The sequence below is a fragment of the Pseudomonas sp. NCCP-436 genome, assembly GCF_019656335.1.
GTDB lineage: Bacteria > Pseudomonadota > Gammaproteobacteria > Pseudomonadales > Pseudomonadaceae > Aquipseudomonas.
Genome location: NZ_BPLZ01000018.1, coordinates 1 through 56616 on the forward strand (window position 1 = coordinate 1; position 56616 = coordinate 56616).

Below are 56616 nucleotides of genomic sequence, written 5' to 3' on the forward strand. Positions count from 1 at the left end.
TGCGCTCCGGCTCCTGCGCGGTGAAGTCGCGCTCCAGCAGGTTTTTCACGCCTGCTGGACGGCTACTGGCGACTCTTCCAAAGCCACGTCTCTTACGGCGAGGCCAGCCTTGAATGCGCTCGGCCGCCATCAGGCGAGCAACGCGGTTCAGGCTGACGGTTTCGCCCTCGTCGAGAAGATCCTCGTGCATCCGGGGCGCTCCGATCACGCCACGGCTGTCCTCGTGAATCTCCCGAATGCGCCTCACCAGGCGCGCATTTTCTTGAGCCCGCAGGCTTGGTTCGCGATCCTGCCAGGCGTAATAGCCACTAGCAGAAACCTTCAGGCAGTTAGCATGGTCGGGTTGGGTTTCCTCTCAAAAATACCATGCTCAAAAAGCCGCGAATTTCCTATAAAAAATCCATACAGAACAATGCGTTATATAAACTCAATACCATGAACACACCATCAGAGGCGGCATGGTATCGAGTGCCGAACATGGCATCAGGTTCAAATCGTACCATCTACCATGCCATAGAAATGAGGTGCTTGGCGATGCGAAAATTTGCCAGACAGTACCAAGCCAAGAATGAAAAAAGCCCGCAATTACGCGGGCTTAGAGGTATTTTAATGCTCTTTGGTGCCGGTCTATGCCGGACGCGGGATCATTCCCACTCAATAGTTGCCGGCGGCTTGCTCGACACGTCGTAGGTGACGCGGGAGATGCCTTCGATCTCGTTGATGATGCGACCGCTGACGGTTTCCAGCAGCTCGTAGGGCAGGTGCGCCCAGCGGGCGGTCATGAAGTCTACGGTTTCCACCGCGCGCAGGGCGACGACCCAGGCGTAGCGGCGACCGTCACCGACCACTCCGACAGATTTCACCGGCTGGAACACTACGAATGCCTGGCTGGTCTTGTGGTACCAGTCGGCCTTGCGCAGTTCTTCGATGAAGATGTGGTCGGCACGGCGCAGCAGATCCGCGTATTCCTTCTTCACCTCGCCGAGGATGCGTACACCGAGGCCCGGGCCCGGGAATGGATGGCGGTAGACCATGTCATAGGGCAGTCCCAGTTCCAGACCGATCTTGCGCACTTCGTCCTTGAACAGCTCGCGCAGCGGCTCGATCAGTTTCAGGTTCATCTGCTCCGGCAGACCGCCGACGTTGTGGTGGCTCTTGATCACGTGGGCCTTGCCGCTCTTGGCGCCGGCCGACTCGATCACGTCCGGGTAGATGGTGCCCTGAGCGAGGAACTGGATGTTGTCCAGTTTGTTGGCTTCGGCATCGAAAACGTCGATAAAGGTACGGCCGATGATCTTGCGCTTCTTCTCCGGGTCAGTCTCGCCGGCCAGATTGTCGAGGAACTGTTGCTCGGCGTTGACGCGAATTACTTTGACGCCCATGTTCTCGGCGAACATGGCCATGACCTGGTCGCCTTCGTTCAGGCGCAGCAGGCCGTTGTCGACGAATACGCAGGTCAGTTGCTCACCGATGGCCTTGTGCAGCAGCGCTGCCACCACCGAGGAGTCCACGCCGCCGGACAGCCCCAGCAACACGTTGGCGTCGCCAACCTGGGCTCGGATCGCGGCTACCGCGTCCTCGACGATGTTGGCCGGAGTCCACAGGGCTTCACAACCGGCGATTTCCAGCACGAAGCGCGACAGGATACGGCCGCCCTGCTTGGTGTGGGTCACTTCCGGGTGGAACTGCACGCCGTAGTAGCGGCGGCAGTCATCACTCATGGCGGCGATCGGACAGCTCGGGGTGCTGGCCAGGATACTGAAACCTTCCGGCAGGCGGGTCACCTTGTCGCCGTGGCTCATCCACACGTCCAGGCCCAGCAGACCATCGGCGTCCACGTGATCCTCAATGCCATCGAGCAGTTGGCTTTTGCCGACCACGTCGACCCGGGCATAGCCAAATTCACGCAGATCCGAGCCTTCCACCTTACCGCCGAGTTGCTCGGCCATGGTTTGCATGCCGTAGCAGATACCCAGCACCGGCACACCGAGGTCGAACACTGCCTGCGGCGCACGTGGACTGCCCGATTCATGTACCGACTCCGGACCGCCGGCGAGAATGATGCCGCGCGGGGCGAAGGCGCGGATGTCCTCGTCGCTCATGTCCCAGGGGTGCAGTTCGCAGTAAACGCCGATCTCGCGCACGCGCCGGGCAATCAGTTGGGTGTACTGGGAACCGAAGTCCAGAATCAGGATTCGGTGAGCGTGAATGTCGTGGGCCATGGCCGTCTCTCGTAGGTATTCACAAATGACACGGGGCTGATCGAACAGCCCCGTAATTCACAACATGGCGTCGAATCAACCGACCCTGTAGTTCGGCGCTTCCTTGGTAATCTGCACGTCATGGACGTGCGACTCTGCCATGCCAGCGCCGGTGATGCGGACGAACTGTGGCTTGGTGCGCATTTGCTCGATGGTGGCACAACCGGTGTAACCCATGGAGGCGCGCAGGCCACCCATCAACTGGTGGACGATGGCGCTCATCGCGCCCTTGTATGGCACACGGCCTTCGATGCCCTCAGGTACCAGTTTTTCGGCACCAGCCGAGGAATCCTGGAAGTAGCGGTCGGAGGAGCCCTGCGCCTGGGCCATGGCGCCCAGCGAGCCCATACCGCGGTAGGCCTTGTAGGAACGGCCCTGGAACAGCTCGACTTCGCCCGGGGCCTCTTCGGTACCGGCCAGCATGGAGCCGATCATCACGGCCGAGGCTCCGGCAACGATGGCCTTGGACAGATCACCGGAGAAGCGGATGCCGCCATCAGCGATCAGCGGTACATCGGTGCCTGCCAGAGCCGCAGCGACATTGGCCACAGCACTGATCTGCGGTACGCCGACACCAGCGACGATGCGGGTGGTGCAGATCGAGCCGGGGCCGATACCGACCTTGACGCCGTCGGCGCCGGCTTCTGCCAGAGCCAGAGCGGCCTCACCGGTAGCGATGTTGCCACCGATCACCTGCACCTCGGGGAAGTTCTGCTTGACCCAGCGCACGCGCTCGATCACGCCCTTGGAATGACCGTGGGCGGTGTCGACGATGATCACGTCAACGCCGGCAGCCACCAATGCTGCTACACGGTCACCCGTATCAGCGCCGGTGCCGACCGCAGCGCCAACGCGCAGCTGGCCATCGGCATCCTTGCTGGCCAGCGGATAGGCCTTGGCTTTTTCGATGTCGTTGACGGTCATCATGCCCTTGAGGCGGTACTGGTCGTCGACGATCAGCACACGCTCGATGCGGTGCTTGTGCAGCAGCTTGCGCACGATGTCCTTGTCTTCGCCTTCCTTGACGGTGACCAGGCGCTCCTTCGGGGTCATGACATCACGCACCTTGGCATCCATACGGCTTTCGAAGCGCACGTCACGCGAGGTGATGATGCCTACCAGATCGCCGTGGTGCAGCACCGGCACACCGGAAATATTGTGCTGGTGGGTCAGCTCGAAAAGGTCGCGCAGGGTGGCATCGGCCTCGATGGTGATTGGATCCTTCACCACGCCGGACTCAAAGCGCTTGACCTTGCGCACTTCGGCAGCCTGCTGCTCGATGGTCATGTTCTTGTGGATTATGCCGATGCCGCCTTCCTGGGCCATGGCAATGGCCAGGCGTGCTTCGGTCACGGTGTCCATCGCGGCGGACACGAGTGGTATATTCAGTTCGATGCCACGAGTCAGGCGGGTCTTGAGGCTGACGTCCTTGGGCAGAACCTCGGAGTAACCGGGAATGAGCAGGACGTCGTCGAAAGTGAGTGCTTCTTGGCTGATGCGCAGCATAGCGGGCTCCCGAGCGGGAAAATAAGAAGCGCGGCATTATATCGACTTGGCGCGTTTCACTCAACGCAATTGCAGTCGTCGGCCAGCATTCTCCTGCCAACCTGGCGCCATCAAGAACCGGGCTATAGCGGCTGTTCGATCACCACCTGGCGCACGGCAAAACCCAGTCGTTCGGCGAAGGCTTCAACGAAGGCCGGACGCAAGCCGGCCTCAACCCAGCCGTTGAAGATGAAGCCCAGATTGGAAAAGCCGCAGGGCTGGAGAAACAGAAAGCCGTTGATATCGTCCTCGAAGCCGCACTCCGGGCAGCAGAACACATCTGTCTCCCCCGGAAACCATTCCTCCAGGCTGGCAAACAGCGGCACGCCGATTTCCTGACGGCATTCGGGACAGCCCGCTTCCTCGAGAAAGTCGCCCGTAGGTACATAGATGCAACGCCCAGAGATCACTTCCAGACCGTTGTAGCGCTGCCCGTAGGGCAGTAGATCAGGACGTTCGGCGATACGCCGGGCAGCGGGGCCGATGGCATAAGCCATGCCCCGGCCGCCAAAGCCACAGGTGGTGGGCAGCGCTTCGACAATCTGCTGACGCACCAGCCAGGCCAGCAGCGACTGGGCCTTGCTTTCATGGGCAGGCACGGTGGAAATCTGCGGAACGAGGATCAACTGGGAAGGCATAGTGGGGCCGTTACTTGGCAAAGCCGGCAGCATAGAGCCTGCCGCCGGCAAATCAAGCCTGCCAGAGCTCAGCCGAGAGTTACCGGCAACGCCTGCCGCCGCGTCATGATGCGCTCGCGAACCAGGTCGTAAAGCCAGTTGAACCCTATCGTATAAGGCAGGAAGAACAGGATCAGGCCAATATCCAGCAGCAGCGCCTCCCACAGACCTACCGACAGCCACCAGGCCGCCAGCGGCACTACGGCCAGAATCAACCCCGCCTCGAACAGCAGCGCATGTGCTATGCGCACCAGCAGACCGCGCTCAAAGCCCATACGCGCCTGAGCACGGTCAAACAGATAGTTGAAGAGCATGTTCCACAGCATGGCGATGGTCGAGAACATCAGCGCCAATACTCCCAGGTGAAAAACCGGCTTGTCCAGGAACAGCAACATGCCGGGCACGATAATGGCGATAGCCAGCGACTCAAAGGCCAGCGCATGGCCGATGCGTTCGATAAGTGAGCGCTCGATGGCGGTTTTCATTACACAACCTCATGTAGACATTTGATCTGAGCGCCATGATCATCGATTAAAAGGTTAGAAACCAATTAACAGCCATCGGCCAAATCGATATGAATATTTCTCCTGAAGCTCTGCTTGCCTTTACTCATGCAGCCCATTGCGGTTCTTTCAGCGCGGCGGCCAGACGCCTGGGCAAACGCCAGTCGACCGTCAGCGAGACGGTTGCCCGCCTTGAACTGGATCTGGGTGTCGAGCTGTTCGTTCGCGGCGCCCGGCAACTGCAGCTAACCGAGGCCGGAAGCAGCCTGCTGAGTCGCGCCGAAGCCGTGCTCGAGGCCAGCGATCGGCTGGTGCGCCATGCCGTGCAACTGGCGCAAGGCCATGAAGCGAGCCTGACCCTGGCATTTTCCGACAGCTACCAGTCGCACCAGTACGAAGCCTGCTTCGCCGAGCTGGATCGGCGCTTTCCCGAACTGAATTTCGAGTGCGTGATTGCCGAGCATGCGGACATTCTCGATCTACTCGACCAAGGCCGTGTGCAACTGGGCCTGACAGCCGCGCAGGCCAGCTATCCGGCGCATCTGGCCCACCGGCCGCTGCCCGGATTCGGCGAATTCGCTCTCTTTGCCGCCAGGCAGCATCCGCTGGCAAACCTCACGGTTGTGCGTCACGAGGATCTTGCCGAACACCGCGCGTTGCGCCTGAGCAGCGTCAGCCGCAATGCCCTGCCCGACGACCTGCTGCCGAATACCAGCGGACGCTGCTGGTCGGCTCCGGACTATCTAATGCTGCTGGAGATGGCCGAACTGGGCTATGGCTGGACGGCACTGCCCCGCCACCTGGTTCAGAATTACGGGCGCCAGCGCCTGGTGGAGCTGCAACTGCCGGGCTGGCCGCGGCGCGTGCAGGTCGATGCACTCTGGTCGCGGCAACGGCCGTTGGGGCCTATTGCCGCCTGGTTGCTGGAACACCTGAGCGAACACGGCAGTCGCCCTGCCTGGACATAGGCCCTATCATGCGCGGCATGTACGACGATCCCTTCAAGCGCCTGAACCTCGACTGCGAGGTACTCAGCGTCAGCCAGCTCAACAACCGCGCTCGCCTGCTGCTGGAGGACGTGTTCTCCAGTATCTGGGTGGAAGGCGAAATCTCCAATCTGGCCCGCCCTGCTTCCGGGCATGTCTACTTTACTCTCAAGGACAGCCAGGCTCAGGTGCGCTGCGCCCTGTTCCGCCAGAATGCTGCGCGTGTTCGCCAAGTACTGCGCGACGGCCTGGCCGTGAAAGTACGCGGCAAGGTCTCGCTGTTCGAGGGGCGTGGCGACTACCAACTGATCCTCGATACGCTTGAGCCAGCCGGCGATGGCGCCCTGCGCCTGGCCTTCGAAGCACTGAAGGAAAAACTCGGCGCCGAAGGCCTGTTCGCCGCCGAGCGCAAGCGCCCGCTGCCACGTCATCCGCAGCGCATCGGCATCGTTACCTCGCCCACCGGAGCGGTAATCCGCGACATCATCAGCGTATTCCGCCGCCGTGCGCCGCAGGTGGAGCTGAACCTGATCCCCACCGCTGTGCAGGGGAATGAGGCCATTGCCCAGATCGTCCGAGCCCTGCAGCTGGCCGACGCACGCGGCTTCGACGCGCTGATCCTGGCCCGTGGCGGTGGCTCGCTGGAAGATCTCTGGTGCTTCAACGAGGAAGCCGTAGCCCGTGCCGTGGCAGCCTGCAGCACGCCCATCATCAGCGCGGTTGGCCACGAGACCGACATATCGATCAGCGACTTTGTTGCCGACGTACGCGCTCCGACTCCATCGGCCGCCGCAGAGCTGCTGGCACCGGATAGCGGCGAACTGCTACAGCGCCTGCATACCCTGCAGCGCCGTCTGATGTTGCAGATGCAGGGCCGCCTGGCACGCGAGCATCTGCGTCTGGAAGGCATCAGCCGGCGCCTGCGTCACCCCGGCGAGCGTCTGCGCCAGCAGGCGCAGCGCCTCGACGAACTGGACATGCGCCTGCGCCGCGCAGCCCGCCTGCGGTTGCAGCAGCAGCACGAACGCCTGGCACGCCTCGACACCCGCCTGGCAGCTCAGCACCCTGGTCGCACCCTGCACCTGCTGCGTCAGCGCCTCGATAGCCTGGCCGAGCGCCTGCCCCGGGCAATCCAGGGACAGTTGCGCAGCCAGCACCAGCAACTGGGCGCACTGGCGGCACAACTGCAAATCGTCAGTCCACTGGCTACCCTTGGCCGGGGCTACAGCATCCTGCTCGACGAACGTGGCCAGGCCTTGCGCAGCGCCGCCCAGACCGAACCGGGCCAGCGACTGAAGGCACGCCTGAGCGAAGGTGTGCTGGATGTGCGGGTCGAAGACAACCATCTGCAACCGGCGACCCTGTCGCTGCTGGACTGAAAAACGATGCCCAAGTCTAACCGTAGTCATCTGTTCACCGGCCTGCTGGCCCTGCTCCTCAGTCTTCCGGTTCACGCCGAAGGCTTCATCACCCGCCTGCTGAACAAACCGGTGCCAGGCGGCGTGGCAGTGATCGATCTGGGCAATCCACAACAGCCGCCCAAGGTTCGCTACCAGGGCAAACCGGTGCTCACTGTGCATGAGGATGGTCAGCGCTGGATCGCCATCGTCGGCCTTGCGCTAAGCGTAAAACCTGGCCGCCAACAGATCGAACTGGACGACGGCCGCACACTGCCCTTCGAGGTTGGTACCCGGCATTACGCCGAGCAACGCATCACCCTGAAGAACCAGCAGCAGGTCACGCCCAATGCCGATAACCTCAAGCGCATCGAACGTGAGCTGGCCGAGCAGACCCGCGCCTACCAGCGCTTCAGCGCCCGCCAGCCGAGCAATCTGTTGTTCGAAAAGCCGGTCAACGGGCCACTGTCCAGTCCCTTCGGCTTGCGTCGTTTCTTCAACGGTGAAGAACGCAACCCGCACTCCGGGCTGGATTTCGCCGCCAATCGCGGTACTCCGATCAAGGCGCCGGCCGCCGGCGAGGTGATCCTGGTCGGTGACTACTTTTTCAACGGCAAGACAGTGTTCCTGGATCACGGTCAGGGGCTGATCAGCATGTTCTGCCATCTCTCGGAGATTGATGTGAAACCGGGCCAGCAGATTCCCCGCGGTGGTCACATCGGCAAGGTCGGCGCCACCGGCCGCGCCACCGGGCCACATCTACACTGGAACGTCAGCCTCAACGACGCCCGCGTCGACCCGTCGATCTTTATCGGCGCCTTCAAGCCCTGAATCAGCGATATTTGGGCGCAGACGGCAACTTTGCTAAGGTCTGCCGCTCTGAAAGCGGGGAAGCCCGCCTTCCCTAACGCTTAAATCAATTCCGTTGCGGAGTCGGAAATGCCGAACGAGCTCACCCATTGGACGAACTGGCTGAACGAACAGCCGGAACTGCTCACCTTTAGCGCCAGCCTGGCGCTGATCATTGCCGCCTGGCTGTCGAACTGGATCGTCAAGCGCATCCTGGTACGTGCCATCTACCGCCTGGTTGGCGCCACCACTCTGGGGCGTCACGGCCAGATCAAGGAAAGCGGCATTATCAAACGCCTGTCCAATATCGTCCCGGCACTGGTGCTGTCGGCTGGCGTGATGCTGGTGCCGGGCATGCCGAAAACAGTGGTCACTATCACCCACAATGTCTGCAGCGCCTTCATCATCCTGACCATCGCGCTGGCTATCGGCGCCCTGCTGGACATCCTCAACACGCTCTACCAGCGTCGCCAGAATGCCCATCTCAAGCCCATCAAGGGCTACCTGCAGGTGGTCAAGATCGCCCTGTTCGCCATTGCTGCGATCCTCATGGTGGCTACTCTGATCGACCGCTCGCCGCTGATCCTGCTGTCCGGCCTCGGTGCCATGGCTGCGGTGCTGATGCTGATCTTCCAGGACACCCTGCTGTCGCTGGTAGCCAGCGTGCAGATTTCCTCCAGCGACATCATCCGCGTCGGTGACTGGGTGGAAATGCCGCAACTCAATGCCGATGGCGACGTGATCGACATCGCCCTGCACACGGTCAAGGTGCAGAACTGGGACAAGACCATCACCACCATCCCGACCAAACGCTTCATCACCGACCCGTTCAAGAACTGGCGCGGAATGCAGGAATCCGGTGGCCGGCGGATCAAGCGTGCGCTGTATCTGGATCAAACCAGCGTACATTTCCTCTGTGACGAGGAAATCGCCCGCCTGCGCCGTTTCATGCTGCTCGACGACTACCTCGACCGTAAGGATCAGGAGCTGCGAGACTGGAATGCCCGGCTGGCCGAGCACGGCAAGGAGCCGGTCAATACCCGACGCATCACCAACATCGGCAGCTTCCGTGCCTATGTCGAGCATTACCTGCGCAACAGTCCCAACATCCATCAAGACATGACGCTACTGGTACGCCAGCTCAGCCCAACGGCTGACGGCCTGCCGCTGGAGATCTATTGCTTCACCAACACCGTGGCGTGGAATGCCTACGAAAGCATCCAGTCAGACATCTTCGACCACCTGCTCGCTATCCTTCCGGAATTTGGCCTGCGCGTGTTCCAGCACCCGAGCGGTGCCGATATGCGCGAACTACGCCTGCCTGTCGCCGAGTCGCACTGAAGCCCTGCCTGCCGCAGCCCGAGCCGGGCTGCGGCGCGGAGGTTGCTGTGCCTCCAGCAATAAATCGTAAAAAACCTCGCCCCCAGAGCAAACTCTCGCCAAGTTAACGCTTTATACGCAATTAACACGCGTTTTTTGCAAGCGTATTGCCATCTTTAACCCTGGTAAGTAGGGTTGTCAGCATGCACACGCCTCATTCCCTCCTGTTACGGCAACACAGTTGCCTGCAACTGGTTGCCCAGCGACTGCGTAGCTGATCGCCACGCCTCTCGCTCGTTAGCCTGATCGCCAGCGCCACAAGCCTGGCAGTACAAAGGACACATAGATCATGACCATGCTCAAAGACCCGTCGAAGAAATACCGCCCCTTTACCCCAATCCAGCTCCCGGATCGCACCTGGCCGGACAAAATCATCGACAAGGCGCCAATCTGGCTGTCGACCGACCTGCGCGATGGCAACCAGTCGCTGATCGAGCCGATGGATGCCGAGAAGAAAATGCGCTTCTTCAAGTGTCTGGTGGCAGTGGGTCTGAAAGAAATCGAAGTGGGCTTTCCGTCTGCCTCGCAGACCGACTTCGACTTCGTCCGCGAGCTGATCGAGGGCGGTCACATTCCGGATGACGTGACCATTCAGGTGCTGACCCAGGCCCGCGACGACCTGATCGAACGTACCTTTGAATCGCTCAAAGGCGCCAAGAAGGCCATCGTCCACTACTACAACGCCTGCGCCCCGGCCTTTCGCAAGATCGTCTTCAACCAGGACAAGGCTGGCGTGAAAGCCATTGCCGTGGCCGCCGGCAAGACCATTAAGCGCCTCGCTGAAGCAGCGCAGGAAACCCAGTGGGGGTTCGAGTACTCGCCTGAAGTATTCAGCAGCACCGAGACCGACTTCGCCGTCGAAGTGTGCAACGCGGTGATCGACGTGTTCCAGCCGACCCCGGCCAACAAGTTGATCCTCAATCTGCCGGCCACTATCGAGTGCGCCACGCCGAACAACTATGCCGACCAGGTGGAATGGTTCGGTCGCCACATCAACAAGCGCGACAGCGTGCTGATCAGCGTGCACACCCACAACGACCGAGGCACTGGCGTGGCCGCTTCCGAGCTGGCTGTGATGGCCGGTGCCGACCGCGTGGAAGGCTGCCTGTTCGGTAACGGCGAGAGGACCGGCAACGTCTGCCTGGTGACTCTGGCCTTGAACCTCTACACCCAGGGTGTGGATCCGCAGCTGGACTTCTCCGACATCGATGCGGTGCGCAAAGTTGTTGAAGAGTGCAACCAGATTCCGGTCCATCCGCGCCATCCGTATGTCGGTGATCTGGTCCACACCGCCTTCTCCGGCTCGCACCAGGACGCCATCCGCAAGGGCTTCGCCCAGCAGAAGCCGGACGCGATCTGGGAAGTGCCGTACCTGCCAATCGACCCGGCCGATATCGGCCGCGACTACGAAGCGGTAATTCGCGTCAACAGCCAGTCCGGCAAGGGGGGCATCACCTTCCTGCTGGAGCAGGAATACGGCATCAGCCTGCCACGCCGCATGCAGATCGAGTTCAGCCAGGTAGTACAGCGTGAAACCGATCGTCTCGGCCTGGAAATGACCGCACAGCAGATCTATGCCCTGCTTGAGAGCGAGTACCTGCAGGCCGACGCGCCCTACGCGCTGAAAAGCCATCGCCTCCAGGAAGAGAACGGCACCAGTGCCGTTGATGTGGAAGTAGTTGAAAACGGCGAGAACCGCCACTGGCGCGGCATCGGCAAGGGGCCGCTGGAGGCGCTGGCAGCGGCTCTGCCGGTTTCGGTCGAGGTGATGGACTACAGCGAGCATGCCATCGGCGCCGGTACCAATGCCAAGGCAGCAGCCTACATTGAGCTGCGTGTCAACGGCGGCCGCGCTCTGCACGGTATCGGCATTGACGAGAACCTGACCACGGCCAGTTTCCGCGCTCTCTTCAGTGCCCTGAACCGCGCCCTGAGCCAGGCCGATTCGCAAGCAGCCTGATCCTCTTCCGCAAGGACACAGTAAAACGCCGGGCAATGCCCGGCGTTTTACTGTTCGGATTAGTCTGCGGTTTTGCGATCAACGCCCGCCGCTGTCACCCTGACAGTTGCCAGAGACGCCTGGCGGATCAGCTCAGGGTAAAGGCATCCGCATCCAGGTGCGCCGGGAAACGCTCACGATAGGCATACAGCGCTTCACTCGAAAGACGGACACGGAACACCCCGTCGCCCTCACCTGTTGCCAGCAGCGTGTCACCCTGGAAATCCAGCACCTGGGAGTCGCCGGTATAGGCATGCCCATTGGGATCTTCGCCAACCCGGTTCACCCCGGCGACATAGCACAGGTTCTCAATGGCACGTGCCGGCAATAGCCGGTTCCAGTGGTTACGTCGCAGTGCCGGCCAGTTCGCGGTATAGATCAGTAGATCGGTATCGCCGGTATTGCGCGCCCACACCGGGAAACGCAGGTCGTAACAGATCAGCGGACGCACATGCCAGCCCTTGAGCTCCAGTACCACACGCTGCTCACCGGCACTGTAATGCTGGTGCTCACCGGCCATGCGGAACAGGTGACGCTTGTCGTAATACGCCAGGGAGCCGTCCGGACGCGCCCAGAGAAAACGGTTGCGGTAGCTGCCGTCTGCCGCCTGGATGATCAGGCTGCCACCGATAACCGCACCAACTGCCTGCGCCTGCTCCTTCATCCAGAGCGTCATGGGGCCGTCTTCAGGCTCAGCGAGCACGGCAGACTCCATGGAAAAACCGGTGGAGAACATCTCCGGCAGTAGCACCAGATCGGCGCCATGGGCCTGCTCCAGCAGCGTCTGAAAATGCTTGCGGTTGGCCGCAGGGTCCTGCCAGGCCAGAGTGGTCTGGATCAGCGCCAGTTCGAGATCGGGTCTGTCATTCATCACACATTACTCGCCATGGAATAGGGAGGTGGGCGAGCACCTCCTTCGTTCGGGGTAAATCCGTTGCAGCGCTATACGGCGCTGAGCTTTTCGGCGGCCTCACGCAGGGTTTGCTCGCGCTTGGCGAAGCAGAAGCGCACCAGACGCATATCCCTGGGTGCCGACTGGTAGAACACTGATACTGGTATGGCCGCCACGCCATGCTCGCGGGTCAGCCATTCGGCCATGGCCACGTCGTCCAGGTCCGGACGGATTGCCGAATAGTCGGCCAGTTGGAAATAGGTACCGGGCGTGCGCTTGAAGCGGAAACGCGAGCCGGCCAACAGGTCGCAGAACAGATCGCGCTTGACCTGGTAGAAGGCCGGCAGTTCCTCGACATGCTCCGGATGCGCCGCCATGTACTCGGCCAGCCCATGTTGCATGGGTGTCACACCGCAGAAGTTGACGTACTGGTGGATCTTGCGCAGCTCGGCGCTCAGCGCCGGCGGCGCTACCACATAACCGGTCTTCCAGCCGGTAACGTGGTAGGTCTTGCCAAAAGAGCTGACCACAAAGGCGCGTGCGTACAGCTCCTCGTGAGCCAGCACACTGGCGTGCTGCACGCCGTCGTAGATCAGATGCTCATAGACCTCGTCGCTGATCAGGTAAATCTCACGGTCGCGGATCAACCCTGCCAACTTGTCCAGGTCAGTACGCGAGAGCAGCGCGCCGCTGGGGTTGTGTGGGGAATTGAGGAAGATTGCCCGAGTACGTGGGCCGATGGCATCGGCCAGGCGCTGCCAGTCCACGGCAAAATCCGGCAGCGCCAGTGGCACATGCACGCAGCGTCCACCGGCCAGTTCCACCGACGGCTCGTAGCTGTCGTAACAGGGATCAAGGACGATGGCCTCATCGCCCGGGCGGATCACCGCCTGCACCGCGCAGAAAATCGCTTCGGTGGCTCCCGGGGTAATGGTGATCTCGCTGTCGGCATCGCGCTGCACGCCATAGCAGCGCAGCAGCTTGGCTGACACCTGCTGACGCAGCGCCGGCAGCCCGGTCATCGGCGAGTACTGGTTGCGACCTTCCATTACGTTGCGGGCCACCGCCTCGCGAAGGGCCTGAGGCCCGTCGAAATCGGGGAAGCCCTGGGAAAGGTTGAGCGCACCGACATCTGCGGCGAGCTGGGACATGCGGGTGAAGATGGTGGTACCGACGTTGGGCAGTTTGCTGGCGAGCATTGCGACTTCCTGCTGGGTCTTGAGCAAGCCGCGAGCATAGCCCAGGGCCGGCGCCAAGGGCAGTCATCCGGCTTATGAAAAGCCGGAACTTGCTTATACCGCCCTGGCGCGAGCTGCCCGGTTTAGCGACGCTTGTCCTTGCGCTTTTTCTCGGCCTTCTTGTGATGGCTCATCAAGCGCCGCTTCTTGTTCACCTGACGTTCGGTGAGCTTGTTCTTCTTGCCCTCATAAGGGTTCTCCCCCCCCTTGTACTCAATGCGGATCGGCGTCCCCACCAGCTTCAGCACACGCCGGTAGGTGTTCTCCAGATAACGGGTGTAGGCTCTCGGCACTTCGTCCACCTGGTTGCCGTGGATCACGATCAAGGGCGGGTTGGCACCGCCCAGGTGGGCATAGCGCAGCTTGATGCGACGGCCGTTGACCAGTGGCGGGGCGTGGTCGCTCACCGCGTCCTCAAGAATTTGCGTCAGGCGGCTGGTAGGCCAGCGGGTAATGGCCGAGTGGAAGGCAGCCTGTACCGACTTGTACAGATGACCGACACCGGTACCGTGCAACGCGGAAATGAAGTGGATGTCAGCGAAATCGACGAAGAACAGCCGGCGCTCCAGCTCGGTCTTCACGTAATCCTTCTGCCCCTGATCCATGCCGTCCCACTTGTTCAGCGCGATCACCAGAGCGCGTCCGCTTTCCAGCACGAAGCCCAGCAGGTTCAGGTCATGGTCGACCACCCCTTCGCGGGCGTCCATGACGAACACCACCACGTTGGAATCCTGGATTGCCTGCAGCGTCTTGACGACCGAGAATTTCTCCACCGCCTCGAAGATCTTGCCGCGACGGCGCACGCCAGCGGTGTCGATCAGGGTGTACTTCTCACCGTCACGCTCGAAGGGGATGTAAATACTGTCACGGGTGGTGCCGGCCTGATCGAATACCACCACGCGCTCCTCGCCGAGCATGCGGTTTACCAGGGTGGACTTGCCCACATTGGGGCGCCCGATAATGGCCAGCTTGATGCCGTCCTTCTCGCTGGGCCCGGGGATACGCTTGGCTTCCTGACCCTCCTGAACCTCTTCCTCGGCTTCGCCGTCCTCCGGCTCGCCGGCATCCTTGGGGAAGATGCTCAGAACCGCTTCGAGCATCTGACTGATGCCGCGGCCATGAGCACCGGCAATGGCCAGCGGCTCACCCAGCCCCATGGGGCTGAATTCGGCACGAGCCAGGTCAACATCGAGGTTGTCGACCTTGTTCACCACCAGGAAACTGCGCTTGTTGCGACGGCGCAGGTGCTCACCGATCATCTGGTCGGAAGCCGTCATGCCGGCACGAGCGTCCACCAGGAACAACACCGCATCGGCTTCCTCGATAGCCTGCAGCGACTGCTCGGCCATCTTCGCGTCGATGCCCTCCTCGTCACCGGAGATACCACCAGTATCAATCACGATATAGGTACGCCCCTGCCACTTCGCCTCGCCGTACTGGCGATCGCGGGTCAGACCGGACAGATCACCGACGATGGCGTCGCGGCTGCGGGTCAGGCGGTTGAAGAGCGTGGACTTGCCGACATTCGGCCGGCCCACCAGGGCAATTACGGGAACCATCAGGCTCTCCACTTCGTTAATTCAGAAAATGCAAAGGCCGCTGCATGGGCAGCGGCCGGGAAACTTGAGGCTGCATCCGGGACAAAGTCCTGGATGCAGCATAGCCGGTTCACTTGATGGTCAGCGCCATCAGCTTGCCGCTATTGCCGTATACGTACAGCCAGTCGCCAACCACAAGCGGGCGTGCTCGCAGACCGCTGCTGTCGATGCGAACGCGGCCGACAAAACGACCGTCCACCTGGCTCAACAGGTGCAGATAGCCTTCCAGGTCACCTACCGCCACGTAGCTGGAGAATACCTCCGGCGCCGACAACTGACGGCGCGCAAGGGCATCGTTGCTCCACAGTGCCGAAACGCTGCGCTCGTCGATGGCCTCGACGGTGCCGCTGGCATGACTGACATAAACGTTGCCGAAGCCCTGCGCAACACCCACCGAGCTGGAAGCCTCACGCTGCCAGAGCATGCGCCCGGACTCCAGCTCCATGGCAGCGACCCGACCCTGGTAGCTGACCGCGTAGACGGTACCGCCGGAGAGCAGCAGGCCTCCATCGATGTCCACTACACGCTCCAGCTCGGAACGTCCCTGAGGAATTGCCACACGCTGCTCCCAAACCGGCAGACCGCGCTGTGCATCGACCGCAATTACCTTGCCACTGGACAGGCCGGCAACCACCAGGCGGTTGGTAACCAGCGGTGCACCCGTGCCACGCAGGGTCAGCACGGCCGGAGTGTTCTCGACAATCCAGCGCTGGTTGCCGGTGCTGGCGTCGAATGCGATCAGACGGTCGTCCTGGGTTTGTACCACGACGATATCGCCGTTGCTGGCGGGCGCGGCCAGGACTTCGCTGGTCACCCGTGCGCGCCACTGCTCTTCGCCGCTAGTGGAATCCAGCGCGATCACTTCGCCCTTGAGCGTTCCCAGCAGAACCTGGCCGTAGCCGGCTGCAATGGCGCCGGAAACCGGAATATCCAGCGCCTTGCGCCAGATTACCTTCCCGCTAGTGCGATCCATGGCCACCACCAGCCCCTCGACATCGGCGGCATAGATCACCTCGCCATCGATGGCCGGCACCAGCATGTTGAAGGTTTCACCCTGCCCGTCGCCGATCGAACGGCTCCACTGGGTGCGCAGCTCCACCTCCACGTCGAACTTGGTCAGCTCCGCCGGCGGCAGTTCCTTCTTGCTATTGCTGCTGCAACCCACGGCCAGGACGGCCAGGGCCAGCAGTGCGACATTCTTCCAACGCATCACGTCACGCTTCCCCTTTTGCCAGGTCGTCCAGCTTCATCTGCAGAGCACCAACGGCAGCGTCCTCAGCCAGCGCATCCTTGGCCTTTTGATAAGCGGCATGGGCATCGTCAGTACGGCCAAGCTGAGCCAGCAGGTCGCCCTTGAGTTCCTCGCGGCTGGCCAGGAAAGCGTCGTCCACCTTGGCATCGAGCAGCTTGAGCGCATCCTCGGCCTTGTTTTGGGCTGCCAGCACACGTGCCAGGCGCTGCCGGGCCATTTCGCCCAACACGGCATCGGCCGGCTTGTCGAGAACTGTCTGCAAGGCTGTCACCGCATCCTCCAGCCGACCACCGTCGACTGCAACCTTGGCTACGAACAGACTGCCGTATTGGGCGTAATGACTGCCGCCATACTCGCTGCCGAGCTTGCCAGCCAGTTCGGCCACCTTGGCCGCATCCGGCTTGCCGGATGGATCAAGCGCCGCCTCAACCAATTGCTGGTACAACGCAGAGGCTCCGTGAGACTGATTGAGCTGGTACTTCTGCCAGCCCTGCCAGCCGAACACAACCACCAGTGCCAGCAGGCCACCTGTCAGCAACGGCTTACCGTTACGCTCCCACCACTCCTTGAGTTGCGCGATCTGTTCGTCTTCGGTCTGCATGTCTAACCCCGTACTCCTTGATTCGAGAGCCTGCTCAGCCGCGCTGGAGGCGGCCTGCCAGATGCTCGGCCAACGCATCCCAGGCAATGCTTTGTTGTTCGCTATCGTCGCGCAGCGGCTTGCAACCTACCACGCGCGCGGCCAGTTCGTCCTCCCCCAGAATCAGCGCGTAGCGCGCGCCGCTCTTGTCAGCCTTCTTGAACTGGCTCTTGAAACTGCCGCCGCCACTATTGACCAGCAGGCGCAGCCCCGGCAGTTGATCACGCAGACGCTCTGCCAGCGCCAGGGCCGCCAGCTCAGCCGCCTCGCCGAAGGCACAGACATATACCTCGGCTGCCCGGTTCAATTCGGCCGGAAGCAATTCCAAGGTTTCCAGCAGCAGCACCAGACGCTCGACGCCCATGGCAAAACCCACGCCCGGGGTCGGCTTGCCACCCAGTTGGCCGACCAGACCGTCGTAGCGGCCGCCGGCACAGACTGTACCCTGCGCACCGAGCTTGTCGGTCACCCACTCGAACACGGTGCGATTGTAATAATCCAGCCCACGCACCAGCTTGTGATTGATCTCGTAGCGGATGCCTGCGGCATCCAGGCGGGCCTTGACCCCTTCAAAGTGCTGGCGCGACTCCTCATCGAGGTAGTCGCTCAGGGTCGGCGCACCGACCAGCAGCGCCTGGGTCTGCTCGTTCTTGCTGTCGAGAATACGCAGCGGATTGGTCGTCAGACGGCGCTGGCTGTCCTCGTCAAGCTGATCGAAACGCTCCTGCAGGTAGGCCACCAGGGCGTCACGATAGGCCGCGCGCGCTTCACTGGAGCCGAGGCTGTTGAGCTGCAGGGTTACCGCATCGGCAAGGCCGAGCTGTTTCCACAGCCGCCAGGTGAGCACGATCAGTTCGGCATCGACATCCGGCCCCGGCAGGTTGAAGGCTTCCACACCTACCTGATGAAACTGGCGATAGCGGCCCTTCTGCGGTTTTTCGTAGCGGAACATCGGACCGGCATACCACAGTTTCTGCACCTGGCCGCCGCCGCTCAGGCCGTGTTCGAGCACAGCGCGCACGCAACCGGCCGTACCCTCCGGGCGCAGAGTCAGCGATTCCTCGTTGCGATCAAGGAAGGTGTACATCTCCTTGTCGACCACGTCGGTACCCTCGCCGATACCACGTGCGAACAGCTCGGTGTACTCGACGATAGGCAGGCGAATTTCCCTGTAGCCATAGCCGTCGAGCAGGCTGACCAGGGTGTTTTCCAGATAGCGCCAGGCAGGCGTCTGCTCCGGCAGGATATCGTTCATGCCACGTATGGCTTGTAGGGACTTGCTCACAAAAAATCCTTAGCAGGCCGCTGAAACTGCCTGCGTTACGGCCGTCATTTAAAACGGCCTCAAAATGCTTATCTGCAATGCCCAAACTGCGCGCTCTCGGCCGTTGTTGCCCAGCTCAGAGTTTCCATGCCGCAACACTCAACCACGCACGATCACGGCAGCATCGGCAGCGGCCTTTTCCGCCGCCTTGTCACGGATGAGTTTTTCAAGCTCATCCACCAGGTTCTCATTGGTCAGTTTCGTGGCGGGCTTGCCATCGATGTAGACCAGGTTATTCGGCGTCCCGCCAGTCAGCCCGATATGGGCCTCCTTGGCTTCACCCGGGCCGTTGACCACGCAGCCGATCACCGCCACATCCATGGGCACCAGCAGATCCTCGACACGGCTTTCCAGCTCGTTCATGGTCTTGACCACATCGAAGTTCTGCCGCGAACAGCTCGGGCAGGCAATGAAGTTGATACCGCGCGAACGCAGTCGCAGGGACTTGAGGATATCGAAGCCGACCTTGATCTCCTCTACCGGATCGGCAGCCAGGGAGATACGAATGGTGTCGCCTATACCCTCGGCCAGCAACATGCCCAGGCCGACGGCAGACTTCACGGTGCCGGAGCGCAGGCCACCGGCCTCGGTGATACCTAAATGCAGCGGCTGCTCGATCTGGGTGGCCAGCAGGCGATAGGCCTCGACAGCCATGAACACGTCCGAGGCCTTCACACTGACCTTGAAATCCGGGAAATTCAGCCGGTCAAGGTGCTCGACATGACGCAAGGCGGATTCGACCAGTGCCTGCGGAGTCGGCTCGCCATACTTTTTCTGCAGATCCTTTTCCAGCGAACCGGCATTAACCCCGATGCGGATCGGAATACCCTTATCGCGGGCGGCCTCGACCACCGCGCGAACCCGATCCTCACGCCCGATATTGCCCGGGTTGATCCGCAGGCAGTCGACGCCCAGCTCGGCCACACGCAGGGCGATCTGATAGTCGAAGTGAATATCGGCGACCAGCGGCAAGCACACTTGCTGCCTGATCCGGCCAAAAGCCTCGGCAGCCTCCATGTCCGGAACCGAAACTCGAACGATATCGGCGCCGGCGTCTTCCAGCCGACGTATCTGCGCCACGGTAGCGGCCACATCGTGGGTATCGGTATTGGTCATGCTCTGTACGCTGATGGGCGCATCACCGCCCACCGCGACCGAGCCAACCTGAATCTTGCGCGACACACGGCGCTTGATCGGCGATTCGCAATGCATGATTTACAACCCCAGTTTCAGACGTGCGGTTTCGCCTGTGGTATGCGTTGATACGTCCACTGCTTCGCCGTTGTAACTGACCTGGGCACCCCGGGCAAAACCGAGACGCAGCTCCATCGGAGCCTTGCCAGTCAGTTCGACACGATCACCCTTGCGCTTGAGCTCACTGAGCAGCACCTTGCCATTGGCATCGGTCACCTGCGTCCAGCAGTCAGCAACGTACTGGACCACCAGAATCCCCTCGCCTGCGGCCGGTTTGACCGGCTCAACCGGAGCGACAGCAGTCTGCGGGGCCTCGGCCTGCAGAGGCGTAATCTCGGCGGGCGCAGCGCTGTCGGTGATGGCCAGCTGCGCTTCCTCGCCTTCCGTCATAGTTGCGGCCTCAGCTTGCTCACCCTCGATCGGCAGCGGCAGCGCCGCATCAGGCTCATTGACCTGTGCCGCAATGACTGCCTGATCTTCCGGCTCAGCCAGAGAATGCACCTGAGTGCGGCCATCCGCGCCTTCCACCTCGACATGCTCCAGGCCCAGATCAGCCAAACCTGCGCTGTAGCCTCCCCGCTCCTGCCACCAGAGGAAACCCGCACCAATCAGCGCCAACAGCAACACGAAGCTGAACAGGCGCAGAATACTCTGGGAGTAGCGGGCTGGCTCTTCGATACGCCCCAGGCTGTGTACGTCGCTGCCCGCAGAGTCGGCACCAGTGAACTGATCGAACTCCATAACCAGGCGATTCTGATCCAGCTCCAACAGCTTGGCGTAGGCCCGTACATAACCACGGGCAAAGGTTGTGCCTGGTAACTTGTCAAAAGCACCGGCCTCGATCTGATTCAGGCGTTGTTGAGTCAGGTTGAGCTGCGCAGCCACTTCGGCAACGCTAAGCCCACGCGCTTCCCGGGCCTGGCGTAGGCTCTCGCCCGGATTGCCCGGTTTGGGCTGTACCACTTCGCTATTGGCCGCTTTCATTATTGCCCCGACATGTATTGCTGGTATTCCTGAGAGGCTGGGTACAGGCGGCGTAGTTGCAATCCGAGGCTGGCAGCCCGGTCACGATCTTCGAACACCTCCGCCAGGCGTACGCCCAGCAGCAGGCTGCGTGCATTCTGCGGTGCAAGCGCGCTGTAACCCTCGTAGTAGCTTCGCGCCGGCACATATTCACGATCCTCGAAGGAGAGGATCGCCATCTCCAGCAAAGCGCGCGGCTGATTGCTGGACAGGCGCAGCGCCCGCTGAAAATATTGCTTGGCCTGCTCTCGCTGGCCCAGTTCCAGGGCCGTGAGCCCCATGTTTTCGAACACCCGCGAACGCTCCGGATAGAGGTTGTCCTCAGCGGCCTTGAGATAGGTGTCCAGGGCATCCTGATAGCGTTTCTGCTCAAACAGGAAACCTGCGTAATTGTTCAACAGACGTGCATCCTTCGGACGCTGCGACAGCGCCTTGCGAAAATGCTGATCGGCCAGTTGCGGCTCCATCTCCATCTGGAAGGCCATGGCCAGCACGGCGTGGGCGTCGGCGCTGGCCGGATCGATCTCCAGCGCGTTCTTCAACGGCACCTTGGCGAGCTGGGTATCACCCTGCTGGATATAGGCGACGCCAAGTTCGATATAGGCATCGCGCGCCTTTTCACGTCCTTCCGCCGTACGCATGGGGTCGACATGGCCGGTGGTCACGCAACCACCGAGCAAACCGGCAACAAGCATCAACAGCGCAGGGCGCAAAGTCATGGCAATCCTCTCTTCAGTTTCGATTGGCAACAGCCAGAGGCGTTTGTGCCTCGCTGCTCAACTGGCGCACGGCAATGTAACGCTCGCTACGCCGCGTACGATCCATGACCTGTCCGACCAACTGGCCACAGGCGGCATCGATGTCGTCACCGCGGGTGGTGCGCACCGTGACGTTGTGCCCGGCCTTGTGCAACAGATCCTGGAAACGGCGGATAGCGTTATTGCTCGGTCGCTCGTACCCGGAAAAGGGGAATGGATTAAACGGAATCAGGTTGATCTTGCAAGGTACGTCAGCCAGAAGTGCGATCATCTGCTCAGCATGCTCGGGCTGATCATTGACACCCTTGAGCAGGGTGTACTCGACAGTCAGCACGCGCTTCTCGCCAAGACGGGCGACGTAGCGCTTGCAGGCAGCCAGCAGAACATCCAGCGGGTACTTCTTGTTGATCGGTACCAACTGGTTGCGCAGTTCGTCATTCGGTGCATGCAACGACAGCGCCAAGGAAACGTCGATCACCTCGCCCAGCTTGTCGATCATCGGCACCACGCCGGAGGTCGACAGGGTAACCTTGCGCTTGGAAATACCGTAGCCCAGGTCGTCCATCATGATCTGCATGGCGGCTACGACATTATCGAAATTCAGCAGCGGCTCGCCCATGCCCATCATCACCACGTTGGTGATGGCACGGTCGATCTTGGCCGGCACGGTGCCGAAGGATTTGTTGGCGATCCATACCTGGCCGATGATCTCGGCAGCGGTCAGATCGCTATTGAATCCCTGCTTGCCTGTAGAGCAGAAGCTGCAATCCAGCGCACAACCGGCCTGCGAGGACACACACAGGGTGCCACGACCGTTCTGCGGAATGTACACCGTCTCCACACAGCTACCGGATGCCACTCGCACTACCCACTTGCGTGTGCCATCGGCAGAAATATTCTCGCTGACTACTTCAGGGCCGCGAATCTCGGCACAGGCCTCGAGCTTCTCGCGCAAGGCCTTGCCGACATTGGTCATGGCGGCGAAGTCATCGACACCAAAGTGGTGAATCCACTTCATTACCTGGCCGGCACGAAAGCGCTTCTCGCCGATGGACTCGAAGAAACGCTCCATTTCCGGCTGGGTCAGGCCCAGCAGGTTGACTTTGCCGGCAGGGATAGTGGTCATGGTTTCACCTCAGACTCATTCGCAGCAATCAGCGAATGCGCTCGCACAGCTCGGTAGCAGAGAAGAAGTAAGCGATCTCGCGGGCAGCCGAAGCTTCGGAGTCGGAACCATGCACGGCGTTCTCGTCGATGGAAACGGCGAAATCGGCACGGATGGTGCCCGGCGCGGCTTCCTTCGGGTTGGTAGCGCCCATCAGCTCACGGTTCTTGGCAATGGCGTTTTCGCCTTCGAGAACCTGAACGATCACCGGGCCGGAAGTCATGAAGGCAACCAGATCCTTGAAGAAGCCACGCTCGCTGTGCTCGGCGTAGAAACCGGCTGCTTCACGTTCGGACAGTTGCACCATCTTCGACGCAACGACGCGCAGACCGGCCTTTTCGAAGCGAGTGGTGATCTCACCGATGACGTTCTTGGCAACGGCGTCGGGCTTGATGATGGAGAAGGTACGTTGAACAGCCATGTAAGACTCCAGAAACTTGAAGGTTAAAGCAAAAAATTAAACCCGCGAATTATACGCGGGTTCTGTAGCAGCAGCCACAGCCGACAGGCCGAGACTGCAAGCAAAAGCGTCGAACACGGCACGACCAGTCATCGCCGCACCGCCCTCGCCTCAGAGCTCCTCGATCCAGGCCGCCTGAATGGCTTCGAGAACCTTCTCTCCGCCACGTTTGGGATCATCGGAAAATTGCGGAAGCTCGACGACCCAACGGTGCAGATCGACGAAATTCACATAACGCGGATCGACATCAGGCCGGCTTTCACTCAGCTCGATGGCGATGTCCTGCACATCCACCCACTTCAGACTCATATCGGCTCTCCGTGCTCAATGGGGCGCTTCGGCCGCGTGGTTGAGAGAATACTTGGGAATCTCGATGGTAAGGTCTTCCTCACCCACAATGGCCTGGCAGGCCAGGCGCGATTGCGCCTCAAGCCCCCACGCCTTGTCCAGGTAGTCCTCTTCCAGCTCATCGGCTTCATTCAGCGAGTCGAAGCCTTCACGCACGATGCAGTGGCAGGTGGTGCAGGCACACACACCGCCGCAGGCGCTCTCCATCTCGATATGGTTGGCGTGCGCCAGTTCCAGGATGGACACCCCCGGTTCGGCTTCCACTACCAGCCCCTCCGGGCAGAAGCGTTCATGAGGCAGAAAAATCACCTGCGGCATCAGTTATTCCTCGATCTCGTTCAGATTGCGCCCGGCCAAGGCGGCTTTCACCGTAGCATCCAGACGCCGGGCGGCAAAGGCATCGGTAACCTGCGACAGTCGCCGAGTCTGACGCTCGATTTCCTGTAGGTCACTGCTTTCGAGCAGCTCGCGCAGCATCTGCATCTGCAGCTCGATCGCCTTGCGCTCTTCGCTATCGAGCAGACGCTCGCCATCGATCTGCAACGCACCTTCCACCGCCTCCAGCAGACGACGAGCCTCGACCTGCTGCTCGCGCAGGGCTCGGGCAGCCTTGTCGTCGCCGGCATTCTGGAAGGAGTCCTGCAACATGCGGGCGATCTCACCATCAGTCAGACCATAGGAAGGCTTGACCTGAATGGTCGCTTCAACACCGGAGCTTGTCTCACGGGCCGATACACTGAGCAGGCCGTCGGCATCGACCTGAAAGGTCACACGGATCTTCGCTGCGCCGGCCACCATCGGCGGAATGCCGCGCAGCTCAAAACGCGCCAGCGAGCGGCAGTCGGCGACCAGCTCGCGCTCCCCCTGCAGCACATGGATCATCATGGCCGTCTGGCCATCCTTATAGGTGGTGAACTCCTGTGCACGCGCCACCGGAATAGTGGTGTTGCGCGGGATGACCTTCTCCATCAGCCCGCCCATGGTCTCCAGACCGAGCGAAAGCGGTATCACGTCCAGCAGCAACAGCTCTTCGCCATCGCCACGACGGTTACCTGCAAGGGTATCGGCCTGGATAGCGGCACCAATGGCCACCACCTGATCCGGGTCGATATTGGTCAACGGAGTACGACCAAACAGTTCACCGACCGCCTCACGCACCCGCGGCACACGGGTCGAACCTCCGACCATGACCACCGCGCTTACCTCATCCAGCTCGACACCGGAATCGCGCACAGCACGCCGGCAGGCCTTCAGGCTACGCGCCACCAGAGGCTCTATCAGCGCCTCGAATTGCACACGCGAGAGGCTACTCTGCCACTGGCCGTAGCACACCGGTGTGGTTTCCGCGCTGGTCAGCGCCTCCTTGGCGGCACAGGCTTCCTGCAGGAGACTGCGCTGGGCCGCCGGATCCAGATCCTGCGACAGGCCAGCCTGACGGACAATCCAGTCGGCGACGGCATGATCGAAATCATCCCCACCGAGCGCCGTATCGCCACCAGTAGCCAGCACCTCGAAGACCCCACCGGTCAGGCGCAGGATGGAAACGTCGAATGTTCCGCCACCAAGATCGTAGATCGCCACCACACCTTCGGCCTTCTGATCCAGACCATAGGCCACCGCAGCAGCGGTAGGCTCGTTGAGCAGACGCAGGACATTCAGGCCGGCCAGACGCGCGGCATCCTTGGTGGCCTGGCGCTGGGCATCGTCGAAATACGCCGGCACCGTGATAACAGCCCCGACCAGTTCGCCGCCAAGCGTCTGCTCGGCGCGCAGGCGCAGCGCCTTGAGGATCTCTGCCGATACCTCGACTGGACTTTTCGGCCCCTGCACCGTTTCAATAAACGGCATGTGCGATTCCCCGGCCGTGAAACGGTAGGGCAACTGCTCGCCCAACTGCTGCACATCGGCGATACCCCGCCCCATCAGGCGCTTGACCGACATCACGGTATTGAGCGGATCACGCGAGGCTGCCGCCCGGGCAGAACGACCAACCTCGACACGGTCGGAGTGGTAACGCACCGCTGACGGCAGAATGATCCTGCCATCAGCATCGGCCAGCGGCTCGGCAAGACCGCTGCGCACCGCAGCAACCAGCGAGTTGGTAGTGCCCAGATCGATCCCCACCGCCAGCCGACGCTGGTGCGGTTGCGGGCTCTGTCCTGGCTCGGCAATCTGCAATAAGGCCATGGTCTTCTTGAAATCATCAGGCGGGCTGTCACTGCAACCCACAGGTTAATCGTCGAGGCGCTCTTCGAGTTGGCGCACTTCCTGAGCGAGCTTGTCGAGGAACTGCATCCGGCGCATCAAGCGCTCAGCCTCCTCGCGCCGGGCATCATCATCCCAGCACTGCGCAAAGCTCTCATCGAGCTGCTCCTGAACAGCCTTGAGACGCCTCTTGAAGGCTGCCACCCCGGCCAGATCCCCTTCATCCTGCAGCTCCTCCAACTCCTCTCGCCACTGCATCTGCTGCAACAGGAACTGCGGATCCTGCACCGTGACTTCAGCCGGCAGCTCAGGGCCGCGCAACGCCAGCAGATAGCGGGCCCGCTGCGAAGGTGTCCTCAGGGTGTGATAGGCCTCATTGAGGCTGGCCGAACGCTCCAGTGCCAGACGTCGCTCACGTTCGTCAGCGTCGGCAAAACGATCCGGATGCACCTGACGGGCCAGCTCGCGATAGCGTGTGGCCAGCTGCTCGAGATCGATGCGAAAGCCCGGCTGCAGGTCGAACAGGGCAAAATGACAGGGACTACCCACGCGCGCGCCTCAGACGTTGAAGCTTTCGCCGCAGCCGCATTCGCCACGCACGTTGGGGTTGTTGAATTTGAAGCCCTCGTTGAGGCCTTCGCGGACAAAGTCCAGCTCGGTGCCATCGAGGTAAACCAGGCTCTTGGGATCGATGATCACCTTGACGCCATGGCTCTCGAATACCTGATCCTCGGCCGCCAGCTCATCAACGAACTCGAGCACGTAGGCCAGCCCGGAGCAACCGGTGGTACGCACGCCGAGACGGATTCCCTCACCCTTGCCACGCCCCTCAAGGGAGCGCTGGACATGGCGCGCAGCAGCTTCAGTCATGGTGATGGCCATTGCAAACCTCGTATCAGAGCAAGCCTTTCTTCTGCTTGTAATCGCGCACGGCAGCCTTGATGGCGTCCTCGGCGAGTACCGAACAGTGGATCTTCACTGGCGGCAGAGCCAGCTCTTCGGCTAGCTGGGTGTTCTTGATCGCCTCGGCCTCGTCCAGGGTCTTGCCCTTCATCCACTCGGTAGCCAGCGAGCTGGAAGCGATGGCCGAGCCGCAGCCGTAAGTCTTGAACTTGGCGTCTTCGATCACGCCCTGCTCGTTGACCTTGATCTGCAGGCGCATCACATCGCCGCAGGCCGGCGCACCGACCATGCCGGTGCCGACATCCGGATCCTCAGCATTCAGCTTGCCGACGTTGCGCGGGTTTTCGTAGTGGTCGATGACCTTGTCACTGTATGCCATGGTGCTAGTCCTCTCTCATCAGGTGCCGCTTCTTCGGCAGCTATTAGTGTGCTGCCCATTCCACGGAGGAAAGGTCGACACCTTCTTTGTACATGTCCCACAACGGCGACAGCTCACGCAACTTGTCTACCGCCTCGCGAACCTTGGCAGCCGCGTAGTCGACCTCTTCCTCGGTGGTGAAACGACCGAAGGTGAAGCGGATCGAGCTGTGCGCCAGTTCGTCATTGCGCCCCAGCGCGCGCAGCACGTAGGACGGCTCCAGGGAAGCCGAGGTGCAGGCCGAGCCGGACGATACGGCGAGATCCTTGAGCGCCATGATCAGCGACTCACCCTCAACGTAGTTGAAACTCAGGTTGAGGTTGTGTGGTACACGAGCTGTCAGGCTGCCATTGACGTACAGCTCCTCCATACCTTCCAGTTGGCGGTAGAAGCGGTCACGCAGGGCTGCGATACGCTGATTCTCAGCCGCCATTTCCTCCTTGGCGATGCGAAAGGCTTCGCCCATGCCGACGCACTGGTGCGTAGCCAGGGTGCCGGAGCGCATGCCACGCTCGTGACCACCACCGTGAGTCTGCGCCTCCAGACGCACGCGCGGCTTGCGGCGTACGTAAAGCGCACCGACGCCCTTCGGCCCGTAGGTCTTGTGCGCGGAGAAGGACATCAGGTCGACCTTCATCTTCTCCAGATCGATCTCCACCTTGCCCGTGGACTGCGCCGCATCCACGTGGAACAGCACGCCGCGCGAGCGGGTCAGCTCACCGATGGCAGCGATATCGTTGATAGTGCCGATCTCGTTATTGACGTGCATCACCGACACCAGAATGGTGTCCTCACGCAGCGCCGCCTCGACCATGGCCGGAGTGATCAGACCATCCTCACCCGGTTCCAGATAGGTGACCTCGAAGCCTTCGCGCTCAAGCTGACGGGTAGTGTCCAGCACCGCCTTGTGCTCGATCTTCGAGGTAATGATGTGCTTGCCCTTGCTGCTGTAGAAGTGCGCCACACCCTTGATGGCCAGGTTGTCGGACTCGGTGGCACCGCTGGTCCAGACGATTTCACGCGGATCAGCGTTAACCAGCTCAGCCACTTGCCGACGGGCATTCTCTACTGCCTCCTCGGCCTTCCAGCCGAACACGTGGGAACGTGACGCCGGGTTACCGAAGTTGCCGTCGACCAGCAGGCATTCACTCATCTTCTGCGCAACACGCGGATCCACCGGCGTGGTTGCGGAGTAGTCGAGATAAATAGGCAATTTCATTGGGTTTCTCCTATCAGGCAAACGCCCTGCTCACTCGATGGCAGACGCTTCAATCTTATCCGGGTGCGGCGTCCTGCCATTGCAGCGGCGCTTGTCCTGGCGCAACGCGACCTCTTGAACCTCATGACGCGCCACCAGATCGGCCAGACTGATGCCACTGAGAAACTCATGGATTTGCTGGCTGAGATCGCACCACAGGTGATGGGTCAGGCAGGTGTCGCCGGAATGGCAGCCCCCCTGTCCCTGACAGCGGGTGGCATCCACAGACTCGTTGACCGCATCGATCACCTGAGCCACCTGAATCCCCCCCATATCGCGCGACAACTGATAGCCGCCGCCCGGACCTCGCACACTGGAGACCAGATTGCCGCGCCGCAACTTGGCAAACAGCTGCTCCAGATACGACAGAGAGATACCCTGCCGCTCCGAGATATCGGCAAGGGAGACCGGCCCATGCTGCGCATGCAGCGCCAGATCAAGCATGGCGGTAACAGCGTAACGGCCTTTGGTGGTCAGTCGCATGGTTCTACCACGAATCACTGAGTTGTCGCGGAGTATGCGATTTCCGAGTATTTAAGTCAACTATAAGGCCGATTGATTTAGTCGGAATTACTCACTCAAGGGCGGCCGATCATAACAAAGACCGACCAGTCCCGCATCAGGCTGCCGGCTTGCCGCCCTGATCCTTGCAGACCTCGGCAAAGTCTTCATCACGCAGCGCCGGCAGATCCTTGGCGCGGTAGTCGCAGTCCAGCGACGCCAGCGCTCGACTGACGTCTTCCAGACGCCCATCGACCGCCTGCAGATGATCAAGCAACTGACCGATCGCCCGCGCTACCGGATCCGGCATATCCGGACCGACACCATAGGCATCGAAGCCAATCTTTTCAGCCATAGCCTGACGCCTGGCCTCCTGCTCATCGGTGGACTTGACGATGATCTTGCCGGGAATTCCCACAGCAGTCGCACCAGCCGGCACAGCCTTGGTCACCACGGCATTGGAGCCGATTTTCGCGCCGGCGCCGACGGTGAACGGCCCGAGCACCTTGGCGCCCGCCCCCACGACCACGCCGTCCTCCAAAGTCGGGTGACGCTTACCCTTGTTCCAGCTGGTTCCACCCAGCGTCACCCCCTGATACAGAGTCACGTCGTCACCAATCTCGGCAGTCTCGCCGATGACGATACCCATGCCATGATCAATAAAGAAGCGCCGACCAATCTTGGCACCCGGATGAATTTCGATACCGGTCAACCAGCGACTGAAGTTGGATACCACCCGTGCCAGCCACTTCCAGCCCGAGCACCACAAGGCATGCGCCACGCGGTGCAACCAAACCGCGTGCAGCCCCGGATAGCAGGTCACCACCTCGAAGGCATTGCGCGCCGCCGGATCACGGTGAAAGACGCTCTGGATATCTTCTCGCATGCGCTCAAACATCAGACTTCCCCTGCTTGTGAGGCTCCCCGCGAACGGCCTTCTCGGTCTCAGTGAGAATGCCGCGCAGGATATTCATTTCCAGTTTGCTCACCGCACTGCGTCCATATAGACGACGCAGCCTGGCCATCAGGTGCCGCGGCTTTTGCGGATCAAGGAAACCGATCATCGCCAGCACACGCTGCAAATGGCCGTAGAACGATTCCAGCTCATCAGCCGTGGCCAGCTGCGAATTGAGCATCGCCGTAGTTTCCAGCTTCTCCACCTTGGTTGGCAGAGCCTGCAGCGCCAGCCAGGCCATACGCACCTCATAGACCAGCACCTGTACCGCTGCTGCCAGGTTCAATGAGCTGAACCCGGGATCGGTGGGAATATGCACGTGGTACTGACATCGCTGCAGCTCTTCATTGGTCAGCCCCGCATACTCGCGCCCAAACACCAGTGCGACTTCGCCACCACTGGCCGCATGTTCACAACTGCGCGCACCACACTCACGCGGATCGAGCAGCGGCCAGGGAATACGCCGATCCCGAGCACTGGTACCAATCACCAGACTACAACCAGCCAGCGCCTCTTCGAGACTACCAACCACCCGAGCCGCATCCAGCACATCGGTAGCCCCAGAGGCGCGCGCCACTGCCTCGCCACTCGGAAAATCCTCGGGCTCGACCAGCACCAGCCGCGACAGCCCCATGTTCTTCATCGCCCGCGCCGCACCACCGATGTTGCCCGGATGACTGGTACCAACCAACACCACGCGAATATTGTCCAGCAACACAGACACTCTCAGCTACGTACAGGGGGCAGCGATTTTACCCAAGCCCCCCCCGCAATGCCACGTATAGCTACAGACGCCCCTTCATCCATAACGCTTTTCTGCTAACATGAGCGGCTTTCTTTAACGTCCCAGGTGAACCACCCATGCAGCCCATGCTGAATATCGCCCTGCGCGCCGCCCGCAGCGCCGGTGAAATGATCTTTCGCTCCATCGAGCGCCTGGATGTCATCTCGGTCGACGAGAAGAGCGCCAAGGACTATGTGACCGAAGTGGACAAGGCCGCCGAGCTGATGATCGTTCAGGCAATCCGCAAGGCCTATCCCACCCACAGCTTCCTCGGCGAAGAGGGTGGTGTTCTCGAAGGCAGCGGTGAAGGCGCCGACTATCAGTGGATCATCGACCCACTGGACGGCACCACCAACTTCATTCGCGGCGTACCTCACTTCGCCGTCAGCATTGCCTGCAAATACCGTGGTCGCCTGGAGCATGCCGTGGTACTGGATCCGGTTCGTCAGGAAGAGTTCACTGCCAGTCGCGGACGTGGCGCCGCACTCAACGGCCGCCGCCTACGCGTCAGCAACCGCAAGAGTCTGGAAGGCGCGCTGCTCGGCACCGGTTTCCCGTTCCGTAACGACCAGCTCGATCACCTGGAAAACTACTTGGGCATGTTCCGCAGCCTGATCGGCCAGACTGCCGGCCTGCGCCGCGCCGGCGCTGCAAGCCTCGACCTGGCCTACGTAGCAGCCGGGCGCTACGACGCCTTCTGGGAGTTCGGTCTGTCCGAGTGGGATATGGCGGCCGGCGCCCTCCTGATCCAGGAAGCCGGCGGCCTGGTGAGCGACTTCAGCGGCGGGCACGACTTCCTCGAAAAAGGCCAGATCGTCGCTGGCAACACCAAATGCTTCAAGGCCGTACTGACTGCCATCCAGCCGCACCTGCCGCCGTCGATGAAGCGCTGACATCCAACTGCTTTGCACAAAATGCCCGTATCGCCCGATACGGGCATTTTCGTTTCAGCCCCCAACAAACCGGCAGCAAGACCGGACGAATGACATCGTCCGCCTCCAGCGTTCGGGCCTCCCCATTACGCGCATACCGTCATGCACTCGCCCCTCCCTCTAAACCGCGCCTTGCGCAATCTCCACGCCATCTGTGTACGACAGTCGAGAGATAAGGCATCAGTGATACTTGCGACAGGTTACTCCGGACAAAAAGCGCCCAAAACAATGATGGCCCTTTGACGGCTAGTTCGAGATTGCCAATACTCTGGTCTGACTGACGCTGTAAGCATCCACATAAGGAATCTCCCTTGAAGCTGGAATTGAAGAACAGCTTGTCACTCAAATTGCTCCGTGTGGTGCTGCTATCGGCACTGGTGGTGGGAGTGGTTCTGAGCTGCGCGCAGATCATCTTCGATGCCTACAAGACCCGCCAGGCAGTAATCAGCGATGCCCATCGCATCCTCGGCATGTTCCGCGACCCATCCACCCAGGCGGTCTACAGCCTGGATCGGGAAATGGGCATGCAGGTGATCGAAGGACTGTTTCAGCACGAATCAGTGCGCTACGCCGCTATTGGCCACCCCAACGAACCCATGCTGGCGGAAAAGTCCCGCGAGCTGACCCACATCCCCACCCGCTGGCTGACCGATGCAATTCTCGGCCAAGAACAGCAATTTTCCACCGAGCTGGTCGGTCGCGGTCCCTACAGCGAATACTACGGCGACCTCCGAATCACCCTCGACACCGCTCATTACGGCGAGGACTTCGTCGTCAATTCGGTGATCATCTTCATCTCCGGGGTTCTGCGGGCCATGGCCATGGGCCTGGCGCTGTACCTCGTCTATCACTGGCTGCTGACCAAGCCCCTGTCGAAGATCATCGAGCATCTCACCAACATCAATCCGGATCGCCCCAGCGAGCACAAGCTACCCATGCTCAAGGGCAACGAGAAGAACGAACTGGGCCTGTGGATCAACACAGCCAATCAGCTTCTGGCCTCGATAGAGCGCAATACCCACCTGCGCCGCGAGGCCGAAGACAGCCTGCAACGCATGTCACAGCACGACTTCCTCACCGGCCTCCCCAACCGCCAGCAACTGCAGCAGCAGCTCGACCAGATTCTTGAAGATGCGGGCAGACTGCAACGCCGCGTGGCCGTGCTATGTGTCGGTCTGGACGATTTCAAGGGCATCAACGAACAGTTCAGCTACCAGTGCGGCGACCAACTGCTACTGGCGCTATCAGACCGTCTGCGCAGTCACAGCGGCCGCCTGGGAGCTCTGGCACGCCTGGGCGGCGACCAGTTCGTCCTGGTGCAGGCCAATATCGAGCAGCCTTACGAAGCCGCGGAGCTGGCGCAAAGCGTACTGGATGATCTGGAACAGCCCTTCATACTCGGACAGCAGGAAGTGCGCCTGAGGGCCACCATCGGTATCACGCTGTTCCCCGAGGACGGTGACAGCACCGAAAAACTGTTGCAGAAGGCTGAGCAGACCATGACCCTGGCCAAGACCCGGTCGCGCAATCGCTACCAGTTCTACATTGCCAGCGTCGACAGCGAGATGCGCCGACGACGCGAGCTGGAGAAGGATCTGCGCGAAGCCCTGGCACAAAACCAGCTGCATCTGGTCTACCAGCCTCAAGTGGACTACCGTGACCACCGGATAGTGGGTGTCGAGGCCTTGCTGCGCTGGCAACATCCGCAGCACGGCTTCGTCGCACCGGATCTGTTCATTCCATTGGCCGAACAGAACGGTACCATCATTCCCATAGGCGAATGGGTACTCGATCAGTCCTGTCGCCAGCTGCGCGAATGGCACGACATGGGATTCAGCGACCTGCGCATGGCCATCAACCTGTCCACCGTACAGTTGCACCACAGTGAACTGCCACGACTGGTCAACAACCTATTGCAGGTCTACCGCCTTCCGCCCCGCAGTCTGGAGCTGGAAGTCACCGAAACCGGCCTAATGGAGGACATCGGCACGGCTGCGCAGCACCTGCTGAGCCTGCGTCGCTCGGGGGCGCTAATAGCAATCGACGACTTCGGTACCGGTTACTCCTCGCTCAGCTACCTCAAGAGCCTGCCGCTGGACAAGATCAAGATCGACAAGAGCTTCGTCCAGGTTCTGCAGGATGACGAAGACGACGCCACCATCGTCCGCGCCATAATCCAGCTCGGCAAGAGCCTGGGTATGCAGGTGATCGCCGAGGGCGTGGAGACGCCCGAGCAGGAGGCCTACATTATCGCCCAAGGCTGCCATGAGGGTCAGGGCTATCTGTACAGCAAGCCCTTGCCAGCACGCGAGCTGACGCAGTTCCTCAAACAGGCACAACGGCTGAGCTCGGCAGCCACTCTCTAGCCGCAGTCACGACTGAATGACAGCGAACTGAACCTGCATTAGGCCTGGTACGAGGCACGTCTGCGCTTGGAACTTTTCGTGCAGGGCCTAAAAAATTCGGACCTTGCCACCGTTACCAATGCTGCACACCCAGCAGCCAGGCACTGCACAATGCCCCGATCAGACACACCACAATGCCCAGCGCCGCCTGCCAGTAGAACTTGCGCACCAGTTCGTCCTCACCATAGCTGGAAAGAATGAACGGCCGCCGTTCGGCCGGCTTGGCCATCTGATGATGAGCCGGCTCCAGCGCCTGACGCTGGTAACGATCCTCAGCCTCCATCTGAGCTGCCAGACGCACCCGCGTCCATTCCTGTTCATCCAGCTCACCGTTTCCATCGGCATCAAATCGCTGCAGAAGGCCGGCATAGTCACGCTTCCACTCACGAATCACCTCACCCTGGGCAGCGTGAACATCAAAGCCCTGCTGCCCAGCTCCCTGAGTACGGAAATCACCAATGGCATATAGCGGCTGACCGGCATGCAGTCGCTCCTCAACATATCGGTAACGTCTGCCTCCGCCCAGAAAAGCACGCAGACCATTTTTCGGCAGCTCCAGCGGACGACGTTGACTGCCCTCCCAAACATCCCGAGACATGACCTTGATCTCCGCACCACGCGGGTCGATCAGACAACGGCCAGTGCCATCGTTAAGACACAGCCAGGCATTGCTGGCGCCACTCTCGAGCACACGCCAGTGGCGCTTGTCGTCGTTGCCGCAAACGTACTCCTCAATGCGAAAGCGCCACCACAGACAGGCTTTACCAGTCAGCGGGCCACGGATTTCGCTGTTTTCAGATGCCTCTTCGAGGAGACCGTAAAGCTCGACATAGCCCTGAGCCGCCGAGCGGATCTTCGAGGTCGGAGTATCGAGCAGGTGACGCGCTTGTGACCAGCGCCGCAATACCCACCAGCCGCCTCCCAGACAGGCGCCCAAGGCAAACGACAGGGCTACATAGAACCCAAGCGGATCGGCCTGCTCCATCAGTTGAAAAGCGACCGGATATCGACATCGGCCTTCTCGGCTTCACTGAACACCAACAGCTCAGCCGCCCCGAAATTGAACAGCCGCGCAATGATCAGATCCGGGAACTGCTCAATACGCACGTTATTGAGATTGACCGATTCGTTGTACAACTCGCGGCGATCGGCAATGGCGTTCTCCAGTCCGCTAATGCGCTGCTGCAAATGCTGAAAGCTTTGGTTGGCCTTGAGCTCCGGATAATTCTCGGCCAGGGCGAACAACTGTCCGAGGCCAGCGCGCAAACCGCTTTCCGCCTTGCCCAGAGCACCGACGTCATGCTGCTCACGGGCACTGGCCACGGCACTGCGGGCAGCAATCACTCGCTCCAGAGTACTGGCTTCGTACTGCATGTACTGCTTGCAGGTTTCCACCAGCTTGGGCAACTCGTCATGACGCTGTTTAAGTAGCACATCGATGTTCGACCAAGCCTTGCTTACCCCATGCTTTAGGCGCACCAGGCCGTTATACAGCGACACAGCATAAGCACACGCCAGAACGAGTACGACTATCAGAATCACAGTGGTCAGGCTCATGCAGTTTCTCCTAAGAGCTGCGGATTGGATGCAGGCATTCTAGCGTCAGCAACGGCCAGCGACAGCGTTGTCCTACGCAAGCCTGAATAACTCCCTTTGCATATAATGCGAAACATTTGCATTATGTTGAGCGTCTCAAGGTACGCAAACGTACCGCTCTTCTTCTACATGCAAAGGATTTCGTCATGATTCGTATGCCTCTGGCGTCCGCCAGCCTACTCGCCATCGCTATTTCCCTCGCCGGTTGCGGGGAAGACAAGGCACCTGCCAACCAGGCGAAGGCACCGGCTACGCCAAACGAGGCTCCTGTTGCGACTCCGGCCCCCCAGGCGGAAACCGCCCAGGCCAAACCATCCGCTGCCCAGGCAGCCGAACAAGCTGTGGTCAAGCACTATGCGGACCTGGCGCTGGCCGTGTTCAGCGATGCCGCCAGCAGTGGCAAGGCCCTGCAGAACGCCATCAATGACCTGCTCGAGTCTCCCAGCGAGGCGACTTTGAAGGCAGCTCGCGAGGCCTGGCTGGCTGCCCGCGTGCCCTACATGCAGAGCGAAGTATTCCGCTTCGGCAATGCCGTAGTCGACGACTGGGAAGGCCAAGTCAACGCCTGGCCGCTGGATGAAGGGCTGATCGACTATGTGGCCGATGACTATGAGCACGCATTGGGCAACCCTGGCGCCCAGGCCAATATCATTGCCAATACCGAAATCCAGATCGGTGAGGACAGGATCGATGTTTCTGAAATCACCGGCGAACTGCTGGCCAGCCTGAACGAACTGGGTGGCTCGGAAGCCAACGTCGCCACAGGCTACCACGCCATCGAATTCCTGCTATGGGGCCAGGATCTCAATGGCACCAATCCAGGCGCAGGCGAGCGTCCCTACAGCGACTTCCTGGTGGGTGAAGGCGCTACTGGCGGCCATAACGAACGCCGTCGCGCCTATCTGAAAGCTGTCACCGACCTGCTGGTCAGCGACCTGGAGGAAATGGTCGGCCAGTGGCAGGACGGCGTTGAAGGCAACTACCGCAGCGAGTTGCAGGCCGACTCGGCCGAGAACGGCCTGCGTAAAATACTGTTCGGCATGGGCAGCCTGTCGCTGGGCGAACTGGCCGGCGAGCGTATGAAAGTGGCATTGGAGGCCAACTCCACCGAGGATGAGCACGACTGCTTCAGCGACAACACCCACAATTCGCACTTCTACAACGCGCTGGGCGTGCGCAACGTCTACCTGGGCGAGTACAAGAAACTGGATGGCAGCATCCTGAGCGGCCCGAGCCTGTCGGAACTGGTGGCCAAGGCCGACGCCCAGACCGATACCAACCTCAAGGCCGATCTGGATGCCACCCAGGCTGCGCTGCAGAAACTGGTTGACAGCGCCGAACAACACAACCAGCACTTCGATCAACTGATCGCTGCCGACAATGCCGAAGGCCAGCAACTGGTTCGTGACGCCATCGCCGCCCTGGTCAAGCAGACGAGCAACATCGAGCAGGCCGCAGCCAAACTGGGTATCAGCGATCTGAACCCGGATACCGCCGATCACGAATTCTAATCGTCGCGATCCTTCGAACCAGCCGGCGATCCCGTCAGGGACGCCGGCTTTTTATGACTCCCCGCTTCATTGATCCATGACAAGGCAGCCTTCGCATACGCCGTTAGGCTGACGCGACAAGCATATAAACCACGCCTTGCCCGCAGACATCAATCAAGCGAGGTTCACCATGAGCATTACATCCGCCCAGATCTGTCAGGCAGCAGACAACCTGCGGGGATTCGTCGGTTACAACAGCCGAACCGGCCAACACCTGTTGCGCTTTTCCGAGGACAGCTTCGGCCTTGATGTGGCGGCCGAAAGCATCACCCCCACCAGCGAATACGTCTGGTGTACGGATGAGGACGGCCTGATGCGACTTGATCGCCAACGACTGACCTGGCTGCAAAACCTGCGTATCGACGACCGCATGAATTTTGCCGAGCCGTTACGTGTTTACCTGCGCCGCAGCGACCTGCCGGAAATCCGCGCCGAGCGCCAGCTATCCAACTGAATGACTTATCCACTACAGCCGTAACCTGCCGCACCGGTCATAATTGGCATCGCCTCAGCCAGCGGCAGTTGCTGCGATACGGACGCCCCGCCCCTGCCTTTTGCAAATCACTGATACTCCAGAAAATTCGGCTACATTTGCACATCATGAGCAAAGATGCCGGCATTTTGCCTTCACACACCTCTTGCCAGCAGCGCCCAAAGCTCTGCATCCTAGGCAGCATAACAACGACAAGAAATGCCATGGCCACCCGGACCGCCCGCTTGCTCAAACGCCTGCGCACCGACTTCCAGCTGTCAGTCATTACACTGACCGGCCTGTTCGGAGTGATCGGCATCACTCCCTATGCTATCTACCGGCTGGCGACAGGTAACTATCTGGTCGGAACGGCCGACACCATCATCGTGTTATCCGCCATTCTGGCGGTGAGCTATGCCTGGATTACCCGCGACACCATCAGGCCCGGCCTTTATATGGTCGCAGTCCTCTCCGTCGGCGCCACCCTGATCGCCATCGACCTCGGAGTCAACGGCCTGTTCTGGATCTATCCGATGATCCTCTTCAACTTCTTTATGGTCACTCCGGGCAAAGCCCTATTGGCCACTTCGCTGGTGCTGGCGAGCCTGTCCGGACATGCTCTCTGGATACCGGGCAGCGTGTTTGAAAGCCGCTACCAGATGGTCTCGTTCCTGGTCACCGCACTGATGACCAGCGTGCTCAGCCTTATCTTCGCCATGCGCACCCGCAGCCAGCGCGACCAGCTGCAGCTACTGGCGATCCACGACCCACTGACAGGTGCCCGCAACCGTCGCGCACTGAACGATGAGCTGAAGATCGCCATGGCCGGACATAGCCGTCACGGAATCAGCTACGGCTTACTACTGATGGATCTTGATCACTTCAAGCAGGTCAACGATCGTTTCGGCCATCACGTCGGCGACCAGGTGCTGGTAGCCTTCGTAGATCTGATCAAGCGCAGCTCGCGTCAGGAGGATCGGCTGTTCCGCTTTGGTGGTGAGGAATTCCTGCTGCTACTGCCCAACACCGGCGTGGAAGGTCTGCACACCGTCGCCAGGCACCTGCTGGAACAGGTCAAACAGACCCTCTCCAGCCCTGGCGGCGCGGTTACGGTTTCCATCGGCGGCGCCATCCTGCAGAACGATGAGCACTGGGAGAACTGGCTGCAGCGAGCCGATGCCTGCCTCTATCGGGCCAAGAGCGAAGGCCGTGACCGTGTGGTGATCAATGAAGCCGCGCCGCCATCAGCAGACCAATTCACATAGAACGCCCAGACATGACCCGGGACAATATCCAGCACCGCACGCCAACCTAGACTCGGAGCTTTATGAGTCAGCGAGGAGTGCCGCTACATGTCACCTGATGTTGTCATCGTCGGCGCCGGCCCGGCCGGCCTGTGTCTGGCACGTGCCCTGTCCGGACAGGGACTGTCCATCGTTGTACTGGAGCGTCAGGCCGAGTCGGCACTGGCAGAGCCAGCCTTCGATGGTCGCGAGATCGCCCTGACCCATGCCTCCCAGACTCTGCTCGAGCGTCTTGGCCTGTGGTCGTGTCTGCCTGCTGAAGATGTGGCAATTCTGCGCGACGCTCAGGTTTTCAACGGACCCTCGCTGTTCGCCCTGAAGATTCGCGCCGAGCAGGTCGGAGCCGAACGCTTGGGACACCTGGTGGCCAACCGAGCTATTCGCCGGGCGGCATACCAGGCTGTCGCCACCTGTCCCGACATAAAGTTGCTGTGCGAAACGGCTGTGGACAAGCTGCAGACACTCGATAGCGGCGTACGCCTGTGCCTGCACGACGGTCGCCAGCTACAGACTCGTCTGCTGGTAGCTGCTGACAGCCGCTTCTCCGAAACCCGCCGTCAGCTCGGTATCGGCGCACAGCTCAAGGACTTCGGCAAATCCATGCTGGTATGTCGCATGGCGCACGAGAAAGATCATCACCAGGTAGCCTGGGAATGGTTCGGCTATGGCCAGACCCTGGCACTGCTGCCACTCAACGGCCGGCAATCATCCACCGTACTGACCCTCCCCCCCAGGGATATCGAGCGCCTGCTGGAACTGGACGAAACAGCTTTTGCCAACGAGATGGAGCGCCGCTTCGACCGGCGCCTTGGCGCCATGCAACTGGTCAGTAGCCGTCATGCCTATCCTCTGGTAGGGGCCTATGCACGACGCATGATCGGAACACGCTGCGCCTTGCTAGGCGATGCCGCGGTGGGCATGCACCCGGTCACCGCCCACGGTTTCAACTTCGGTCTGACCAGTGTACGGCTACTCAGCGAAGCAATACTGCAAGGCCGTGGCAGTCGCCAGAAAATCGCTGCGCCGGTAACGCTGGCCCACTACGAACGACAGTTACGGCTGGCCACCTGGCCGTTGTATCAGGCCACCAACCTGCTGGTAGAGTTGTATACCAGCGAGCAGTTGCCCGCTCGCCTGTTGCGCAGCGCCGGACTGCGCGCGGCGCAGGGTCTGCTGCCGTTAAAGAAAGGCATTGCCCTGCATCTGACGGCACGCGCCTGAACGCATCGATCAAACCCACTGATCGTTACGTTTGCGCCGCACCCGCAGCAGCGTCGGCAGGATCAGCCCCAGCAGCAGTCCGGCGCCGGCAATGCTGCCGCCGTAGGCCATATAGCGCATCAGTACCTGCTGCTGTTCCTCGCCCAGCTGCGCCTGAGCCTCACGCAGCTCAGCGCGAGTCTTGCCCAGTTCGGCATCCAGAGAACTGCGTACGGTCTGCAATTCCTCAATCAGTTGCTTGCGCGACTCAAGTGTCTCCTGCATGCCCTGAATGCGCGACTTCCAGGTGTCGTTGATGCCTTCAAGCTCGGCACTCAACTCCGCGACCTTCTGCTCCAGTTGCGGCAAACGCTCAGCCTGGCCAGGGACTTGCTGAAGGTCGCGACTGGGAATCCACACGGTATTACCAGCGGTACTGCGTATCTGACTGTAGTCCCCCTGGGTTCGCAATAACTCTACCCGTTCGCCAGATCTCAGGCTGCCGACGATACGGTAGCCATCAGTGGGGCCACTGCGCACATAGGTCGAGAGGCTGTCGCTAACCCAGCGCTGATTACTGACGGCCTCCTCGGCCTGCAATATACCGGCACTGCCGAGCCAGCCACCCAGCAACAGGCAGGTGGAAAGCGGGCGGAATAGACGAGAAAAGTGACGGGTTGGGAGCATGGACGATCTTCACACTGGCTGTCGGACGAACCCGGTGAACGGGATGGACGATGCCGGCTGTACAGTACCGAACGGGCGCCCGAACCAAGGCCAGGCCTGACGTCCCGCCGGCGAAAGCCGACAGCACACAGACATTGTCCGCTTGCCGCAAGTTCACTCAAATGCGGCGTGTACTGCGTTCGCGCGGTTGCCAGTGCGCCTCGCCAGCCAGTCGCTCGGCGATAAAGTCCAGTAACGCCCGCATGGCCGGCAACATCTGCCGCCGTGAACCATAGAGAGCGTGAATATCCAGTTCCACTGGCTGGTATTCCGGCAGCAGTTGCACCAGCCGCCCGGCGCGCAGAAGCGACTCCACCGAAAACAAAGGCTGCAGGCTGATACCGCCGCCAGCCAGGGTCGCCTCCAGCAATACCATGGATTCGTTGGCCGCCAGGCTGCCTGACACTGCTACGACATGCTGTTCACCATCGCACTCAAACTCCCACTGGCTGCGACCGAAATAGGCATAGGCCAGACAGTTGTGGCGGACCAGATCCTGCGGATGGACTGGCGTGCCGTAACGCTGAAGATACTCGGGGCTCGCGCATACTACCGAGCGGCATACCCCCAGGCGCCGGGCGATCAGGTTGGCATCGAGCTGATTGGTAATACGCAAGGCCAGATCGATGCGCGCCTCCACCAGATTCACCGCCTCGCTCCCCACCAGCAGATCGACCCGCACCTGGGGATAACGTCCAGTGAATGCCTGCAGGGCGTGCACCAGCCAGGCCTGAGCGAAGGATTGACTACAGGTCACTCGCAGGGTACCACGCGGAGTCGAGTCTGCCGCCTGGCCGACAGCCTGCATACGCTCTGCCAGAGCAACCATTTCACGGCACTGCGGCAGCATCTGCTCGCCGGCCACAGTCAGGCTAAGGCGCCGAGTGGAGCGATGCAGCAAACGGACACCCGCCCACTCCTCCAGAGCCGCCAGATAGCGCGAAACCATAGCCCGCGACATCCCCAAAGCCTCGGCGGCAGCCGTCTGGCTGCCTCGTTCCAATACTTCAAGGAACACCTGAGCCGCTGTCAGTCGATCCATGATTTGCTCGATTTATGCAATTCTTATCCGCATTCTGCGTGGCTTTTTGATACAAAAATAGAGCATAAGATGGAGCTTTCCAACCCTTTAAGGAGTTCAACATGCCCTCCATCCAACGCCTGCTTTCAGGTTTTGCGCTATTGCTCAGTGCCACTGCCAGCCTGGCCCAACCTCTCACCCTGGAAACCTACAACCCGCGTGACAGCGCGGTATTTCCCGTCAGTTCGACACTGATCAGCGGCGAGAAAGATCTCATCCTTGTCGATGCGCAGTTCTCCACCCGCGAAGCGCAGGAGTTGGTGGAGCGCATCCGTGCTAGCGGAAAGCGTCTGACCACCATTTTCATCAGCCATGGCGATCCGGATTTCTATTTCGGCCTGGAAACCCTCACCAATGCCTACCCTCAGGCACGCGTGCTGGCCACCCCGGCCACCGTCGCCTATATCGAGAAAACCAGGGCACCGAAGCTGGCCTACTGGGGGCCGATACTCAAGGACAGCGCCCCGGCCAGCATCCAGGTACCTGAGGCGCTACAGGGCAACGCACTGGAGCTGGAAGGTCAGCACATCGAAGTCGTCGGTCATGACCCGCAGCACACCAGCCTTTGGATTCCCTCTATCCGTGCGGTAGTCGGTGGGGTACTGACCAGCGCCAATATTCACCTGTGGGTGGCCGACGCCCAAAGTAGCGAGGCCCGTCAGAGCTGGCTGCGCTCTCTGGACGAACTGGAAGCGCTGCAACCGCTCACCCTGGTTCCCGGCCATTACCTGGGTGAACCGCAAATGAACCTGGATGACCTGCGCTTCACTCGCAACTACCTGAAGGCGCTGGAGGAGGAGTTGCCGCGAGCCACTGACAGCCAGGCGCTGCTCAAGGCCATGAAGGCGCGTTATCCGGAGCTGCTCGATGACAGCAGCCTGGAACTCAGCGCCAAGGTGCTCAAAGGCGAGATGCAGTGGCCTTGAAGGCCGGATGAGTGCCGGCGCGTGAACATGCTCCGGTAATCTTCACAGATCGCGAAACAGTCCCTGCGCATCCAGCAGACGCCAGAGAATCTCAGGTCGTCGATCCAGCGCACGACGCACGGCAGCAGCAATGCCTTGTCGGGTTCGGCGGCACAATCCCGGATGGGCCTCGAAGTGAAGGTGGACGCCCCGTGCACTGCGCACCTCGCCATGGGCCGGTTCAACCTGCAGGCGTATGCCCAGTTGCTCATACATTCGCTGTTGCATGTGCTCAAGGTCAGCCACGCTCTGCAGGCTTTCCAGACGCTCAAGCAGACGTCGCTCCTCCGGCCGTGTAAGGCGGAGAATACGCCGATCGGCGTCCGGACACGCCAGCAACTGATCGAGCTGGCAGTCGCAGACACCTGGCGGACATGGATTACGCAGCACAAACGGTGAATTCATGGTCTAGATCATAGCGGCGCACGCTGCCACTGCCCATTGGCAGACAACCCGCAGCTTGCCTGCCACAACAACTCCGTTAATCTGCCCCTATCCCCACTGTTAGGATGACTACCATGCTCCGCCTTACTTCTCTTGCAGCCGGTCTGCTGCTTTCAGCCAGCGCCATGGCCTTCTCCCTTTCTGACTTGAGCCAGCAGGACGCCAGTGGCGGCCTCAAGGACGCCCTGATTCAGGGTGCCCAGGTGGCCGTCCAGCAACTGGGCAAACCTGGCGGTTTCAGTAACAACCCGGACGTGCGCATCGAACTGCCCGGCAACCTCGGCAAGGCCGCACGCAGCCTGAAGATGATGGGCATGGGCGCCCAGGTCGAGCAGCTCGAAACGAGCATGAACAAGGCCGCCGAGGCTGCAGTACCACAGGCCAAGGAACTGCTGATCGATGCCGTCCGGCAAATGACCGTAGCCGATGCCAAGGCCATCCTCAGCGGCCCGGAGGACTCCGCGACCCGCTACCTGAGCCAGACCAGCCGGGAACAGCTGCGCGCCCGCTTTCTGCCCATCGTCAAGCAGGCAACAGATCAAGTCGGACTGGCGCAGCAGTACAACACTTTCGCCAGCCAGGCAGCCAGTTTCGGTGTGGTCGATGCGCGCAACAGCACAGTGGAAGGCTATGTCACCGAACAGGCTCTCGACGGTCTGTTCCAAATGATTGCACAGCAGGAGGCAAGCATTCGCCAGAATCCGGCAGCGGCAGCTACCAGCCTGGCGAAGAAGGTATTCGGTCTGCTCTGAAACGAAGCGGCCGCCGGTAATGTGACATTCCGGCGGCCTGACGAGTCCGTGAACGTCCCAGACGTTGAAGCCCTACTCCAGATTCTCGCCATAAGTCCTGCGACAGCGTCTGTGCTGCCGTTACGGAAGATGCTGGAGAGGCGCCGCAGCCATGCGGGCTAGCGCTTGGCGATAATGTACACCGCGTGGACGATCCCCGGGATATATCCCAAAAGGGTCAACAGGATATTGAGCCAGAAGGCTCCGCCGAATCCCACCTGCAAAAACACCCCGAGAGGCGGAAGAACAATAGCGATCAGAATACGGATGAGATCCATGGCAAAGCTTCCTTATTTAGGCATTCCGGTTGGTTCAGCATAGACGCCCCTACGCAAGCGTGGTTCCCCGTTATTCCTCCGGTTTGCGTCGAGCAACGACAAAACAAGCTGGAGAAACGCAGATTTAGAGGCTAAAAATCAGCAATCTGATGGTTGTCAGCAGCGCACAACAGCGTCAGGATTTGGCAGATAACAATAAGGAAGGCTTGTCATGACGTCTCATGATGATGTTCGCCAACGCCTGCTCTCCAACCTTCTCGATTCACTACTGGGTCTACTGTTATTCGGCCTGCTTGTGCTGGCCATCTTCGGCCCCGGAGGCGAACTGTTGATCGCCATGGTGCTGGCCACGGCTGCAGGCTGTGCCAATCACTATCGCCTACAGCGTGTCATTGCCCTGCCTCACAACGATGCGCAGGTACAGGACAGCAGCCAAATCAGCGGCGAAAGCGATAACGCCGCCAATTGCCCGACATGCAAGCAGTTTCGCAATCGCTCCTGAACCCTTGCCTGGCCGCCACCGACGCAGATCGACATCCGTATGTCGAAGCCAGGTAATTGCTTCGCTTACTGCCGGCCTATGGTGGCCGCTCTTTCGCCGTATCGACTGGAGCATGCCATGGCCAACAAGCCTCTGACCGTCCTGCGTGACACCCACCCCCTTCCGGTTCTCGACGCCTGCAAGTGGGAGCGCCTGGAAGGCGACCCGCACACCGTCAATCTGAACGCGTACACTTCCGAGGACGGCAGCAAGATTATGGGCACCTGGATCTGCACCCCGGGCAAATGGCGGGTGGCCTACGAGAAATGGGAGTACTGCCACCTCCAGGAAGGCTACTGCATCATTACCCCGGACGGCATGGAGCCGGTTCATCTGCGTGCCGGCGACATCTTCATCGTCGAACCCGGCATGACCGGCACCTGGGAGGTGGTCGAGACGGTTCGCAAGTACTTCGTCTTTGCCTGAGGCGCTACGGCACATGCGGGAACTTGCCCGACGGATGGCGGTCAGTGCTGCTATGCCGTTCGGGCGCCCCCGAACCTCGGATGGTCACCAAGACCTCCTCTGTAAGGAACCCCCATGAGCCGACTAAAACCCTCACTGTTCGCCCTCGCCTGCATCCTGCCACTGGCCGCATGCGCCGCCACACCCGAGCAGCTCAAGCCCTACCCCTCTGCCCGGGAAGGCTATACCCGCCACGTCATCGATCTGCCGGCCAAGGCCGACGAAGCCGCCTACCAAGTGGAGATCATTGCCGGCAAAGCCATGGAGGTGGATTGCAACCATCACCGTCTGGGCGGTCAATGGCAGGAGAAGACCGTCGATGGCTGGGGCTACAGCTACTATGAGCTGACTCAGACCGGCCCGGCCATGAGCACCCTGATGGGTTGCCCGGAAGGCAGCCAGCGGCAGGCCTTCGTCCAGGTCGGCGGGCAGCCGCATCTGGTTCGCTATAACAGCAAACTGCCACTGGTCATCTATGCCCCGGATGACATGGAAGTGCGCTACCGCCTCTGGTCAGCCGAAAGCCAGACGCATTCGGCCAACCAGCAGTAGAGTCAACACTGAGTTTTCAGCGCAGACAGCAGTGCTTGTGCTTGCTGCCGCTGCCACAGGGGCAGGGATCGTTGCGTCCGGCCTTGACTTCGCGACGGATCGGCTGCGGCACTTCGCGGCGCTCGCACCAGTACTGGTAAAGCGTTACCGCCGCTGGCTCAAGACAAGCTACCGAAGCATCGTACTGCTCATCGCTCATGACGTTGAGCGTATCGATGCCAGCCTCGGTACCATGCAGAGCGATGGCATCCAGCGCCGCCTCCTGCACCTGCGGCAGCTCGGCACCGATCCAGCCGGCCACCTCGGCGCCGCGCAGGTAACCCGCACACCACTGCGAAACAATCAGCTTCTCACCCTGGCCGTTGTTATCGGCAAGGAAAATTGCCTCGTAGTCCTCCGGCTCTTCTTCCAGCATATAGGCTGCCTCGCTCATCAGCTCGACAGCCAGCTTCATGAACTGCTCATGCTCCCGCTCGCTGCCCCACTGCGGCAACTGCTGCTCCCAGATAGCCGGATACCAAAGCTCCGGACCGATTTGCCGCGGACCGGAGACAATGGCAGCGAAATAGCCATCCAGTTCGCTGGCCGAGAGTATCGAGTCGTCGTTGCCATACTGCATCAGCATCTGATCGAGCTTTTCCAGCCCTCGGTTATCCATCCCCGCCTCCCGTTGTAAAAAAGGCCGCTACTCTCCCACAGATGGCCGTTTTCAGACAGCCCGACATTGCCGCCCAGCACATGACGGATGCCGCAACCTCAGTGGGCAGCTACAATGCGCGACTAAACCGTGCCCCGGAAAACACCGGCTGCCCAACCGCTGCCGAGCCTTTCCCTTGCCTGACAAAGAAAACGCCATGTCCCTGCCCAAGAATCACCTGGAACTGCTCAGCCCTGCGCGTGACGTCGAAATCGCCCGCGAGGCCATTCTGCACGGCGCCGATGCCGTCTACATCGGCGGGCCTGGCTTTGGCGCGCGACACAACGCCTGCAACGAGGTGAGCGATATCGCCAGGCTGGTGGAGTTCGCCCGTCACTATCACGCACGGGTCTTCACCACGCTCAACACCATCTTCCATGACGATGAGCTGGAGCAGGTTCGTACACTGATCCACCAGCTTCACGACGCCGGCGTCGACGCACTGATCGTGCAGGACATGGGAGTAATGGAACTGGACATTCCGCCGATCGAGTTGCACGCCAGCACCCAGTGCGATATCCGCACCCTGGAACGGGCGAAGTTTCTCGATCAGGCCGGTTTCTCCCAGCTTGTGCTGGCCCGCGAGCTGAACCTGCAGCAGATTCGCAGCATCGCTGACGAAACCGACGCCGCCATCGAGTTTTTCATCCACGGTGCGCTATGCGTGGCCTTTTCCGGCCAGTGCAACATCTCTCACGCACAGACCGGACGCAGCGCCAACCGTGGCGACTGCTCGCAGGCCTGTCGTTTGCCCTACACCCTGAAGGACGATCAGGGCCGCGTAGTGGCCTTCGAGAAGCATCTGCTGTCGATGAAGGACAATAACCAGAGCGCCAACCTGCGCGCGCTGGTCGAAGCCGGTGTGCGCTCGTTCAAGATCGAGGGGCGCTACAAGGACATGGGCTATGTGAAGAACATCACCGCCTACTACCGCCAGCGCCTCGACGAAATCCTTGAGGATCGCCCGGATCTGGCCCGTGCCTCCAGTGGCCGCACTGCGCACTTCTTCGTCCCGGATCCGGACAAGACCTTCCACCGCGGCAGCACCGACTACTTCGTCAATGAACGCAAGATCGATATCGGCGCCTTCGACTCGCCGACCTTCACCGGCTTGCCGGTTGGCCATGTCGAGAAGGTGGGCAAACGCGACCTGATCGCCGTCACCCACGCTCCGCTGTCCAACGGTGACGGTCTCAATGTACTGGTCAAGCGCGAGGTGGTGGGCTTCCGCGCCAATATCGCCGAGCTTAAAGGCGAATTCGAGGAAGACGGTGAACAGCGCTGGCGCTATCGCGTCGAACCCAACGAAATGCCTGAAGCCATATTCCGTCTGCGGCCCAACCATCCGCTCTCGCGCAACCTCGACCACAACTGGCAGCAGGCCCTGCAACGCACCAGTGCCGAGCGCCGCATCGGCGTGAGCTGGAAGGCCGTGCTGCGCGAGGATGCGCTAAAACTGACCGCTACCAGCGAAGAAGGCATCAGCGTCGAGGTCGCCCTGCCCGGCCCGTTCGGCGCCGCCAACAAACCGGAGCAGGCACTCGATGGACTGCGCGACCTGCTGACCCAGCTCGGCACCACCATCTATCACGCCCAGGGCGTCACCCTCGACGCACCGCAGGCGTTCTTCGTGCCCAACTCACAGCTCAAGGCGCTGCGCCGCGAGGCCATCGAAAGGCTCACTGAGGCCCGCGTAGCCGCCCACCCGCGCGGCTCGCGCAAACCCGAGAGCGACCCGGCGCCGGTCTACCCCGAATCGCATCTGTCGTTCCTTTACAACGTCTACAACCAGAAGGCCCGCGAATTCTATCACCGCCACGGGGTGCAACTGATCGACGCTGCCTATGAGGCGCATGAGGAAGAAGGCGAGGTGCCGGTGATGATTACCAAGCACTGCCTGCGCTTCTCCTTCAACCTCTGTCCGAAACAGGCCAAGGGCGTCACTGGTGTACGTACCAAGGTCGCGCCGATGCAACTGGTACATGGCGACGAAGTGCTGACTCTGAAGTTCGACTGCAAGCCATGCGAAATGCACGTGATCGGCAGGATGAAGAACCACATCCTCGACCTGCCGCCGCCCGGCAGTGCCGCTGCTCAGGTAGTCGGCCAGATCAGCCCGGACGATTTGCTCAAGACCATCCGCAACAAGCCTGCCGGCTACAGCCACTAACGGCGCCAGGCTCTGCACGAAAAGTCGTCAGGCGAAGGTCTGGCTAGGCAAAAACAGGCGAAGAACGCAGCTTACATGCTGTACGTGCGCATTCCGAGCCTGTCTTTAACGCCGCATCACCGAGCTCAGGCCTTTTTCGTAGCAAGCCTGGTCATCTTCGCTGCGAACCTCCGCCATCACCTGAAACTCAGGCTGGCCCCAGTCATCACGAAGCAGCTACAGTTGATCAGCAAACAGGTAAAGGAGCACCGATGTGACCGCACGCTGGCAGTGGCTGACCGCGCGTTTCTTCCGACTTATGTGGGTGCGTGCCACACTGTATTCGCTGGCCGGGGTCCTAACCGCCCTGCTCGCACTGCTGATCAAACCCTACGTGCCGGATAACGTGGCGCTGAGCATCGGCGCCGAAGCGGTGGACAAGATCCTGGCCATCATCGCCTCAAGCATGCTGGCGGTAACCACCTTTTCCCTGAGCACCATGCTATCGGCCTACAACTCGGCCAGCTCAGGCGCCACGCCCCGCGCCACCCAGTTACTGATACAGGATCCCGCCACGCAGAACATGCTGGCCACCTTCATCGGCTCCTTCCTGTTCAGCGTGGTCAGCATCATCGCACTCAGTACCGGCGTCTATGGCGAAAGCGGACGGGTCGTGCTGTTCATCGTCACCCTGCTGGTGATCGCCCTGATCGTCATCACCCTGCTGCGCTGGATCGACTACCTCACCCGCTTCGGCCGCCTCGGCGAAACCACGGACCGGGTTGAACAGGCCACCACCGCAGCACTCAAGGTACGACGGACGCAGCCTTATCTGGGCGGCCAGCCACTGACCAAAGAAATGCCGATTCCGGCCAGCGCAGTGAAACTGAAAAGCCCGATTACCGGCTACGTGCAGCATATCGACATGCAGGCCCTCGGCCGCCTGTGCAGCGAGGCGCACCAGCGCATCTATCTGCTGAGCACACCCGGCACGTTTATCGACACTTCCACCACCCTGGCCTGCTGCGAAGGTATCGATGAGGAACGCCTGCCCGAGCTGCTTGCCGCCTTTGCCCTCGGCTACCAGCGAACATTCGAGCAGGACCCTCGTTTCGGTCTGCAGGTGCTGACGGAAATCGCCTCGCGCGGCCTGTCCAGCGCCATCAACGATCTGGGCACCCCCATCGAGATCATCGGCCGAGGCGTGCGCCTGTTCAGCCGCTACGCCGCCTACCAGCCGGATACCCCGACTCCCATCCCCGGCTGCGAGCGGGTGTTTGCCCAGCCACTGGCAGTCGCCGATCTGTTCGACGACTTCTTCCGCCCCATCGCCCGCGACGGCGCTTCACTGGTAGAAGTGCATATCCGCCTGCAAAAGGCACTGGCTTCCCTGGCGCAGATCGACCCGCCCCTGTATGCCGAACAGGCTCAGCGCCACTCCGAACTGGCCATGGCCTATGCCGAGCAGTCAAATCTGGTCGAGCAGGAAAAGGTGCTGCTGCGCGAACTGGCCAACCAGGTGCGCGTCCTCACCCTGGGCGATAGCCAGAATGATTTTTTTGCCACAGCCAGGTAGTCCGCATGAACCCGGATCCACTCCACGGTCTGACACTGAAGGCCATTCTCGAAGCACTGGTGGAGCAGCATGGCTGGTCACGACTCGGTCAGTTGATCAACATCCGCTGCTTCCAGCACGAACCAAGCATCGCCTCCAGCCTGAAGTTCCTGCGCCGCACAGCCTGGGCACGCAACCAGGTCGAGGCGCTCTACCTGCGCGATATTGCGCGCCGCAACTAAGCCGCTCCCTCAGCGCGGTACTTCAATGCGTCGGACAGCCTCCAGCCAGACTGGATCGAGCCGTGTCTGCTCCACCTCCAGCCCGCGAGCCTCCATCAGCTCGCGGTGCTGGTCGATTTCCCGGACCATCTGGCTCAGGTCGCTGCTGTTACCGTCCAACTGATGCATCTGGCTGACGCCCAGGTGGTAGAAGCGCAGCAGACGGATCGCCGACTCATCGCCCTGCGCCACGCCGGCCCTGACGTGGTGCATCACGTTGGTCACGCGCATCAGGTTGCGCTTGAGCTGCCAGCCATACACGGCCGGCGCCATCCACGGCCGTGACCACAGTTGCCAACGCACCAGCGCCACGGTCAGCACCAGCCCGGCGAGCACACCTAGCAGGTTCCAGCGAAAGTTGCTCTCGCCCCCGGGCTCACCGAACAACTGCACGCTCAACGTCGACAGCAACATGGCCAGCGCGATGAAGATCAGCGCCACCAGCAAGGTAATACGGCGGGTCTGCTGACGGTAAAGTTCCGGGTTCAGGGGAGTGATTTCAAACATGACGGGGCTCGGCAATGACTCGGGAAGGGCATGTTACGCCAGCCGGGCGGCGCAGACGATCAGCCCGTGGTTACAGCTCCTTACGCGCTTCCAGCGGGGGCAAACGCTCATCTATGCGCTGCAGCAGGTAGTCGAAGAACGGGTTGGATGTCACCCGCTGCAAACCGGACAACCCCATCAGCAGTACGCCACTCTCGCCACGCGGCGCCAAGGTTCCCAGCGCCACCCCGTAGAATTCGTTGCCACTCGGCTGACTACCGTACAGCGGATCATCCGTAGGAAACGGCAGGGCCACGTGTGACAGGGAAAACAACTGCGGCGGATAGGGCACCGGCAGCGGCGTAACCTGTTCGGTCTGCGAGCCAGCAACCAGACGTCGCGCCTCTACCTGAGGAGCAGCGCCCGGAACCACGCCCACTACGGTTCGATGGTAGCCGCGTTCAACCGCCGGCAGCAGTTGCTCCAGCAAATTGCCCAACCCGGGCCGCATCAACGGCTCCACCGCGTGCGAACGGTTGATGTCGAAAATCACCAGCTCGCTGTCATTAGACGGCAAACGTGCAAACAACTCGTCTATCACCGCCGGCGTGCTCACCGTACTGTCGACCAGCGACTGGAATGCCAGCACCGGCGGCAACCGTGCCAGCCGCCCTGAGGCCGCTGCCGCCTCTAGCGCCACGCGCACCTCGCGGGTCAGCTCGTAGGACTGCCGCGCCGCATGCACCGGAAAGGAGTTGTACTTGAACGGGTTGAACTCCGGCAACACGCTCATCCAGGCCGACTTGGCAAAGGCTGGCAGCACCGCCGGCAACGCTGCCAGACCGGCATAACGGGCATAACGGGTAACGCCGATCATCGGCGAAATCAGAACCAGTTGCTGCGGCACCGCCAGTTGCGGATCGTCCAGTGCCGCCAGGCTGTAGCGCAGCGCCAGCGCTCCGCCATTGGAATAGCCGACCAGATACAGCGGAACCTGCGGCGCCCGGGCCCGGGCTTCACGCACCGCCAGGCGGACACAGGCCAGCCATTGTTCCCAATGCACAGCGGTCAACCCGGCTGGCACCGTACCGTGACCAGGCATGCGCGGCACCAGGCCGAGAATGCCCCGCTCGCTCAAGTGCCGGGCCAAATGCCGCATGCTGTAGGGCGAGTCGGTCAGACCGTGCAACAGTACCGCAACGCCACGCAGCTCCCCCTGAGGCTCGAAGACGAAGGAGCGGTTCCAGTCGCGCGGCAGATTGCCCGAATACACCGGACTGTTGCGTGCATAGCGGTTATAGCCACCGGGCAGCTCACTCTGCCCCTTCTCCAACTGTTGCTGCAAATCCTCGAACAGCCGCTGCTCGACCGCCAGGTAAGTGCCCCAGTCCATTTGCTCCATCTCGGCGACACTCGGCTCGTCGGGCACCAACCGGTGCCAGAGCTGCAATTCAGGCAGCGAGGCCAGCCCTGCGATGCGTATGCCCAGCAGGGCAACGGCCAGCAGCAACAGCATCACCAGAAGCCAGGTCAGGACGCTGCGCAGGCGTGACAGACTCATCGGACACTCTCCTTGTTCGATCTGACGATACGGCCGCTCGATCGTCATTGAACCAGAACGATCCCGCCGAGGGCAGCCAGCTCAGGCGACCTCCTGCCGTATCCTGCGCACCAGACCGTAGCCGAATACCAGACCAATCAGTGCAGCAAGGAAAGAAGCCAGCAGCACACCGAGCTTGGCAGCGCCGAGCAATTCAGACGAAGGGAACGCCAGATTGGCAATGAAGATCGACATGGTGAAACCGATGCCACCCAGGCAACCTACCAGCCACAACCAGCGCCAGCTGAGCCCTTCTGGCATCTGGCAGCGGCTGAAACGGATAAGCAGCCAACTGGCGCAGACGATACCCAGTGGCTTGCCTGCCACCAGCGCCAGCAACACGCCCAGCATCACGCCCACTCCCTGACTGTCGGCCAGATTCACCTCGCCCAAGGCCACACCGGCGTTGGCTAAGGCAAACAGCGGCATCACTCCATAGGCGACCCAGGGATGCAGCGCCATCTGCACCCGCAGCGCTGGCGGCAGCAGCTCGCGCTGGGCGTAGCGCAAACGGCGCACGGAGCGGGCAAAACCTTCCGGTGTGGAGTGGCCATTGAGCGACATGACCGCCTCACGGGCCAGCTCCAGCGGCCGGTCCTCGAAGCGCACCGGCCGCACCGGCGTCATCAACCCCAGCACTACTCCAGCCAGAGTCGGGTGAGCGCCGGTCTTCAGCAGGCCGAACCACAGCAGTGCGCCGGGCAGCAGGTAGACCCAGGCACAGCCGACGCCGATGCGTTGCAGTCCAAGCACCAGCAACACGCCCAACCCAGCGATGACAAAACCCTCAGGTGCCAGCCCGCCGGAATAGAACAGCGCAATAATCAGCACCGCGATGATGTCGTCGATGATTGCCAGGGTCAGCAGGAAGATACGCACTGCCGGAGGGATCGAGCGGCCAAGGATGGCCAGCACACCTACGGCAAAGGCGATGTCGGTAGCGGTCGGCACGGCCCAGCCGTTGCGAACCTGCTCAGCACCATTGAGCGTCAGATAGAACAACGCCGGCAGCGCTACGCCGCCAATAGCGGCGATCATGGGCAGAACGACCTGGGCCAGGCTGGACAGCGAACCATCATGGATCTCGCGGCGGATCTCCATACCGACGACCAGGAAGAACACCGTCATCAACGCATCGTTGATCCAGAAATGCAGCGAATAGGACAGGCGATAGTCGCCAAGGCCAAAGTACAGCGGCGTATGCCAGAGATGCTGGTAGCTTTCAGCGTAGGGTGAATTGGCCCAGAGCAGGGCCACAGCGGCAGCAACCAGCAGGACGATGCCGCTGACTGCTTCGATGTGAAAGAACTTTTCCAGGCTGGCGAAGGCCTTGTCGGCCAAACGGCGTGCAGCAGGCACGGCCTTGTGAGAAACAGGCTGATTCATGGGCACACACAACAACTGTGTGCGGCGGCCCGACCAGCACGATTAAACCTGTCACGCACCCCATGCGCGTAACACCCGGCGTCTACCTTACACAGGCATTCCAGGCTTGACCATCCCTACTAACGGCACATAAAAATCTGCTGGCGACCGACTTCAGAACCGTAACAGTCTCATTCCTCGACCTGCCCCCACTGCTTGCCAAGGCGCTTGTCCGACACCGGCAGTCTGGTGCCTAGTTGCTGGGCGAACAGCGAGACGCGGTACTCCTCCAGCATCCAGCGATACAACACCAGTTGCGGGTCGCGCTTGCCTTCCTGGGCGTGCTTGGCTGCGCGCGCCTGGTATTGCTCCCAGTAGCCGCCCAACTCGCCCGTCCACACGCGGTCGCGCTGCACCTGCGCAGCCACCTTGTCGAGACGCTGGGCGATAGCCTTGAGATAACGCGGAAGTTCCTTCAGCCACTCACCCGGCGTCTCACGGACAAAGCCGGCATAGACCAGATTCGCCAGTTGCCGCTTGATGTCGTTGAACGCCATGGCCTGGGCCAGGTCGATCTTGCCCTTGAAGCGCTTCTGCAGGTCGTGGTTGAGCTTGAGGATTTCCAGCACCAGCCGGGCTATGCGCTCGGCATGCGCCGCCCAGTCCGCGCGCTTGCGTTCAGCCAGTTTCGCCAGAGCCGCACCGTCGCGTGGCAGAGTGGCTTCGCCTTCGAGGATGCAGGCATCCAGGCTGGCCAGCAGGATGTCCTCGACCAGCGCCTCGACACGGCCGATGTCGCGATACAGTAGGCCCAGTTCAGTCAGCCCCGGCAGCTTGCCGCGCAGGAATCTGGCCTGCTCGGCCAGTTGCTGCAAGAGCAGACGTTGCAGGGCGCGGCGATGCTGGAAGTCGGCCTCGGCCTGGGTCGGGAAGCGCCCTTCCTTGACCACGCCGTTCTCCTCCACCAGAGCCGGGTAGACGGTCATGGACAGACCGGCAATCTTTTGCTGAGCCTTCTCGGCAACCTCGGCAAAGGCTTTGGCCTCGACCGGTTTCTTTTCCTGCTTCTGCTGCGTAATGGCCAGAGCCGCCTGACTGGCCTCGGCAAAGCGTGCAGTCAGCTCTGCCAGGTCACGCCCCTCACCGAGGAACTTGCCGCGCGCATCGACCACCTCGATATTCATCCGCAGGTGGTTCTCCAGATCCTCGGCCGCCTCAGCCCAGGCCTCGTCCGGCACCCGCACGCCGGTCATGCGGGTCAGCTCATGTCCCAGCGCCTGGAACAACGAACCCTGACCGAAGGCCAGCTTATCCAGCGCCGCACCGACAAAATCCGGCACCGGCACGAAGTTCTTGCGCAGCGCCTTGGGCAGGCCGCGTACCAGAGCCACGCACTTGGCCTCCAGCAACCCCGGGACCAGCCAGTGCAGGCGCTCGGCCTGCAATTGCGGCAGCAGCGGCGCCGGTACGCGCAGGGTCACGCCGTCACGCGGATGATTGGGTTCAAAGTGGTAGGACAGTGGCAATTGCAATTCACCGATGCTCAGGCTGTCCGGGTACTGCGCGGCGGTGACTTCGGAGGCCGAGCGGGCCAGGGCGTCTTCCTCGCGCATGATCAGCAATTGCGCGTCGCTGGCACTGCCCTTCTTGTACCAGGAGTCGAAACTGGCAGCCTGGTAGATATCCGCCGGGATGCGCGCATCGTAGTAGCTGAACAGGGTTTCCTCGTCGGCGAGAATATCGCGCCGGCGCGACTTGGCCTCCAGCTCGTCGAGGCGCTCCAGCAGTTGACGGTTGGCTGTCAAGCAACGCGCCCGGCTGTTGATCTCACCGCGCACCAGTCCCTCGCGAATGAACATCTCACGCGCCACAGGCGGGGCGATGGGGCCGTAGTGCACCGGACGTCGACCAACGATAATCAGGCCATAAAGCGTGACCTGCTCGAATGCCACCACCTGGCCGCGCTTCTTCTCCCAGTGCGGTTCCAAATGGTTCTTCTTCACCAGATGCGCCGCCAGCGGCTCGATCCAGTCCGGCTCGATCTTCGCCACCATGCGGGCGAACAGCTTGGTGGTTTCCACCAACTCGGCGGCCATCACCCAGTTGGGCTTCTTGCGGCCGATGCTGCTACCAGGGTGAATCCAGAAACGCCGCTGGCGGGCGCCGAGGTAGTCACCGTCCTCGGTCTTCTGACCGATCTGACTGAGCAGACCGGCCAGAATCGCCTTGTGTACTGCCGCATAGCTGCGCGCCCGTAGCGCTGCCTCGCTGGCCTCGGCCTGCTGGCGGGCGATGGCATTGACCTTGGTGTCGGTGGTGGGCTTGACCTGTTGCCCGGCGGTGCGGTTGCCTTTGTAGGGTGGATGGCCAGAGCCATCCACCTTGGTAGACAAGCCTGCGGCGTTGTCCACCCTACGCTCCCTGTCACCCTCGACCTTGCGCCCCACGGACAGCTGCAGCTCGCGGGCGATCAGCACCAGTTGCCGATGTGCATCACGCCATTCACGCAGGCGCATGTAATTCAAGAAGTTCTTCCGGCACCAGCTGCGCAGCGCATTGGAGCCCAGCGCTTGGCGCTGCTCCTCGAAACCGCGCCACAGGTTGATCAGCGCGGCAAAGTCCGAGTCCGGATCCTTCCACTGCGCATGGGCCTGGTCGGCAGCCTGCT

55 protein-coding genes and 1 pseudogene (1 of these 56 only partly in view) are annotated in these 56616 nt (G+C 61.1%); 19 read left to right on the forward strand and 37 right to left on the reverse strand.

Going from position 1 to position 56616, the window contains the following annotated elements; translation table 11 throughout:
* The 5 genes and pseudogenes from NCCP436_RS15585 to NCCP436_RS15605 form a co-directional block, all read right to left on the reverse strand.
* Positions 1–328, reverse strand: a pseudogene (locus tag NCCP436_RS15585) (IS3 family transposase); the annotation flags it as partial.
* 316 nt (positions 329–644) lie between these two features.
* Positions 645–2222: a glutamine-hydrolyzing GMP synthase gene (gene guaA, locus NCCP436_RS15590; protein WP_220804886.1), complete on the reverse strand. Its 1578-nt coding sequence runs from the start codon at positions 2220–2222 to the stop codon at positions 645–647.
* Between the two features lie 75 nt (positions 2223–2297).
* On the reverse strand, positions 2298–3767 hold the full coding sequence (gene guaB, locus NCCP436_RS15595) for an IMP dehydrogenase (protein WP_220804887.1): 1470 nt from the start codon (positions 3765–3767) through the stop codon (positions 2298–2300).
* 122 nt (positions 3768–3889) lie between these two features.
* Positions 3890–4444: a sugar ABC transporter ATPase gene (locus tag NCCP436_RS15600; protein WP_220804888.1), complete on the reverse strand. Its 555-nt coding sequence runs from the start codon at positions 4442–4444 to the stop codon at positions 3890–3892.
* Positions 4445–4512: 68 nt separating this feature from the next.
* Positions 4513–4968, reverse strand: coding sequence for a multidrug/biocide efflux PACE transporter (locus NCCP436_RS15605; RefSeq protein ID WP_220804889.1), 456 nt, complete (start codon positions 4966–4968; stop codon positions 4513–4515).
* An 89-nt stretch (positions 4969–5057) separates the two neighbouring features.
* On the opposite strand from NCCP436_RS15605, the gene NCCP436_RS15610 reads away from it, so the two are divergent.
* From NCCP436_RS15610 to leuA, 5 genes are all read left to right on the forward strand, one after another.
* A complete protein-coding gene (locus tag NCCP436_RS15610; RefSeq protein ID WP_220804890.1) occupies positions 5058–5954 on the forward strand; it encodes a LysR family transcriptional regulator in 897 nt (298 codons plus the stop codon).
* 17 nt (positions 5955–5971) lie between these two features.
* Positions 5972–7351, forward strand: coding sequence for an exodeoxyribonuclease VII large subunit (gene xseA / locus NCCP436_RS15615; protein WP_220804944.1), 1380 nt, complete (start codon positions 5972–5974; stop codon positions 7349–7351).
* A gap of 6 nt (positions 7352–7357) precedes the next feature.
* Positions 7358–8200, forward strand: coding sequence for a peptidoglycan DD-metalloendopeptidase family protein (locus NCCP436_RS15620; protein WP_220804891.1), 843 nt, complete (start codon positions 7358–7360; stop codon positions 8198–8200).
* A 108-nt stretch (positions 8201–8308) separates the two neighbouring features.
* The gene (locus NCCP436_RS15625) at positions 8309–9559 is read left to right on the forward strand and encodes a mechanosensitive ion channel family protein (protein ID WP_220804892.1); all 1251 of its coding nucleotides are present in this window, start codon (positions 8309–8311) and stop codon (positions 9557–9559) included.
* 328 nt (positions 9560–9887) lie between these two features.
* The gene (leuA, locus tag NCCP436_RS15630; RefSeq protein ID WP_220804893.1) at positions 9888–11558 is read left to right on the forward strand and encodes a 2-isopropylmalate synthase; all 1671 of its coding nucleotides are present in this window, start codon (positions 9888–9890) and stop codon (positions 11556–11558) included.
* 127 nt (positions 11559–11685) lie between these two features.
* On the opposite strand, the gene NCCP436_RS15635 is transcribed toward leuA, so the two are convergent.
* The 21 genes from NCCP436_RS15635 to trmJ all read right to left on the reverse strand — a co-directional run bounded on the left by NCCP436_RS15635 (position 11686) and on the right by trmJ (position 30444).
* Positions 11686–12468 carry an amidohydrolase gene (locus NCCP436_RS15635; protein WP_220804894.1) on the reverse strand — a complete coding sequence of 261 codons (783 nt, stop codon included), beginning with the start codon at positions 12466–12468 and terminating at the stop codon, positions 11686–11688.
* 71 nt (positions 12469–12539) lie between these two features.
* A complete protein-coding gene (locus NCCP436_RS15640) occupies positions 12540–13688 on the reverse strand; it encodes a pyridoxal phosphate-dependent aminotransferase (RefSeq protein ID WP_220804945.1) in 1149 nt (382 codons plus the stop codon).
* 122 nt (positions 13689–13810) lie between these two features.
* Positions 13811–15286 carry a ribosome biogenesis GTPase Der gene (gene der, locus NCCP436_RS15645; protein WP_220804895.1) on the reverse strand — a complete coding sequence of 492 codons (1476 nt, stop codon included), beginning with the start codon at positions 15284–15286 and terminating at the stop codon, positions 13811–13813.
* A 109-nt stretch (positions 15287–15395) separates the two neighbouring features.
* On the reverse strand, positions 15396–16535 hold the full coding sequence (bamB, locus tag NCCP436_RS15650) for an outer membrane protein assembly factor BamB (protein WP_220804946.1): 1140 nt from the start codon (positions 16533–16535) through the stop codon (positions 15396–15398).
* Positions 16536–16539: 4 nt separating this feature from the next.
* Positions 16540–17178 carry a tetratricopeptide repeat protein gene (locus tag NCCP436_RS15655; protein ID WP_220804896.1) on the reverse strand — a complete coding sequence of 213 codons (639 nt, stop codon included), beginning with the start codon at positions 17176–17178 and terminating at the stop codon, positions 16540–16542.
* Between the two features lie 34 nt (positions 17179–17212).
* The gene (gene hisS / locus NCCP436_RS15660) at positions 17213–18502 is read right to left on the reverse strand and encodes a histidine--tRNA ligase (protein WP_220804897.1); all 1290 of its coding nucleotides are present in this window, start codon (positions 18500–18502) and stop codon (positions 17213–17215) included.
* Between the two features lie 138 nt (positions 18503–18640).
* Entirely contained in the window at positions 18641–19753 is a 1113-nt protein-coding gene (gene ispG, locus NCCP436_RS15665; RefSeq protein ID WP_220804898.1) for a flavodoxin-dependent (E)-4-hydroxy-3-methylbut-2-enyl-diphosphate synthase, read from the reverse strand.
* 3 nt (positions 19754–19756) lie between these two features.
* Positions 19757–20719: a RodZ family helix-turn-helix domain-containing protein gene (locus NCCP436_RS15670; RefSeq protein ID WP_220804899.1), complete on the reverse strand. Its 963-nt coding sequence runs from the start codon at positions 20717–20719 to the stop codon at positions 19757–19759.
* The gene (gene pilW / locus NCCP436_RS15675; protein WP_220804900.1) at positions 20719–21477 is read right to left on the reverse strand and encodes a type IV pilus biogenesis/stability protein PilW; all 759 of its coding nucleotides are present in this window, start codon (positions 21475–21477) and stop codon (positions 20719–20721) included. The genes NCCP436_RS15670 and pilW overlap by 1 nt, the downstream gene beginning before the upstream one ends.
* Positions 21478–21490: 13 nt before the next feature.
* Entirely contained in the window at positions 21491–22642 is a 1152-nt protein-coding gene (gene rlmN, locus NCCP436_RS15680; RefSeq protein ID WP_220804901.1) for a 23S rRNA (adenine(2503)-C(2))-methyltransferase RlmN, read from the reverse strand.
* Positions 22643–22670: 28 nt separating this feature from the next.
* Positions 22671–23102, reverse strand: a complete 432-nt coding sequence (gene ndk, locus NCCP436_RS15685; protein ID WP_220804902.1) for a nucleoside-diphosphate kinase — start codon at positions 23100–23102, stop codon at positions 22671–22673.
* Between the two features lie 150 nt (positions 23103–23252).
* Positions 23253–23450 (reverse strand): Fe-S cluster assembly protein IscX, encoded by a 198-nt coding sequence (gene iscX / locus NCCP436_RS15690; protein WP_220804903.1) that lies wholly within the window; start codon positions 23448–23450, stop codon positions 23253–23255.
* 15 nt (positions 23451–23465) lie between these two features.
* Positions 23466–23807, reverse strand: a complete 342-nt coding sequence (fdx, locus tag NCCP436_RS15695; RefSeq protein ID WP_220804904.1) for an ISC system 2Fe-2S type ferredoxin — start codon at positions 23805–23807, stop codon at positions 23466–23468.
* Positions 23808–23810: 3 nt separating this feature from the next.
* Entirely contained in the window at positions 23811–25676 is a 1866-nt protein-coding gene (gene hscA / locus NCCP436_RS15700; protein ID WP_220804905.1) for a Fe-S protein assembly chaperone HscA, read from the reverse strand.
* 45 nt (positions 25677–25721) lie between these two features.
* Positions 25722–26243: a co-chaperone HscB gene (gene hscB / locus NCCP436_RS15705; RefSeq protein ID WP_220804906.1), complete on the reverse strand. Its 522-nt coding sequence runs from the start codon at positions 26241–26243 to the stop codon at positions 25722–25724.
* Positions 26244–26252: 9 nt separating this feature from the next.
* A complete protein-coding gene (gene iscA / locus NCCP436_RS15710; protein ID WP_220804907.1) occupies positions 26253–26576 on the reverse strand; it encodes an iron-sulfur cluster assembly protein IscA in 324 nt (107 codons plus the stop codon).
* Positions 26577–26589: 13 nt separating this feature from the next.
* Complete coding sequence (gene iscU, locus NCCP436_RS15715) at positions 26590–26976, reverse strand: Fe-S cluster assembly scaffold IscU (protein WP_220804908.1); 387 nt, start codon at positions 26974–26976, stop codon at positions 26590–26592.
* A gap of 43 nt (positions 26977–27019) precedes the next feature.
* The gene (locus tag NCCP436_RS15720) at positions 27020–28234 is read right to left on the reverse strand and encodes an IscS subfamily cysteine desulfurase (RefSeq protein ID WP_220804909.1); all 1215 of its coding nucleotides are present in this window, start codon (positions 28232–28234) and stop codon (positions 27020–27022) included.
* Positions 28235–28264: 30 nt separating this feature from the next.
* Positions 28265–28756, reverse strand: a complete 492-nt coding sequence (iscR, locus tag NCCP436_RS15725) for a Fe-S cluster assembly transcriptional regulator IscR (RefSeq protein WP_220804910.1) — start codon at positions 28754–28756, stop codon at positions 28265–28267.
* Positions 28757–28892: 136 nt separating this feature from the next.
* Positions 28893–29672: a serine O-acetyltransferase gene (gene cysE, locus NCCP436_RS15730; RefSeq protein WP_220804911.1), complete on the reverse strand. Its 780-nt coding sequence runs from the start codon at positions 29670–29672 to the stop codon at positions 28893–28895.
* Positions 29665–30444: a tRNA (cytosine(32)/uridine(32)-2'-O)-methyltransferase TrmJ gene (gene trmJ, locus NCCP436_RS15735; protein WP_220804947.1), complete on the reverse strand. Its 780-nt coding sequence runs from the start codon at positions 30442–30444 to the stop codon at positions 29665–29667. The genes cysE and trmJ overlap by 8 nt, the downstream gene beginning before the upstream one ends.
* A gap of 146 nt (positions 30445–30590) precedes the next feature.
* Between trmJ and suhB the strand changes: the two genes are divergently transcribed.
* Positions 30591–31406, forward strand: coding sequence for an inositol-phosphate phosphatase (gene suhB / locus NCCP436_RS15740; protein ID WP_220804912.1), 816 nt, complete (start codon positions 30591–30593; stop codon positions 31404–31406).
* A gap of 350 nt (positions 31407–31756) precedes the next feature.
* Positions 31757–33811 (forward strand): bifunctional diguanylate cyclase/phosphodiesterase, encoded by a 2055-nt coding sequence (locus NCCP436_RS15745; protein WP_220804913.1) that lies wholly within the window; start codon positions 31757–31759, stop codon positions 33809–33811.
* A 112-nt stretch (positions 33812–33923) separates the two neighbouring features.
* On the opposite strand, the gene NCCP436_RS15750 is transcribed toward NCCP436_RS15745, so the two are convergent.
* Positions 33924–34835, reverse strand: a complete 912-nt coding sequence (locus NCCP436_RS15750; protein ID WP_220804914.1) for an E3 ubiquitin ligase family protein — start codon at positions 34833–34835, stop codon at positions 33924–33926.
* Entirely contained in the window at positions 34835–35407 is a 573-nt protein-coding gene (locus NCCP436_RS15755; protein ID WP_220804915.1) for a LemA family protein, read from the reverse strand. The genes NCCP436_RS15750 and NCCP436_RS15755 overlap by 1 nt, the downstream gene beginning before the upstream one ends.
* 185 nt (positions 35408–35592) lie before the next feature.
* On the opposite strand from NCCP436_RS15755, the gene NCCP436_RS15760 reads away from it, so the two are divergent.
* The 4 genes from NCCP436_RS15760 to ubiM all read left to right on the forward strand — a co-directional run bounded on the left by NCCP436_RS15760 (position 35593) and on the right by ubiM (position 39993).
* On the forward strand, positions 35593–36957 hold the full coding sequence (locus tag NCCP436_RS15760; protein ID WP_220804916.1) for an imelysin family protein: 1365 nt from the start codon (positions 35593–35595) through the stop codon (positions 36955–36957).
* A gap of 169 nt (positions 36958–37126) precedes the next feature.
* On the forward strand, positions 37127–37450 hold the full coding sequence (locus NCCP436_RS15765) for a DUF2025 family protein (protein ID WP_220804917.1): 324 nt from the start codon (positions 37127–37129) through the stop codon (positions 37448–37450).
* 242 nt (positions 37451–37692) lie between these two features.
* Positions 37693–38733 carry a diguanylate cyclase gene (locus NCCP436_RS15770; protein WP_220804918.1) on the forward strand — a complete coding sequence of 347 codons (1041 nt, stop codon included), beginning with the start codon at positions 37693–37695 and terminating at the stop codon, positions 38731–38733.
* Between the two features lie 87 nt (positions 38734–38820).
* Entirely contained in the window at positions 38821–39993 is a 1173-nt protein-coding gene (ubiM, locus tag NCCP436_RS15775) for a 5-demethoxyubiquinol-8 5-hydroxylase UbiM (RefSeq protein ID WP_220804919.1), read from the forward strand.
* Between the two features lie 9 nt (positions 39994–40002).
* Here ubiM and NCCP436_RS15780 read toward each other — a convergent pair whose 3' ends face one another.
* Positions 40003–40659 carry a TIGR04211 family SH3 domain-containing protein gene (locus NCCP436_RS15780; protein ID WP_220804920.1) on the reverse strand — a complete coding sequence of 219 codons (657 nt, stop codon included), beginning with the start codon at positions 40657–40659 and terminating at the stop codon, positions 40003–40005.
* Between the two features lie 157 nt (positions 40660–40816).
* The gene (locus tag NCCP436_RS15785) at positions 40817–41740 is read right to left on the reverse strand and encodes a LysR family transcriptional regulator (protein ID WP_220804921.1); all 924 of its coding nucleotides are present in this window, start codon (positions 41738–41740) and stop codon (positions 40817–40819) included.
* Positions 41741–41841: 101 nt separating this feature from the next.
* Between NCCP436_RS15785 and NCCP436_RS15790 the strand changes: the two genes are divergently transcribed.
* On the forward strand, positions 41842–42705 hold the full coding sequence (locus tag NCCP436_RS15790) for an MBL fold metallo-hydrolase (RefSeq protein WP_220804922.1): 864 nt from the start codon (positions 41842–41844) through the stop codon (positions 42703–42705).
* A 42-nt stretch (positions 42706–42747) separates the two neighbouring features.
* On the opposite strand, the gene NCCP436_RS15795 is transcribed toward NCCP436_RS15790, so the two are convergent.
* Positions 42748–43149: a hypothetical protein gene (locus tag NCCP436_RS15795; RefSeq protein ID WP_220804923.1), complete on the reverse strand. Its 402-nt coding sequence runs from the start codon at positions 43147–43149 to the stop codon at positions 42748–42750.
* A gap of 113 nt (positions 43150–43262) precedes the next feature.
* On the opposite strand from NCCP436_RS15795, the gene NCCP436_RS15800 reads away from it, so the two are divergent.
* Entirely contained in the window at positions 43263–43940 is a 678-nt protein-coding gene (locus tag NCCP436_RS15800) for a DUF4197 domain-containing protein (RefSeq protein ID WP_220804924.1), read from the forward strand.
* A 158-nt stretch (positions 43941–44098) separates the two neighbouring features.
* Here the strand turns inward: NCCP436_RS15800 and NCCP436_RS15805 are convergent, their stop codons facing one another.
* Entirely contained in the window at positions 44099–44257 is a 159-nt protein-coding gene (locus tag NCCP436_RS15805) for a YqaE/Pmp3 family membrane protein (RefSeq protein ID WP_220804925.1), read from the reverse strand.
* 211 nt (positions 44258–44468) lie between these two features.
* Between NCCP436_RS15805 and NCCP436_RS15810 the strand changes: the two genes are divergently transcribed.
* The 3 genes from NCCP436_RS15810 to eco all read left to right on the forward strand — a co-directional run bounded on the left by NCCP436_RS15810 (position 44469) and on the right by eco (position 45815).
* Positions 44469–44759 carry a hypothetical protein gene (locus NCCP436_RS15810; RefSeq protein ID WP_220804926.1) on the forward strand — a complete coding sequence of 97 codons (291 nt, stop codon included), beginning with the start codon at positions 44469–44471 and terminating at the stop codon, positions 44757–44759.
* 117 nt (positions 44760–44876) lie between these two features.
* The gene (locus tag NCCP436_RS15815) at positions 44877–45224 is read left to right on the forward strand and encodes a cupin domain-containing protein (protein WP_220804927.1); all 348 of its coding nucleotides are present in this window, start codon (positions 44877–44879) and stop codon (positions 45222–45224) included.
* Between the two features lie 114 nt (positions 45225–45338).
* Positions 45339–45815 (forward strand): serine protease inhibitor ecotin, encoded by a 477-nt coding sequence (gene eco, locus NCCP436_RS15820; RefSeq protein ID WP_220804928.1) that lies wholly within the window; start codon positions 45339–45341, stop codon positions 45813–45815.
* Between the two features lie 16 nt (positions 45816–45831).
* Here the strand turns inward: eco and NCCP436_RS15825 are convergent, their stop codons facing one another.
* Entirely contained in the window at positions 45832–46473 is a 642-nt protein-coding gene (locus NCCP436_RS15825; RefSeq protein ID WP_220804929.1) for a UPF0149 family protein, read from the reverse strand.
* A 196-nt stretch (positions 46474–46669) separates the two neighbouring features.
* On the opposite strand from NCCP436_RS15825, the gene NCCP436_RS15830 reads away from it, so the two are divergent.
* The 3 genes from NCCP436_RS15830 to NCCP436_RS15840 all read left to right on the forward strand — a co-directional run bounded on the left by NCCP436_RS15830 (position 46670) and on the right by NCCP436_RS15840 (position 50458).
* Positions 46670–48682, forward strand: coding sequence for a U32 family peptidase (locus NCCP436_RS15830; RefSeq protein WP_220804930.1), 2013 nt, complete (start codon positions 46670–46672; stop codon positions 48680–48682).
* A 253-nt stretch (positions 48683–48935) separates the two neighbouring features.
* The gene (locus tag NCCP436_RS15835; RefSeq protein WP_220804931.1) at positions 48936–50237 is read left to right on the forward strand and encodes a DUF2254 domain-containing protein; all 1302 of its coding nucleotides are present in this window, start codon (positions 48936–48938) and stop codon (positions 50235–50237) included.
* Between the two features lie 5 nt (positions 50238–50242).
* Entirely contained in the window at positions 50243–50458 is a 216-nt protein-coding gene (locus NCCP436_RS15840) for a VF530 family DNA-binding protein (RefSeq protein WP_220804932.1), read from the forward strand.
* A 9-nt stretch (positions 50459–50467) separates the two neighbouring features.
* On the opposite strand, the gene NCCP436_RS15845 is transcribed toward NCCP436_RS15840, so the two are convergent.
* The 4 genes from NCCP436_RS15845 to hrpA all read right to left on the reverse strand — a co-directional run.
* Positions 50468–51004: a DUF3087 domain-containing protein gene (locus tag NCCP436_RS15845; RefSeq protein ID WP_220804933.1), complete on the reverse strand. Its 537-nt coding sequence runs from the start codon at positions 51002–51004 to the stop codon at positions 50468–50470.
* Positions 51005–51074: 70 nt separating this feature from the next.
* Positions 51075–52544, reverse strand: a complete 1470-nt coding sequence (locus NCCP436_RS15850; protein WP_220804934.1) for a carboxylesterase — start codon at positions 52542–52544, stop codon at positions 51075–51077.
* Between the two features lie 81 nt (positions 52545–52625).
* On the reverse strand, positions 52626–53969 hold the full coding sequence (nhaA, locus tag NCCP436_RS15855; protein WP_220804935.1) for a Na+/H+ antiporter NhaA: 1344 nt from the start codon (positions 53967–53969) through the stop codon (positions 52626–52628).
* A 170-nt stretch (positions 53970–54139) separates the two neighbouring features.
* Positions 54140–56616, reverse strand: partial view of an ATP-dependent RNA helicase HrpA gene (hrpA, locus tag NCCP436_RS15860; protein ID WP_220804936.1) — the 3' portion only. 1606 nt of this gene lie beyond the right edge of the window; only the last 2477 of its 4083 coding nucleotides appear in the window; the start codon falls outside the window, past its right edge; its stop codon occupies positions 54140–54142.

Bases quoted from the DNA above. Each gene is read 5' to 3' on its own strand.
- NCCP436_RS15670 (WP_220804899.1), bottom strand. From the start codon at position 20,719: ATGAAAGCGGCCAATAGCGAAGTGGTACAGCCCAAACCGGGCAATCCG.
- NCCP436_RS15640 (WP_220804945.1), bottom strand. From the start codon at position 13,688: ATGCTCGCCAGCAAACTGCCCAACGTCGGTACCACCATCTTCACCCGC.
- NCCP436_RS15785 (WP_220804921.1), bottom strand. From the start codon at position 41,740: ATGGATCGACTGACAGCGGCTCAGGTGTTCCTTGAAGTATTGGAACGA.
- leuA (WP_220804893.1), top strand. From the start codon at position 9,888: ATGACCATGCTCAAAGACCCGTCGAAGAAATACCGCCCCTTTACCCCA.
- NCCP436_RS15605 (WP_220804889.1), bottom strand. From the start codon at position 4,968: ATGAAAACCGCCATCGAGCGCTCACTTATCGAACGCATCGGCCATGCG.
- NCCP436_RS15830 (WP_220804930.1), top strand. From the start codon at position 46,670: ATGTCCCTGCCCAAGAATCACCTGGAACTGCTCAGCCCTGCGCGTGAC.
- NCCP436_RS15795 (WP_220804923.1), bottom strand. From the start codon at position 43,149: ATGAATTCACCGTTTGTGCTGCGTAATCCATGTCCGCCAGGTGTCTGC.
- NCCP436_RS15765 (WP_220804917.1), top strand. From the start codon at position 37,127: ATGAGCATTACATCCGCCCAGATCTGTCAGGCAGCAGACAACCTGCGG.
- NCCP436_RS15750 (WP_220804914.1), bottom strand. From the start codon at position 34,835: ATGGAGCAGGCCGATCCGCTTGGGTTCTATGTAGCCCTGTCGTTTGCC.
- NCCP436_RS15840 (WP_220804932.1), top strand. From the start codon at position 50,243: ATGAACCCGGATCCACTCCACGGTCTGACACTGAAGGCCATTCTCGAA.
- NCCP436_RS15850 (WP_220804934.1), bottom strand. From the start codon at position 52,544: ATGAGTCTGTCACGCCTGCGCAGCGTCCTGACCTGGCTTCTGGTGATG.
- NCCP436_RS15815 (WP_220804927.1), top strand. From the start codon at position 44,877: ATGGCCAACAAGCCTCTGACCGTCCTGCGTGACACCCACCCCCTTCCG.
- NCCP436_RS15805 (WP_220804925.1), bottom strand. From the start codon at position 44,257: ATGGATCTCATCCGTATTCTGATCGCTATTGTTCTTCCGCCTCTCGGG.
- NCCP436_RS15800 (WP_220804924.1), top strand. From the start codon at position 43,263: ATGCTCCGCCTTACTTCTCTTGCAGCCGGTCTGCTGCTTTCAGCCAGC.
- NCCP436_RS15620 (WP_220804891.1), top strand. From the start codon at position 7,358: ATGCCCAAGTCTAACCGTAGTCATCTGTTCACCGGCCTGCTGGCCCTG.
- NCCP436_RS15600 (WP_220804888.1), bottom strand. From the start codon at position 4,444: ATGCCTTCCCAGTTGATCCTCGTTCCGCAGATTTCCACCGTGCCTGCC.
- ispG (WP_220804898.1), bottom strand. From the start codon at position 19,753: ATGCATTGCGAATCGCCGATCAAGCGCCGTGTGTCGCGCAAGATTCAG.
- guaA (WP_220804886.1), bottom strand. From the start codon at position 2,222: ATGGCCCACGACATTCACGCTCACCGAATCCTGATTCTGGACTTCGGT.
- NCCP436_RS15790 (WP_220804922.1), top strand. From the start codon at position 41,842: ATGCCCTCCATCCAACGCCTGCTTTCAGGTTTTGCGCTATTGCTCAGT.
- hscA (WP_220804905.1), bottom strand. From the start codon at position 25,676: ATGGCCTTATTGCAGATTGCCGAGCCAGGACAGAGCCCGCAACCGCAC.
- NCCP436_RS15825 (WP_220804929.1), bottom strand. From the start codon at position 46,473: ATGGATAACCGAGGGCTGGAAAAGCTCGATCAGATGCTGATGCAGTAT.
- NCCP436_RS15770 (WP_220804918.1), top strand. From the start codon at position 37,693: ATGGCCACCCGGACCGCCCGCTTGCTCAAACGCCTGCGCACCGACTTC.
- suhB (WP_220804912.1), top strand. From the start codon at position 30,591: ATGCAGCCCATGCTGAATATCGCCCTGCGCGCCGCCCGCAGCGCCGGT.
- NCCP436_RS15780 (WP_220804920.1), bottom strand. From the start codon at position 40,659: ATGCTCCCAACCCGTCACTTTTCTCGTCTATTCCGCCCGCTTTCCACC.
- NCCP436_RS15845 (WP_220804933.1), bottom strand. From the start codon at position 51,004: ATGTTTGAAATCACTCCCCTGAACCCGGAACTTTACCGTCAGCAGACC.
- NCCP436_RS15655 (WP_220804896.1), bottom strand. From the start codon at position 17,178: ATGCAGACCGAAGACGAACAGATCGCGCAACTCAAGGAGTGGTGGGAG.
- pilW (WP_220804900.1), bottom strand. From the start codon at position 21,477: ATGACTTTGCGCCCTGCGCTGTTGATGCTTGTTGCCGGTTTGCTCGGT.
- NCCP436_RS15760 (WP_220804916.1), top strand. From the start codon at position 35,593: ATGATTCGTATGCCTCTGGCGTCCGCCAGCCTACTCGCCATCGCTATT.
- ubiM (WP_220804919.1), top strand. From the start codon at position 38,821: ATGTCACCTGATGTTGTCATCGTCGGCGCCGGCCCGGCCGGCCTGTGT.
- nhaA (WP_220804935.1), bottom strand. From the start codon at position 53,969: ATGAATCAGCCTGTTTCTCACAAGGCCGTGCCTGCTGCACGCCGTTTG.
- NCCP436_RS15755 (WP_220804915.1), bottom strand. From the start codon at position 35,407: ATGAGCCTGACCACTGTGATTCTGATAGTCGTACTCGTTCTGGCGTGT.
- iscR (WP_220804910.1), bottom strand. From the start codon at position 28,756: ATGCGACTGACCACCAAAGGCCGTTACGCTGTTACCGCCATGCTTGAT.
- rlmN (WP_220804901.1), bottom strand. From the start codon at position 22,642: ATGACCACTATCCCTGCCGGCAAAGTCAACCTGCTGGGCCTGACCCAG.
- guaB (WP_220804887.1), bottom strand. From the start codon at position 3,767: ATGCTGCGCATCAGCCAAGAAGCACTCACTTTCGACGACGTCCTGCTC.
- iscA (WP_220804907.1), bottom strand. From the start codon at position 26,576: ATGGCCATCACCATGACTGAAGCTGCTGCGCGCCATGTCCAGCGCTCC.
- NCCP436_RS15635 (WP_220804894.1), bottom strand. From the start codon at position 12,468: ATGAATGACAGACCCGATCTCGAACTGGCGCTGATCCAGACCACTCTG.
- eco (WP_220804928.1), top strand. From the start codon at position 45,339: ATGAGCCGACTAAAACCCTCACTGTTCGCCCTCGCCTGCATCCTGCCA.
- bamB (WP_220804946.1), bottom strand. From the start codon at position 16,535: ATGCGTTGGAAGAATGTCGCACTGCTGGCCCTGGCCGTCCTGGCCGTG.
- NCCP436_RS15625 (WP_220804892.1), top strand. From the start codon at position 8,309: ATGCCGAACGAGCTCACCCATTGGACGAACTGGCTGAACGAACAGCCG.
- fdx (WP_220804904.1), bottom strand. From the start codon at position 23,807: ATGCCGCAGGTGATTTTTCTGCCTCATGAACGCTTCTGCCCGGAGGGG.
- NCCP436_RS15810 (WP_220804926.1), top strand. From the start codon at position 44,469: ATGACGTCTCATGATGATGTTCGCCAACGCCTGCTCTCCAACCTTCTC.
- iscX (WP_220804903.1), bottom strand. From the start codon at position 23,450: ATGAGTCTGAAGTGGGTGGATGTGCAGGACATCGCCATCGAGCTGAGT.
- NCCP436_RS15720 (WP_220804909.1), bottom strand. From the start codon at position 28,234: ATGAAATTGCCTATTTATCTCGACTACTCCGCAACCACGCCGGTGGAT.
- xseA (WP_220804944.1), top strand. From the start codon at position 5,972: ATGTACGACGATCCCTTCAAGCGCCTGAACCTCGACTGCGAGGTACTC.
- cysE (WP_220804911.1), bottom strand. From the start codon at position 29,672: ATGTTTGAGCGCATGCGAGAAGATATCCAGAGCGTCTTTCACCGTGAT.
- ndk (WP_220804902.1), bottom strand. From the start codon at position 23,102: ATGGCTGTTCAACGTACCTTCTCCATCATCAAGCCCGACGCCGTTGCC.
- NCCP436_RS15610 (WP_220804890.1), top strand. From the start codon at position 5,058: ATGAATATTTCTCCTGAAGCTCTGCTTGCCTTTACTCATGCAGCCCAT.
- iscU (WP_220804908.1), bottom strand. From the start codon at position 26,976: ATGGCATACAGTGACAAGGTCATCGACCACTACGAAAACCCGCGCAAC.
- der (WP_220804895.1), bottom strand. From the start codon at position 15,286: ATGGTTCCCGTAATTGCCCTGGTGGGCCGGCCGAATGTCGGCAAGTCC.